We start from the raw sequence: 56143 nt of genomic DNA on the forward strand, positions 1-56143 counted from the left end.
AGGCCGCGGCGCCGTCCTTGTTCGGCGCCTTGGCGAGTGCGGCGATCGGGTAGTCGTTCACGGCCTTGTCGGCCTCGGGGAAGTCCACGCCGTCGATCTTCGCAGCATCGGCCTGCACATCGGTCCGGTACACCAGGGACGCGTCGACCTCGCCGAGTTCGACCTTGGTGAGCGCGCCCTTGACGTCCTGCTCCAGGGTGACCGGGGTGAGGTCGACGCCCGCCGCCTTGAGCGCGGTCTGGGCGGCGGCGCCGCACGGCACCTCCTTCGCGCACAGCGCGACCTTCACGCCGGAGGCGGTGAGGTCCTTGAGGCCCGCGATGTGCTTGGGGTTGCCCTTGGGGACGGCGATGGTGAGCGTGTTCCGGACGAAGGTCGTCGGCTGCCCGCTGGCACCGCCCGCGTCCGTCACGGTCTTCATGGTGGCCGGGCTGGCGGCGGCGAACACGTCCGCCGGGGCACCGGAGTTGATGCTGGTGGCGAGGCTGGAGCTGCCGCCGAAGTTGAAGGTGACCTTGGCGCCCGGGTTGGCGGCCTCGAACTTCTTGCCGAGCTCGGTGAAGGTCTCCTTGAGCGAGGCGGCGGCGAAGACGGTGATGGTGCCGGAGGCCTTCGGGACGCTGCTGCCCGCGGCGGAGGCGTTCGCGGAGGTGCTCGAAGAGGCCGAGGAACCGGAGGACTTGCCGCCGTCGCTGCCGCAGGCGCTGACTCCGAGCCCGAGGACGAGGACCGCGGCGGTGGCGACGGCGAGCCTGCGGGCGGTGGGCGTACGGGTGCTCATCGGTGCTTCCCCTCCAGGGTGCGCGCCGGGAGGGGCGCGAGGGACGAGCCGCAGGTGCGGCCATTACGGCGATCATAGTGCCGCATATGCGAGCGATAAATCCCCTGTCGGTTCGCACAGCTGGGGGCCGGGCGGGTCTCGGGGCTGCTGTGGGATGGCTCAACCGGGACTCGCGGGGCGCGGTGAGGACGGTGAGGCGGTGAGGACGGTGAGGCGGTCAGGTTGGTGGGGACGGTGGGCCGGTGTGGGCGCTGGCGAGGGGCGCGCGGTAATTGCGTCGCGCCGTGGGTGGTCGAACGGCCAGAGTGGTCGCCGTCCGTACAGACGGCCGGGCCGGTCGGACACACGGCCGGGGCCGAACCAAGGGGAGGAGTCCGTCCATGTCCACGCTGCGCGTCACCGCCGAGAAGCTGGTCATCCTGGAGCACCCGAACGCCGATGCCCTGGAGCTCGCCCAGGTCGGCCTCTACCGGGCGGTGGTCGCGAAAGGCGCGTACCGGACCGGGGACCACGCCGTCTACATCCCCGAACAGTCCGTCCTCCCCGAGGAGTTGATCGAGGAGCTGGGTCTGACCGGCAAGCTGGCCGGCGCCCGGGCGAACCGGGTGAAGGCGGTACGGCTGCGCGGCGAGCTGTCCCAGGGCGTCGTCTGCCGGCCCGCCGCGCTCGCCGGCACCGACCTGGCCGCCGCGGCCGAGCGCGGCGAGGACTTCGCCGAGCTGCTCGGGGTCGTCAAGTGGCAGCCGCCGGTGCCGACGTCGATGAGCGGTGACGTGGTCAGCGCGCCGGACCTGCTGCCCTGGGTGGACATCGAGAACCTCAAGCGCTACCCCGAGGCCTTCGCGCCGGGCGAGCCGGTCGTGCTGACCGAGAAGCTGCACGGCAGCTGCTGCCTGGTCACGTACACCGCCGTCACTGGCGAGGTGCGGGTGTCGTCCAAGGGCATCGGTGCGCAGGGGCTGGCGCTGGCCGAGGACGCGCGCAACCTCTACTGGCGGGCGGTGCGCGCGTACGACATCCCGGCGGTGGCGGCCCGGCTGGCGGAGCGCCTCGGGGCCGAGCGGGTCGGCATCTTCGGCGAGGTCTTCGGTGAGGGCGTGCAGGACCTGGGCTACGGCGCCTCGGCGCGCACCGAGCGGCCCGGATACGCCGCGTTCGACGTGTCGGCCGTCGTGGACGGGCAGCTGAACTGGCTTTCGGCAGACGTACTGCTGGACGGGGAACTGCCGTTGGTGCCCGAGCTGTGGCGCGGACCGTTCGATCCGGAGACCGTGCTGGGGTTCGCCCGAGGCCGGGAGACCGTCTCCGGGCGTGAACTGCACCTGCGCGAGGGCGTGGTGGTGCGGCCGGTCACCGAGCGCTGGAGCCCGGTGCTCGGCGGGCGGGCGATCGCCAAGGTGGTCAGCGAGGCTTACCTGACCCGCAAGGGGGGCACCGAGTACGAGTGAGACGGGCCCGGATCCGGTGGCCGGGCAGGTCGGCCCGGCCGACCGGTCCGGGTGCGGCTCCTCTCGGTGCTGACCGCCCGTCGGTAGAGGCGGCGGGTGAGTCCCCGTACAGAAGGAGTGCCGATGGCCACCGAAGTCCTCCCCGTTCCCGACCCCGGCCTCGTGCCCGCCCCCACCTCCGCGATACCCGTGCCGGCCGGGAACCCGCTGGTCGGATCGCTGTTCGACCTCACCCGCCGCCCGCTGCGCAGCTACCTCGCGGCCCGCCGCGACCACGGCGACGTGGTGCGCTTCCAGGCCGGGCCGCCCGGGCTGCGGGCCGACTTCTACGGGGTGTTCTCGCCGGAGGGCGTCCGCCAGGTGCTGGCGGGCGAGGCGGCCAACTTCCGCAAGGAGGACCCGTTCTACGACGAGCTCCGGAGCAGCGTCGGCAACGGGCTGCTGACCAGTCAGGACGCCGAGTACCAGCGCCAACGCCGGATGGTGCAGCCGCTGTTCACCCGGCGCCGGGTGGACGGCTACGCGGACGCGCTCGCGCAGGAGGCGCAGTCGCTCGCCGAGCGGTGGCGGGCGGTGCCCGGCGGGGTGGTGGACGCGGCGGACGAGACGTCCCGGTTCGCGCTGCGGGCGGTCGCGCGCATCCTCTTCGGCGCCGACGTGGAGGAGGCGATAGCGGTGGTCCACCGCAGCTTCCCGGTGCTCGGCGAGTACGTGAAGGAGCGCGGCTACGCCCCGGTCCGCCTCCCGCGCACCTGGCCGACGCCGGCCAACCGGCGCGGTGCCGAGGCCCAGCGGGCGCTGTACGGGGTCTGCGACCGGATCATCGCCGAACGGGCCGCGCGGGGCGGCGGCGACGAGGGCGCGGACGACCTGCTCACCCTGCTCGGCCGGGCCCGCGACGACCACGGAGAGCGGCTGGACCCGGCCGAACTCCGGGACCAGGTCCTGGTGTTCCTGCTCGCCGGGCACGAGACCACGGCCACCGCGCTGGCCTTCGCGCTGCACCTGCTGGCCAAGCACCCCGAGCAGCGGCGGCTCGCCCGCGAGGAGGCGCGGACCGTCCTGGCTGGGCGCGCGCCGACGGCGGCGGACCTGGACGCGCTCCCGTACATCACCCGGGTGCTGAAGGAGGCGATGCGGCTCTATCCGTCGGCGGCCCTGGGCGGGCGGCGGGCGGTCGAGGAGACCGTCATCGACGGGTACGTGATCCCGGCGGGGGCGCAGGTCGTCGTCGCGCCGCTGGTCACCCACCGGCACCCGGACCACTGGGAGGATCCGGAGCGCTTCGACCCGGACCGCTTCCTGCCGGAGGCGGAGCGGGCCCGGCACCGCTACGCCTGGTTCCCGTTCGGGGGCGGGCCGCGGGCCTGCATCGGGCAGCACTTCTCGATGCTGGAGGCGGTGCTGGCGCTGGGGGTGCTGCTGCGGGACTTCGAGGTGGAGGCGGTGGACCGGAGGGTGGCGCTCGCCCAGGGGATCACGCTGCGGGCGGCGAGTCCGATGCGGATCCGGGTGACGGCTGACAGCTGACGGGGTTCAGCGAACAACGAACAGCGAACAACGAACAACAGACAGCGGACAGATGACAGATTTCAAACTCTGTTATCTGTCTGTTGTCATCTGTGCGCCGTCCGCTGGGCAGACGACCGGAGCATTCGAACACATCACCCGGGCCTCGCGGGCAGCTTTTCAGATCTTTGTCTGACCGATTCCGGCCCCTCGATAGCGTCCCACGCACCCCAGGCCGGAAGCGCACATGCGGTTGGCATATGCCTTCGTATGCAGTCCGCCCGGCCCGGGGAGCCCGGGCGCACCGCGTACCGCCTCCGGGCCCGACCGGTCGACCGGAGGTCCCATGGGCACCATCAACCACCTCAGCTTCGGCTGGCTGACCCCCGCCCTCTCGTACCTGATGGCCTGCGCCGGCGCGGCCCTCGGGCTGCGCTGCACGCTGCGCGGCCTGGCCGCGAGCGGCCCGGCCCGGCGGAACTGGCTGGTCACGGCCGCCGCCGCGATCGGCTCCGGGATCTGGACCATGCACTTCGTCGCCATGTTCGGCTTCACCGTCGACGGCACCGAGCTGCGCTACAACGTGCCGCTGACCGTCCTCAGCCTCGTGGTCGCGGTGCTGGTCACCGGCCTCGGCCTGACCGTGGTCTGCTACGGCCGGCACCGCGGCCTCTCCCTGCTGTCCGGCGGCGTCACCACCGGTCTCGGCGTCGCCGCGATGCACTACCTGGGCATGGCCGCCCTCCGGATGCACGGCGGGCTGCACTACGACGCCGGGACGGTCGCGCTGTCCGTGCTGGTCGCGGTCGGCGCCGCCACCGCCGCGCTCTGGGCCGCCGTCACCATCCGCAACGTGTACGCGGCCGCGGCCGCCGCGATGGCCATGGGCCTCGCCGTCAGCTGCATGCACTACACCGGCATGGCCGCCGTCCACGTCCGGTTGGAACCGACCCGGACCGGCCTCGGCGGGGTCAGCCCGATGGAGTTCGTCTTCCCGCTCGCCGTCGGTCTCGGCTCGTTCCTCTTCCTCGCCTCGGCCTTCGTCGCGCTCTCGCCGACCGCCCAGGAGCGGGCCGGCTACCGGGAAGCCGGCGAGTTGGCCACCGAGGAGCTCCCCGCCGGGCCCCCGTACCCCGAGCCCCCGTACCCCGAGCCCGCCCGGCAGGAGCTCGCCCCGGCCGAGGCCGGGCGGCGCGGCGGCGAGGGGCGCGACGGCGAACGGCACGGCCGCGCCGCCTGAGCCGCGCCCCCTCCAGCCCCCGCCCGCCTGCCCCCGCCCACCTGCCTCCGTCCTCCAGCCTCTCCCTGCCCGAAAGGCTCCTCACCCATGCGAGAAGACCGCGGTACCGCCCCCGGTGCCCGTCGGGGTGCCCATGCCGGGCCGCCCGCCCGTCCACCGCGGCCCGGCCCGTGGCTGCGCGGCCTGCGCCCCCGGACCGTCCGCGCCCGGATCATCGCCCTGCTGATGGTTCCGGTCGTCTCCGTCATTGCCCTGTGGGGGTTCGCCACCGTCACCACCGCCCAGGGCGTCTGGGGCCTGATGCGCCAGCGCGACGCCCAGCGCACGCTGCTCACGCCGGTCGCGGAGACGGTCGCCGGGCTGCAAGCCGAACGCACGGCCGTCGGTCAGCTGCTGGCCGCCCCGGTGGCCGCCCCCAGCGCCGTCCGGGAGAGCGCCCTGCGCGAGGCGGCGGCGGCCACCGACCGGGCGCTCACTCCGCTGTTCCCGGACCCCCGCCGCCCCGACCGGGGCTACAACCGTGCCGATGCCCAGGGCCTGGGCGGGGACGCGGCCGCCCGACTGGACGCGCTCGGCGGCTCCCTCGCCGCCCTGCCGGTCCTGCGCGACCGGGTCCTGGCCAGGAGCGTCGGCTGGCCCGAGGCGTACGCCGCGTACGGCGAGGCGGTGGACCGGGCGCTCGCCGCCGCCGGTGCCGTCGCGCCGCTCCAGGACCGCCAGGTGGCCGCCGACGCGCGGGTGCTGCTGGAGCTGGCCCGGTCCCGGGAACTGCTCGCCCGGGAGGACGCCCTGCTGCGCGCCGCCCAGCTGTCCGGCGGGCTCGGCGACGACCAGCTGCGGGAGTTCGCCGGCGCGGCCTTCGCCCGGCGCGAGTTCGAGCGAGGCGCCGCCGCCGAGCTGCGCCCCGCCGACCGGGCGGCGCTGCTCGCCGTCACCGGTGGCCAGGACCACCGCGAGCTGGCCGGGTACGAGGACAGGGTGCGGACGGCCGCCGACGGCCGGACGGCGGTCGCGGCGGTGCCGGCCGACCGGTGGGCGATGGTCGCGGGCAATGTGGCCGGCGGCCTGCGGACCTTCGAGGACCAGGCCGGACGGCTCGCCGCCGAGCGCCAGGACCCGTACGCCCTGGGTCTGTTCACCCCGGCGGGGATGGCAGTGCTGCTCGGACTGGTCGGCGTGGTGGCCTCGTTGGTGATCTCGGTGCAGATCGGGCGCGGGCTGGTCACCGATCTGATCGGCCTGCGCAACTCGGCACTTGAGCTGGCCGGGCGCAAACTCCCGGCGACCATACGGAAGTTGCGTGCGGGGGAGGAGGTGGACATCGAGGCCGAGGCGCCCCGGCCGGTGGGGCGGGGCGACGAGATCGGCCAGGTGCAGCGGGCGCTGGGCACCGTCCAGCGGGCGGCCGTCACGGCGGCGGTCGAGCGGGCCGAGGTGCTCTCCGGGGTCTCCGGTGTGTTCGTCAACCTCGCGCGCCGCAGCCAGGTCCTGGTGCACCGCCAACTCACCCTGCTGGACGCGATGGAGCGCCGCACCGACGACCCGTCCGAGCTGGCCGACCTGTTCCGCTTGGACCACCTCACCACCCGGATGCGCCGCCACGCCGAGGGCCTGATCATCCTCTCCGGGGCCGCTCCCGGGCGGGGTTGGCGTCGGCCCGTCCCGCTGGTGGACGTGGTGCGCGCGGCCGTCTCGGAGGTCGAGGAGTACGCCCGGGTCGAGGTCCACCCGCTGCCACGGGCCGCGGTGGTCGGCCACGCCGTCGCCGACCTCACCCACCTGGTGGCCGAACTCGTCGAGAACGCCACCGGGTTCTCCCCGCCGCACACCCGGGTGCACATCCGGGGCGAACGGGTCGGCAACGGCTTCGCGTTGGAGATCGAGGACCGCGGCCTCGGCATGGGCCCGGAGGTGCTGGCCTCGGCCAACCGCCGGATCGCCGCCGCCGAGCAGAGCGACCTCTTCGACAGCGACCGGCTCGGCCTGTTCGTGGTCAGCCGGCTCGCCCGGCGGCAGGACGTCAAGGTCTCGCTGGTGACCTCCGCGTACGGCGGCACCACGGCGGTGGTCCTGCTGCCGACCACGCTGCTGGCCGACGAGACGGCCGACGATACGGCCGAAGTGGAGGCGGAGATGGGGGCGGCGGAGGCGCGGTACGGCTTCGAGCCGGTGCCGCCCCTGCCGCGCGCGGCGGCGCCGGGCGGCGTGGTGGTCGGGGCGGGACCGACGGAGCCGGTGTTCGCCGAGCGGGCACAGCACGGTGGCCCGGAGCGGGAGTTCACGCCGGTGCACGGTCACGCGGGGGAGCCGACGGGCGGTCCCAGCGGTGTCCCGGGTGGCGCCCTGAGCGGCGATCCGAGGCGCCGGGAGCACCCGCGGGACAGGGCAAGTGACGGGCTTCCGGCGGCGGGTGGGCCGCCGCCGGAGGGTGGGGCGCTGCTGCCGTTCGGTGCCCGGGGCAGTGACCCCGGGCCGGTGCGCCGTACCCCCTACCGGGCCTCCGGTGCCCGGGTGGCCGGTCCGGCTGCGGACGGGGGCGCGGGTGCGGCCGCCCGTCCGCAGTCCGGGCCGCCGCAGCCGTACGGTGCGGAGCCGTACCGTACGGAACGCCGTTCGGAGCCGGTGCCCGGACCTGGCTTGCGCGGTCCCCGTCCAGATGGTCAACGACCGGACGGCCATCGACCGGACGGCCCCCAAGTCGACTCGGGCCCCGAGGAGTTGCCGCGCCGGACCCGCCAGGCGAGCCTCGCACCGCAGCTGCGCGAGGGCCCGGCCCGTCCGACCGCGCACAGTCGTCGTACGGCCGCCGCCACTGCAGCCGTGGCCTCGGCCGGGTCCGGCGACGGCTTCGGCGCCGCGGGCCGCAGCCCGGAGGAGGCGCGGGCGGCGATGTCGGCCTTCCAGAACGGATGGGCGCGCGGTCTGCACCCGGAGGTTCGGCGGGACGGGCAGCCCGCCGACGCTCCGCGGCCGCCGCGGGCGCGCCACCCCCAACCCCCGTCCCGACCCGAAGGAGAGCGTCCGTGATCGCCACCACCCACCGCGCGGGGGAGCTGAACTGGCTCCTCGACGAGCTGGTCCAGCGCGCCCCCGAGCTCCGCTTCGCCGTGATGCTCTCCGCCGACGGACTGGCCATGGGCACCTCGGCCGGTCTGGCGCGGGAGGACGGGGAGCATCTGGCGGCCGTCGCCTCCGGCTTCCACAGCCTGGCCAAGGGCGCCGGCCGGCACTTCGGCGCCGGCGAAGTCCGCCAGACCATGGTCGAGTTGGAGGGCGGCTACCTGCTGGTCGCGGCGGCCGGGGAGGGCACCTGCCTCGCCGTGTTCACCACGGCCCGGGCCGACCTCGGCCTGGTCGCCTACGAGATGGCCAGGCTGGTCCGCCGGGTCGGGGAGCACCTGAGCGCCCCGCCGCGGACGGTGGGCGGCCGGTGAGTCCGGTGCCCCACCCGTACCGGGGGCGACATCCCGAGCACCCGAGGGCCGAACCCGACGGTCACCCCCGCAATCCGCTCGCGGCCGCCCACCGGGCCCGCTGGTACGACGACGACGCCGGGCCGCTGGTCCGCCCGTACGCGATGACCAGGGGGCGCACCGGGGCCGGGGAGCAGCGCTTCGACCTGATCGCCGTGGTGGTCGCCGAACTCCCCGACCCGGCGCTCGTACCGGACGCGCCCGAGCCGCCGGTCGGCCCGGAACAGGCGCGCATCCTCGCGCTGTGCCGGGGCACCCCGCTGTCCGTGGCCGAGCTGGCCGCCGAGCTCGACCTGCCGGTGGGCGTCGTGCGGGTGCTGCTCGGCGACCTGCTGGCGGCCGGGCTCATCCGGGTCCGCCGTCCCGTCCCACCCGCCCTGCTCCCCGACGAGCGCATCCTCCAGGAGGTCATCCGTGGACTCCGTGCACTCTGACCACCCGTCCGACCTGCCTGATCCGTCGGTATCGTCCGCCCCGTCCGATCCGTCCGATCCGTACGGCCGGTCCGGTCCGTACGCCGGGTCGGACCCGTTCGATGCCGAGGATCCCGACGACGCCGTGCTGGCGCTCAAGATCCTGGTGGCGGGCGGCTTCGGGGTCGGCAAGACGACGCTGGTCGGCGCGGTCAGCGAGATCCGGCCGCTGCGCACCGAGGAGCGGCTGACCGAGGCCGGGCGGGAGGTGGACGACCTCGACGGCGTGGAGCGCAAGTCGACGACCACGGTGGCGATGGACTTCGGTCGGATCACCATCCGGGAGGGGCTGGCGGTCTACCTGTTCGGCACCCCGGGGCAGGACCGGTTCTGGTTCCTCTGGGACGAGCTGGCCCAGGGGGCGCTCGGTGCGGTGGTGCTCGCCGACACCCGCCGGCTGACCGACTGCTTCCCGGCCGTCGACTTCTTCGAGCACCGGGGCATCCCCTTCGTGGTCGCGGTGAACCGTTTCGCCGGGACACGGGAGTTCAGGCCGGAGGAGGTCGCCCGCGCGCTGGACCTGGACGCGGGTACGCCGGTGCTGTTGTGCGATGCGCGCCACCGGGCCTCGGGCAAGGAGGTGCTGATCAACCTGGTCGAGCACGCGGGCCGGGTGCACGCCGCCCGGCTGCTTGCGGACGTCTCTCCGGTGGGCTGAGGCGGCGGCGGGAGGTGTCGGCGGGCGGACGGCGTGCGGATGACAGCTGACACCTCACAACTAACAGATGACAGCTGACAGATTTCGAAATCTGTCAGCTGTCACCTGTCACCCGTCGACTCTCAGCGGTTCCGGGTCCGGCGGTTCAGCTGTGCCACTGGAACACGATCCGGGTCCAGCTCGACCCGGGGCAGTTGCCCCAGACCGCCCAGGCCTGCGGCCGCGCGCCGATCCACAGGCCGGTGCTCGACGAGCCGTCGGCACAGTAGGTGATGGTGCGCAGTCGTCCGGAGTAGACGTTGCAGGTCCCCTCCCAGCGCCAGCCGTAGTCGGCGGTGATGACGCAGCGGTAGGTCGCGGTCTCGACGGTGTTCCAGTCCGTGTCGGTCTCGGGGGTGATGGCCTGGGTCCGGACCGTCGCCGCGGCGGCCGGCAGGGCGGTGGTCCCGAGCACGCCGAGGGCGGCCGTGGCGGCCAGCCCGAACGTGGCGATCTTCCTGGCGATGCAACCTCGCACGGTGGTTCTCCTTGCTCAGGGGTTCTCGTCGGGCGGAGCCGTCCCCGGTCGCCGGGGTGTCCGCGCGGAGGTGAAGTCCCGCTTCCTGTGCGGTTGGTGACATGGTGCACACGAATGACTGCGCACAGTGAGACGACGAACTATGATGTGACCTGTGTCACAAGTCATTCGGTCGGCTCAAGACCCCTGTGGCCAGGGCGGACCGGGTGCTCGGGGTGCCGATTTCCGGGGAGAGCGGCATGGTGGATTGCAGCGGTCGAAATGCGGGCGGCGGACGGGAAGAGGGCTTCGGTCCGAGTGGGAGTAGCGGTCAATCGGCCGAATTCAACCGAGTGTTCACGGATCTCCTGCCCAGACTCCAGCAGGCGGCGGCCTCCCTCGCCGGCGGTCCGGTCGGCGCCGGGGACGTCGTCCACGAGGCGTACCTGCGGATCGCCCGCCGGCCGGAGCGCTTCCTCGGTCATCCGCAGCCGTACGCCTACGCGTTCACCACGATGGTGAACATCCTGCGCGACCAGTGGCGCCGGGAGCGCCGGCGGGTGTCGATGCCCGAGGTGCCGGAGGTGGGCGACGCCGTCGAGCGGGACCGGGGGGAGTCCGACCCCCGGTCCGGCGGGATGGCCGAGTTGCAGGCGCGCTGGGAGGTGGTCCGCCTGCTGGGCTTCCTGACCGTCAAGCAGGCCCGCGCGGTGGCGCTGGTGGACCTCGACGGCTACAGCGTCGACGAGGCCGCCGAGCTGCTCGGGCTGCACCGCAGCACGCTGGCCGTCACCCGGCGCCGCGCCCACGGCCGACTGCGCGCCGTTCTCCAGCGGGAACGCGAACGCGAGCGGGAGGCGGGGTGCGAACGCGAGCAGGAGCGGGGGTGCGAACAGGAGCGCGAGCGGGAGCACGAGCGGAGCTGAGGGTGCGGAGGTGTGCGGTGGCGGCGGGCGTACGAGCGCCGCCCCGACGCACCGAGCTGACGGCAAGTCAGCTGATGCGCCGCCCCGGCCCGTACCCTGCGAATCGTGATCATCCACCAGCACGGCCGCCTGCGCGCACTGGCCGAGGACGGCCGCTGGCCCGAGCTGCTCGCCGCCTACCGGCAGGGCCGCGCGGCCGCCGTGGCGGAGGCGGGCGAGGAGGCCGCGGCCGTGCTGACCGCGCCGCTCGGCCACCTGATCGCCTACGCGGCGCCGCCCGAGCTGGCCGTCCGGCTGTTCGACCGGGACGGCGGCGCGGGGACGTCCGCCGGAGTGGCCGACCACGACGCCGGCCCGCTCTGGGAGGTGCTGGCGACCCGGCACTCCTGGCTGCGGCTGGCCCCGCTGCTCGGTCCGGTCCCGGTGCGACGGCTGGTCGCGCACACCCGGGCGCTGCTCGGCGAGGACCTCTCGTACGGGGCCGAGCCCGACCCGGAGGGCGTGCCGCTGCGCCTGGAGCCGTGGGAGGCGGCGGGCTGGGACGAGGCGGCCCGGGTACGCGAGTACCTGCCCGGCGGGGGCGCGCGCAGTGCGCTGCTGACCCTGCCGGCCAGCCGGGAGGGCCTGGGCGAGGTGGAGCTGCCCCCGGTGGCGCGGTCGGCCGGACGGCCGGACGGGCCACCGGTCACCCGGGCCCTGGAGGGGCTGGGCGCGCTCGCGCCGTGGGCGGAGACGGCCTGCGTGCGTGGCCAGGCCCCGGCGGCGGCCGCCCTGCTGGCCCGCGACCGGCGGGTGGTCGGCGGGTACCTGCCGTTCGCGCTCGTCTACCCGGCGCTGGTGCGGTCCGCCGCCCTGGAGCGGGCGCGGGGCTGCGCGCACGGGAGGCTGGGGGTGTGGCGGGCGCTGGCCGCGATGACCGGGGCGGACGGCCTGGACGGCCTGGACGGCCTGGACGGCCTGGACGGCCTGGATGGTCCGGACGGTCCGGACGGGGCAGGCGGGGTGGACCGGGGCGAGGTGAACGCGCTGGTGGACCGGATGCGCTGTTTCACCTGGCAGGAGCCGTCGGCCGGGCTGCACCATCTGCACGTCGTGCTGGAGGACCCGGTCGGCGGGGTGTCCTGGGTGGTCAGCGGCTCGCAGGACCTGTGACGAGCGGGCCGGGTACCTGTTCGGGCCCGACCGGGAACGTCGGCCGGACGGGAAAACGAGGACCCCCGGTCCGGCGCCGTTTCCGGGGGTTGGTGGGGGCGCCGGACCGGGGGAGTGCGGGGGTCGCTGCCGGGGTCAGACCCCGGCCGTGGTCGCGCCCTGGGTGGCGGTGCCCCGGGTGGGGACAGCCTCGGGGGCGGTCTCGGGGGCGGTCTCGGGAGTGGCCTCGGGGGCGTCGGCCGTGGGGCCGTCCGACGCGGCGGCGGGACCGGAGGCCGCACCGTGCGAGTCGACCAGCGTCAGCTCGTCGAACGGCAGCTCACCGGCCAGCACCCGCCGGGCGCGCTCGGCGTCGATCTCGCCGGTCCAGTGCCCGATCAGCACGGTCGCGACGGCGTTGCCCGCGAAGTTGGTGAGCGCGCGGGCCTCCGACATGAAGCGGTCGATGCCGACGATCAGGCCGACCCCGTCCACCAGCGCGGGCTTGTGCGACTGAAGCCCGCCCGCGAGGGTGGCCAGGCCGGCGCCGGTGACCCCGGCCGCGCCCTTGCTCGCGATCACCATGAAGACCAGCAGCGAGAGCTGTTCGCCGAGCGACATCGGCTTGTCCATCGCCTCGGAGATGAAGATCGACGACATGGTCAGGTAGATGGCGGTGCCGTCGAGGTTGAAGCTGTAGCCGGTCGGCACGGTGATGCCGACGACCGGGCGGCTGACGCCCAGGTGCTCCATCTTGGCGATCAGGCGGGGCAGCGCGCTCTCGGAGGAGGAGGTGGAGAGGATCAGCAGGAACTCGCGGCCGAGGTACTTCAGCAGCGCGAACACGTTGACCCCGGCGACCAGGCGCAGCAGCGTGCCCAGCACCACGACGACGAAGAGCACGCAGGTGACGTAGAAGCCGATCATGATGACGGCCAGGCTCTTCAGCGCGGCGGTGCCGGTGGCGCCGACCACGGCGGCCATCGCGCCGAAGGCGCCGACTGGCGCGACCCACATGATCATCGACATGACCCGGAAGACCAGCCGCTGCACGTGCTCGATCCCGCGCAGCACCGGCGCGCCGGCCGGGCCCATCGCCTGGAGGGCGAAGCCGGTGAGCAGGGCGACCAGCAGGGTCTGGAGCACCTTGCCCTGGGTCAGGGCGGAGAACAGCGTCTCGGGGATCATCCCGAGCAGGAAGTCGGCGGTCGACTGGGCGCCGCCGGCGGCCGCCTGGGCGTGGCCGGACTTGGCGAGCGCGGCGGTCAGGTGCAGGCCGCCGCCGGGCTCCAGCAGGTTGCCGACGACCATGCCGATGGCCAGCGCGACGGTCGACATGGCGAGGAAGTAGCCGAGGGCGAGGCCGCCGACCTTGCCGACCTTCGCGGCCTTGGTCACCGAGCCGATGCCCAGGACGATGGTGCAGAAGATCACCGGGCTGATCATCATCTTGATCAGGTTGACGAAGCCCGTGCCGATCGGCTTCAGCTCCACGGCGAAACCGGGGGCGGCCAGGCCGACCACCACACCCGCGACCACCGCGGCGATCACGGCGATGTAGAGGTAGTGGGTCCGGTCCTTGCGTCTGGGTCCCGCCGCCGCGGCGGCTCCAGTGATCGACATCTGCGGCTCCCTTGCCGTGCAGTCCTGGTGGCCCCGGGGGGATGGGCCGCTCTGACTATGGGCTCCGAGGTGACGGAGGTCACGTTTGCGTTCATAGAGTTCATGAACGGCGCGGGCGGCCCGGATGTCCGACCCGGCTGTCCGGCCCGGAGGCCCGGCCCGCGAACGGTGCGGGCCGGACGGCCCTCGGGGGCGCCCGGGGGCGTGGTGCACACTGGCAGGCATGTCCGAGCGCACCGCCCCCACCGCCCCGCGCCGCCGCTCGCACCGGCCGACGGGCCGCGGTCCCCGGCGGCTGGTCCGCAGCCTGGCCGGGCAGCTGTTCGTCGTCCAGGTGGTGATCGTCGCCGCCGTGGTCGCCGGTGGCGCGGTGCTCGCGTACCTCTTCACCGCCGACCGGGCCGAGGACGCCGCCCGTCGCCAGGTCACCGCGGTCGCGCACGCCGTCGCCGACTCGCCGTCCGTCCGGGCCGCCGTCGGCGCCCCCGACCCGACCGCGGCGCTCCAGCCGTACGTCGAGCAGGTGCGGGCCGACACCGGGGTCTCCTTCATCACCGTCATGGACACCGACGGCGTGCGCTGGACCCACCCGCTGCCCGAGCAGATCGGCCGGACCTACCTGGGGCACATCGACTGGGCGCTCGCCGGGCAGACCCGCAGCGAGACGTACACCGGCACGCTCGGCCCGTCCGTGCGGGTGGTCGCCCCGGTGTGGGACGAGCGGCACCGGGTGGTCGCGCTGGTCAGCGCGGGCCTCACGGTGGAGTCGATCTCCGCGCAGCTGAGCGGTCCGCTGCTCGCCCTGGTCGGGGTGGCGGTCGCCGCGCTCGCGGTCGGCGGCGTCGGCACCTACCTCGCCAACTCCCGGCTGCGGCGGCACACCCACGGGATGGGGCCGGACCAGCTGAGCCACCTCTACGAGTACCACCAGGCGACCCTGCACGCGGTGCGCGAGGGACTGGTCCTGCTGGACCGCTCGCACCGGGTGGTGCTGTGCAATGACGCCGCCCGTGAACTGCTCGGTCTGACCGGCGACCTGGACGGTCGACCGGTGGTGGAACTGGGCCTGCCGGAGGCGCTGGTGGCGGCCGTGCTGGGGGAGGAGCCCGTCCGGGACGAGGTGCACCTGACCGCCGAGCGCGTCGTGGTGCTGAACACCTCCACCATCGGCACCGGCCCCGGCCTCGGCCGAGTGGTGACCCTTCGGGATCACACCGAACTCCAGGCGCTCAGCGGGGAGTTGGACTCGGTACGGTGCTTCACCGAGGCGCTCGGCGCACAGGCGCACGAAGCCGCCAACCGGTTGCACGCGGTGGTCTCGCTGATCGAACTCGGCCGCCACGAACAGGCGGTGGAGTTCGCCACCGCCGAGCTCGAACTCGCCCAGCAGCTCACCGACCGGGTGGTCGCGGCGGTGGGCGAGCCGGTGCTGGCCGCGCTGCTGCTCGGCAAGGCCGCCCAAGCCGCCGAGCGGGGCGTGGAGTTGACGCTCACCGAGGACAGCCGGATCGACGACGGGGTGCTGCCGCCCGACCTCTCCGCGCGGGACCTGATCACCGTCCTCGGCAACCTGATCGACAACGCCGTGGACGCCGCCATCGCCGGCGCGGCCGAGAGCCCCGTCCCGCCGGAGGTCACCGTCACGGCGCGGATCGCCGGCGGTCGGGACTGCACCGGCGGCGACGGCGAAGGTTGCGACGGCGGCGACGGCGGCGATGGCGGTGACGGCGCCGGGGTGCCCGGCGACTGCCTACTGCTGCGGGTCGCCGACACCGGCGCGGGGATCGACCCGGGCGCGGTCGAGGACGTCTTCCGGCGGGGCTGGAGCACCAAGCAGGACGGGCACGGGCACGGGCTCGGGCTGGCGCTGGTCGCCCAGACCGCCCGGCGCAACGGCGGCACCGTCGAGGTCGGACGGGAGCGCGGCGCGGTGCTCACGGTGCGGCTGCCGCTGGCCGGACGGCCGGGCGGGCCGGGCGGGCCCGGTGGCGAGCCGGGGGAGCCCGCCGACCGGCCCGGTGGGTCGAGCGGTCGGGAGCGGGAAGGGGCCCTGGCGTGAACGGCACCGCCCACACAGCCGCCGCCGGGGCGGGGATCTCCGTCCTGGTGGTCGAGGACGACCCGGTGGCCGCCGCCGCGCACACCCTCTACGTCCGGCGGGAGCCCGGCTTCCACGCCGCCGGGACGGTCCACAGCTGCGCCGACGCGCTGCGCTTCCTGGACCGGGCCCGCGCCGCCGGGACGCCCGTCGACCTCACCCTGCTCGACCTCTACCTGCCGGACGGCCACGGGCTCCAGCTCTGCCGTACGCTGCGCGCGGCCGGCCACAGCACCGACGTCATCGCGGTGACCTCGGCCCGCGACCTCGCGATGGTCCGGCAGGCGGTCTCCGCGGGCGTCGTGCAGTACCTGCTGAAGCCGTTCAGCGCGGCCGCCCTGCACGACCGGCTGGAGCGCTACGCCCGCTACCGCGACAGCCTCGGGCGCAGCGGGGAGGCGACCGGGCAGGAGGAGGTCGACCAGGCGTTCGCCCTGCTCCGTACGCCGGAGCGCAGCACCCTGCCCAAGGGGCTGAGCGCGCCCACCCTGGACACCGTCGCCTCGGTCCTGCGCGAGGCGGCCACCGGGTTGTCGGCGGCGGCCGCGGGCGCGGCGGCCGGGGTCTCCCGGATCACCGCGCGGCGCTACCTGGAGCACCTGGTGGAGACCGGGTGCGCGGTGCGGGAGCCGCAGTACGGGAGCGTCGGGCGGCCGGAGCTCTGCTACCGGTGGCGGCACCGGACCTGAGGGGCGGGGCCCGAGGAGCCGGGCCTGAGGAACCGGACCTGCGGGGCCGGGGCCCGACCGTCGGGTTCGGCCGGTGCGGGCCGGGCCGTGACCTTTCCGCGCGGCGCTCGTTGGAGGAGCCGGGGGAGGTTCACTCACTCGGGTGGTTCTGGGACCCCGAGGGCATTCAGCCAGGTCAAGGGCAGTAAAGTTAGGCTTACCTAACTTCCCCTGGGGGTTTCTCGTGTCGCTCGCTGCCGTACCCGTCCAGGCCGCCTCCGGAGCCCCGGCCGCCGGTGAAGCCATCCTGCGCCGTCAGCGCGTCCGCGAGTCCGCAGCCAGAACCTACGCCCGCTCCTTCCCGATCGTCCCGGTCCGCGCCCACGGCATGACCGTCGAGGGCGCCGACGGGCGGCGCTACCTGGACTGCCTCTCCGGCGCCGGCACGCTCGCCCTCGGCCACAACCACCCGGTGGTGCTGGAGGCGATCCGCCGCACCCTCGACAGCGGCGCCCCGCTGCACCTGCTCGACCTCGCCACCGCCGAGAAGGACGACTTCACCAGCGCGCTCTTCGAGAGCCTGCCCGCCGAGTTCGGCGCCCGCGCCCGGGTGCACTTCTGCGGACCGGCCGGGACGGACGCCGTCGAGGCCGCGCTCAAGCTGATGCAGACCGCCACCGGCCGCTCCTGCGCGCTCGCCTTCACCGGCGCCTACCACGGCATGACCGCCGGCGCCCTCGCGCTCACCGGCAACGTCGCGGTCAAGGAGCCGCTGCCGAGCGGCGGTGAGGTCGCCCGGCTGCCCTACCCGTACGGCTACCGCTGCCCGTTCGGGGTCGGCGGCGAGGCGGGCGCGGACCTCGCCGCGACCTACGTGGAGCGGCTGCTGGACGACCCCTCAGGCGGTGTGGTCGCGCCCGCCGCGATGATCCTGGAAGCCGTCCAGGGCGAGGGCGGGGTCGTCCCCGCGCCCGACGGCTGGCTGCGCGCGATGCGCCGGATCACCGCCGAGCGCGGCATCCCGCTGATCGTCGACGAGGTGCAGACCGGCGTCGGCCGCACCGGCGCGATGTGGGCGATCGAGCACAGCGGCATCGTCCCGGACGCGATGGTCCTCTCCAAGGCCATCGGCGGCAGCCTGCCGCTCGCCGTCGTCGTCTACCGCGAGGACTACGACGGCTGGCGGCCCGGCGCCCACACCGGCACCTTCCGCGGCAACACCCTCGCCATGGCCGCCGGGGCCGCGACGCTGCGCCACGTCGCGGCGAACGGGCTGGTCGAGCGGGCCGCCGTCGTCGGCGAGCGGATGGCGGCCCGGCTGCGCGAACTCGCGGCCGAACTGCCGGTGATCGGCGACGTGCGCGGCCGGGGGCTGATGCTCGGGGTCGAACTGGTCGACCCGGCGGCCGAGCCCGACGCGTGCGGCGCCCGGCCGGCCGACCCGGCGCTCGCGGTGCGGGTCCGGGAGGCGTGCCTGGCGCGGGGGCTGATCGTCGAGCTCGGCGGGCGCCACGACGCGGTGCTGCGACTGCTCCCGCCGCTCACCATCACCGACGAGCAGGTGGCGGCGGTGCTGGAGCGGCTGGCGGAGGCGATCGCGGCGGCGTCCACGGGCGGGCCGACGGGTGGTTCGGCGAGTGGTTCGGCGGGCGCGCCGACGGTGCGGGGCAACCGGTGAGCGGGCCCGGATCCGGCCCCGTCGGGCTCCCCCGGGACGGCGCCGCCACCGACGCCCTGGCGGGCGGCGCGGCCGGTCCTGGCGCGCTCGGACCGCTGCTGGCCACCGTCCTCGACTCCCTGGAGACGGGCGCCGCCATGCGCTCCGGACCGGTGCCGGCGGGCAGCCCGGCCGAGATCGCCGCACTCGTCGACGAGGCCCTGGCCACCGACGACGGACCAGGCGCCCTCGCCCGGCTCACCCAACTGCTCGCCTACGGCGCCGCCGACCCCGCGGACCCGGCCTGCGCCGCGCACCTGCACTGCCCGCCGCTGGCCGTCGCCGCCGCGGCGGACCTCGCGGTCAGCGCCCTCAACCCCTCCCAGGACTCCTGGGACCAGGCCCCCGCCGCCACCGCCCTGGAGAGCACGCTGCTCGCCGAGATCGCCGGGCTCGTCGGCTACGACCCGCAGCGCGCCGCCGGCGTCCTCACCTCCGGCGGCACCGAGTCCAACCTCATGGGGCTCATGCTGGCGCGCGACCAGAAGCTCGACGGCATCGTGGAGCTGGACGGCATCCCGGCCGGCGTCCGGCCCTGCATCCTCGCCTCCGAGGCCGCGCACTTCTCCGTCCAGCGCGCCGCCGCCCTGCTCGGCCTCGGCGAGCGGGCTGTCATCCCCGTCGCGGTCGACCGCGGGCTGCGGATGCGGGAGGACGAACTGGAACGGGCGATGGCCGAGGCCAGCTGGGCCGGACGGACCCCGATCGCCGTGGTCGCCACCGCGGGCACCACCGACACCGGAGCCGTCGACCCGCTCTCCGCCGCCGCCGACCTCGCCGGACGCTACGGCGCCTGGCTGCACGTGGACGCCGCGTACGGCGGCGGGGCGCTGCTCTCCGACCGGCTTGCCCCGCTGCTCGACGGCATCGCCCGCGCCGACTCGGTCTCCCTCGACTGGCACAAGCTCGGCTGGCAGCCGGCCGCGGCCGGGGTCTTCCTGGTGCGCCGCGCCGAGACCTACGTCTCGCTCGCCCGCCGCGCCGAGTACCTCAACCCGGTCGACGACGAGCAGGCCGGCTACCCCAGCCTGCTCGGCCGCTCGCTGCGCACCACCCGCCGGGCCGACGCCTTCAAGCTCGCCGTCACCCTGCGCACCCTCGGCCGGGACGGACTCGGCCGCCTGGTCGACTCCTGCCACGACCTCGCGCTCGCCGCGGCCGACGCCGTGCGCGCGGACCCGGCGCTCGAGCTCTACGCCGAGCCGGTGCTCACCGCCGTCCTCTTCCGCTACCGGCCGCCCGGTGTGACGGACGAGGCCGCGCTGGACGAGGTGAACGGCCGGCTGCGGCGCCTGCTGCTGCGCACCGGCCGGGCGGTGGTCGGCCGCACCGAACTCCCGGGCGACGGTCCGGGCCGGGTCCGGTTGAAGCTCACGCTGCTGAACCCCCACACCACGGTGGGGGAGGTCGGCGCGCTGGTGCGGGAGGTGGTGGGCGCCGGCCGCAAGGTCGCGGGCGAGCGGGCCGGGTAGGGCCGACGGAGGTTCCGCGGGGGCTCCGGGCGGGCGGGCCCCGGCGTCAGCCAGCGAGGAGGATCGACCGGGTGAGCTCCCAGGTCTCGGGGTCGGCGGCGACCAGGAGGCCGTCCTCGCAGCCGGGGGCCTCCGGGCGGTACGGGGTGCCGTCCGGGCGGGCGGAGACGCCGCCGGCCTCGGTGACCAGGAGGGAGCCCGGGGCGTGGTCCCAGGGGAGGGTGCGCCAGTAGAGGAGGAAGTCGAAGCGGCCGTCGACGACGTCCGGGTACTCGATCCCGGCGGCGTGCCGACCGGGGGAGATCTCGCCGAAGGCCGCGATGTTGTCCTGGAGTCGGCGGCGGTGCGCGGCGTCGAGGTAGCGGCTCTTCACCGAGCCGCGCAGCTTCGCGACGTCCTTCGGTGCCGGGGGGCGGGTCAGGCGCACGCCGTCGCGCCAGGCGCCGGAGCCCAGCTCGGCGCAGTAGGCGGTGGCGGTGGCGGGCTGCCAGATCCAGGAGGCGACGGTCCGGCCGGAGCGGACCAGGGAGCACATCACGGCGTACTCGGGTCTGCCGGCGACGAAGTTGGCGGTGCCGTCCACCGGGTCGACCAGCCAGGCGGCCGGCTCGTCGTGGAGGGCCAGGGCGAGCGACGGGTCGGCGGAGACCGCCTCCTCGCCGACCACGGGGACGGGCAGCAGCTCGTGCAGTCGACGGGCGATGATCGCCTCGGCCTCGCGGTCGGCGACCGTGACGATCTCGCCGGGGGCCTTCTCCATCACCTCGCCGGCGGCCAGCGCCCGGAAGCGCGGCTCCACCACCTCGGCCGACGCCTCGGCGAGTATCTCCGCCACCTTGTCCATCAGCACGTTCGCGCTCCCTTCGCTGCCTACCACTCTCCCACGAGCGGAGGAAGGGGGCGGCGGCGGTCCGGGGCGGTGGAACGGCTGACGGCCTACGGTTGATGGCTGACAGATAACAGATAACAGATAACAGCTGACAGATTTCGAAATCTGTCAGCTGTTCGCCCCCGGCCGTCGACGGCCACTTCGGCGCGTCCACGCCCGCGGCCTTCGGGCCACTTCGACCGGCGGGACCGGTGAGCCGACCGGTGGAGTTGGGCATGGTCATCGGGTGCGGTGATGCGTTGTAAGGTGAGCCTCACCTTAATCGATCATGCGGAATCGATCTCGGGAGTGCCCATGGTTCCCGGAACACCCCTGCCCGTAGCACCCTGCGCGTCCTCCGCGCTGGTCGCCGACTACCGGCGGCTGCGGGAGCTCTGCCCGGTGCTGGAGCTGCGCCTGCTCGACGCCGCCGAGCCCGCCCCGGGCCTCGCCGACGGCTGGCACTCCGGAGCCGAACTCGCCACCGACGAACGGGCACTGGCCGCCGTCCTGGCGGGTGCGGAGGCCCGCATCGCCGACGAGCACGGCCGCGCTCCGCGCCCGCACGTCACCGCCTCCCGGTTGCTCCACCACTACGTCTGGTCGGCCTGCCTGCTGATCGCCGGCCCCTGGCACCTCGCCCGCCGGGTCCCCGTCGTCGACCCGGCCGACCTCTGGCTGCACGCCCCCACCGGCGCGCTCGCCCTGCGCCCGCGCGGGTACGTCACCCTCCCCGGCGACGACGAACTGCGCGCCGAGCTGCGGGCCGCCGTGGTCGCGCACCTCGGACCGGTGCTCGCCGCGTTCGCCGGTCCCACCCGGCGCCGCGACCGGGCGCTCTGGGGCATGGTGACGGACGATCTGGCCTCCGCCCTCTGGTACCTGGGGCGGATGCTCGGCGAGGAGGGTGCCGCCGTCGCCGCCGCAGGGGAGGGCGCCGCCGTCGCGGTCGCCGAGGAGGACGCCGCCGTCGCCGCCGCCGAGGCCGTCCTGCCCGGCGGCACCCTGCCGCTCCCCGGCGGCGCCGACTTCCGCCGCCTGCACACCCCCGACGGGCGCGCCCACCACACCCGCACCCGGCTCGCCTGCTGCCTCTACTACGCGGTCGGGCCCGCGGCCACCGCCTGTCTGACCTGCCCGAGGACCTCCGACGAGGAGCGGCTGCGGCGGCTCTGACGGTCCGTCCACAGTCGGGCCGCGCAGCCTGGTTCGCTGTCAGTGGCATCGGCTATGGTCGCCGACATGATCGATTCCACCACGCGGGTCCGGATCGCCCGCCCCTCGCGCGACATCGCGGCGGCCGAGCGCTTCTACGTCGACGCCCTCGGCCTCGCCGTGCAGTGGCGCAGCACCGAGCGGGTGTCCGGCGAGCACGACCTGCTGATGGTCGGCCCGCCCGGCGGCAGTTGGCACTTCGAGCTGACGCACGACCCGGAGCGGCCGCTGGAGCCCACCCCGACGGTGGACGACCTGTTCGTCGTCTACCTCGGCGCCCCGGTGGACGAGGCACTGGTCGCCCGGCTGGAGGAGGCCGGCGGCACCCGGGTCGCGTCCCACAACCCGTACTGGGACGAGCACGGCGTGACGATAGCCGACCCGGACGGCTACCGGCTGGTGCTCTGCTCCCGCACCTGGGGGGCCTGAGCCTCAGGCTCCCGGGGCGCCCGGCCGGCCGTACCCGTTCCGATCCCCTCGCGCTCCGCGGGGCCGGGCGCACGTCCTCCGGCCCCGCCGGGCAGCACCGCCACGCCCCGGTCCAGGTCCACGCCGAAGTGCGGCGGCGCCCCGGCCTGTTCGTCGTCCCGGAGCACGAGCTGCTCCCGCTTCTGCTCGACCTGCACCTGCTTGCCCGGGCTGAACAGCGCGTGCAGCTCCTCCAGCCCGCCGGCACCCGTCCCCACCCCGGGCCCGCGCCGCCGCGGCCGCGACGAGGACTCGTCCTGGACCTGCCACACCGCCAGCAGCACCAGCCCCAGCACCGCCGCGACCGTCGCCGCCACACCCACGATCCACCCCATGCCCGCTCAACGCGCGCACGGGGCCACGGCGTTCCCCCGGGCGCACACGTGGGCGCGCCGCGGGTACGTCGCGGATTCGACGCGGGTTCGACGCGGCCGCACTGTGGCGCAAAGCGCACGGGCGGGCGGCGGGTCCACCGGATACGCTGCCGGACGAATCGGAAGGAGCACCCTCACCATGCTCGTGCGCGGAACCCTCGTGGACATCCCGACGGCGGACGGCACCGCCGACGCCTACCTCGCCCACCCCGACGACGGCCGGGCCCACCCGGGCGTCATCCTCTTCACGGACGCCTTCGGCCTCCGGCCGCACGTGGAGGGCATGGCCGACCGGCTGGCCGCGGCCGGGTACGCCGTACTCGCCCCCAACCTCTTCTACCGCGCCGGCCGCGCGCCGGTCTTCGACCTGCCGGAGCGCATCGACCTGGAGCAGGCCGACGAACTCTTCGGCCGGATCTTCCCGCTGATCGAAACGCTCACCCCGGACGCGAACTCCCGCGACGCGGACGCGTACCTGCGCTGGCTCGCCGAGTCCCCGCTGGTCCAGGACGGCCCGGTCGGCCTGACCGGCTACTGCTTCGGGGCCATGCTGGCGCTGCGCGCCGCCGCCAGCCACCCGGACCGGATCGCCGTCGCGGCCGGGTTCCACGGCGGCAGGCTCGCCACCGACAGCCCGGACAGCCCGCACCTGGGCGCCGACCGGATCACCGCGGAGCTGTACTTCGGCCACGCGGACGAGGACCCGTCGCTGCCGCCCGAGCAGATCGACCGGCTCGCCGCGGCCCTCACCGCCGCCGGTGTCCGGTACCGGGCGGAGGTCTACGCCGGCGCCCCGCACGGCTACACCCAGGCCGACACCAACCGCTACGACGCGGTGGCGGCCGAGCGGCACTGGGAGGCGCTGCTCGGGCTGCTGAAGCGGGCCCTGCCTGCCTGAGGGGCCGTCGGAGAACTGTCCGGGGCCGGTCTGATGATCACCTGAGACCGGTCCCGGACAGGTCTGAGGACTGCCCGAGGCCGCTCGCAGGACGGTCGGAACCAGGCCCGGGGGAAACGGGGCCGAACGAGGGATCCAGGGGGACGGCACATGAACACCAGTCAGGGCACGCGGGGAAAGCCCGCCGGGCCGGGTCTGCGGAGCGTCCAGGAGGCCGTCGCGCGGGCGCTCGGCGAGCACCTGCCCGGCGGCGTGCGCACCGGCGAACTGGACCGGGACGGACGGGCGTTGCGCTGGGTGGAGGCCGGCCGGGGCGGCGCCGTGCCGGTGGTCCTGATCGCGGGCGCCGGGACGTCGGCGCTCACCTGGTCGGCCGTCCTGCCCGAACTCGCCCGGTACGGGAGGGTCGTGGCGTACGACCGGGCCGGGCTGGGGGCCAGCGAGCCCGAGCGGTCCACTGCCCCGACGCTGAACGGCCAGCTCGCCGACCTGGCCGCCCTCGTGCGGCACCTGGACGCGGGCCCGGCCCTCCTGGTCGGGCATAGCTGGGGCGGCCAGCTGTCCCAACTCCTCGCCTGGCAGCGGCCGGAGCTGGTGGCCGGGCAGGTGCTCGTGGACCCGGCGCACGAGGAGTTCCAGCCGCGGTCCATCCAGGTCGCCGAGGCCGTGCTGAACCGGCTCTGGCTGTACCGGCTCTGGCTGTACCGGACGGCGCTGTCGCCGACCTCGCCCGAACCGGAGGAGCCGCTCGCCCGGGCCGAGGCGGCCGTGATCGCGCACCGGCACCAGCGGCGTGCCCTCCTCGCCGAACTGGGGCTGACCGCCGCCGCCGTCCCCGAGCTCCGTCGTCGCCGCGCCGGGGCTCCGCCGACCGAGGCGCCGCTGGCCGTCCTGAGCGCGACCCGGGGGCTGCCCAGGGCGATGCGCGTCCGCTGGACCGCCCTCCAGGCGGGTGTCGCGAGGAGCGCCGTCCGGGGGACGCACGGCACGGTGCTCGGCGCCGGTCACGCCATCCAGGCCGACCGGCCCCACGCGGTCGTCTCGGCCGTCCGGGAAGTCGCGGACCGTGCTCGATATTTCCTCAAGGACTGACAACTCGCGCCCAATTCCTTTTCGGACCTGCACGACTGAGTCCACGACACCCTCTGGCACACTGTGTGCCGACGACCCGCGGGGGTGGGGTCATGACACGGGGGAGCAGGGGTATGAGCGGCGCGGGCACCGTGCTCGGCGGGCGGTACGAGCTGGTCGAGAAGATCGGCGGCGGCGCCATGGGCTCGGTCTGGAAGGCCGAGGACACCGTGCTGGCGCGCAGGGTCGCGGTCAAGATCCTGCGCTCGGAGCTGCTGGAGGACGACACCTCCGCCCAGCGCTTCCGCCGCGAGGCCCAGCTGGTCGCCGCGGTCGACCACCCCGGTGTGGTGGGCGTCCACGACTACGGCGAGAGCGGCGGGGACGGCGAGGAGCGCTGCGCCTACATCGTCATGGAGCTGATCGACGGCCGTCCGCTGGACCGGGTGCTCAAGGACACCGGACCGATGGGCGTCGAGCGCACCCTCGACCTGGTGGCCGGAGCCCTGGACGCGCTGCACGCCGCGCACCAGCGGGAGATCGTCCACCGGGACATCAAGCCGTCCAACCTGATGGTGCGTTCGGACGGCCGGGTGGCCATCACCGACTTCGGCATCGCCCGGGCGCTCGCCAGCACCAAGCTCACCGCCCCGTTCGCGATCATCGGCACCGCGCTCTACATGTCCCCGGAGCAGGCCGAGGGCGTGAACCTCGGGCCGGCCACCGACCTGTACTCGATCGGCGTGGTCTGCTACGAACTGCTGGTCGGCGAGCCGCCGTACTCCGGTGACGGGCCGCTCCAGATTGCGCTCAAGCACGTCAACCAGCCGGTGCCGGAACTGCCGGACACCTTTCCGGCGCCGGTACGGGCACTGGTCGCCCGGGCTCTCGCCAAGAAGCCCGAGGAGCGGTACGCGGACGCGGCGGAGATGGCGAGGGCGGTCCGGGCGGCGCTCGCGGGGGAGGGCTTCGCCGGCGGCGGGCAGACGCCGGGGAAGGCCGGCGCGGCCGACAGCGGGACCCTCCCGCTCCGGCCCGGTGCGGGCCCGGCGGCCAAGGGCGGTGCGGTCTCGGGCGGTGCGGTCCCGGCGGCCGAGGGCGGTGCCGCGGAGCCCGCGAAGGACGGTGCGGCGGGGCCGGCCCAGGGCGGCGCAGCCGTGGCGCTGGTCAAGGGCGGGGCGGTGGTGGTGCCCGCCGCGGGTGGCGCCCCGGCACCGGACGAGGTGGCGAAGGTGGAGCCGCAGGCGCAGACCGAACCCGGTCGGCGGCGGTCCCGGCGCACCCTGCTGGTGCCCGTCGTCATCCCCGTGGTCATCTCGATGGGCACGGCGACCGTCCTGCTGGTCGACCGCGGGGCCGGCGGCACCGACGCGGCCCAGTCGCCCGGCGCCCAGCCGACCGTGGTGGTCACCGCCCCCGTGACCCCGGGCACCGCGACCTCGGCGCCCGCGACCACCACCGCGCCGACCACCCCGGCGCCGACCGACACCCCGGCGGCCACCCCGGGCCCCGACCAGCCGGCGCCCGGCGCCGCCCAGAACCAGCCGCAGGTCCCGGTCCCGCCGGTGTCGGCCACCGGTGGTCAGGGCGGCAGTGGCGGTTCGGGCGCCTCGGCCGGTTCGGGTGGCGCCCGGACCGGTGGTACGGGCGCGGCCGCCGGCGGGGCGTCGTCGGCCGGTCAGGGGAGCCAGCCCGGCGGCGGCAACCCGCCCAACCCGCCCGCCAACCAGAACCCGCAGCCTCCGGCCCAGAGCGCCAACGGCGGGACCACCAGCGTCCCGCAGAGCCCGCCCCGGCCCGCGTCCTGCGGCGGCACCAGCTGGAGCACCATCGTCAGCGCGAAGGACGGCCGCGCGATCGGGATGCGCGACGACAACCTGAACGGCGACAACCCGATCGTCGTCGGCGGTCACGCGCAGTACGGCTGGGTGCGCTCGACCAACCCCGGCATGTGGATCCTGTTCAACGCCTGCAACAACGGCGGCCCGCAGCTGGTCCAGACGATGGACGGGAAGGTCGTGCTGAGCAACGGCCTCAGCTTCCTCACCAACTGGACGATGCGCACCGGCAGTTCGGCCGGCTCGTACACGCTGGGCGACTACCAGAACCAGTCCTGCATGACCAACAACGGCCCCGGCAGCGCCGTCACCATGGTCTCCTGCACCCCCGGCAACGCCGCCCAGGAGTGGCGGCTGCAGTAGGGGCCCGCCCGAGGCATGAGAATTCGCGGCGCGGGGTGCGCGAGCGGCCTGTGAGGCTGCCGGTGACCACCACCACCGCCCCGTGAAGGAGGAGCCGTGGGCTCCAGCGCAGCCGTGCCGTCGCTTCCCTCTGCTGCCGTCCCCCAACTCGCGCGCAGGGAGGTGGCCCTGCGGTCCGGGCGGTGACGGTGCCGGTCGGCTGACTAGCAGACGACCTCCCGGTGTTCAAGGTGGTCCGGGTGGCGGGACCTCGCCACCGGCGTGTCAAGGAACCGTATGGAGTCTTCTACACACATGTAAAAGTCGATCGACGGCCGACCGGGCCCGCTCGTCGGGTCGGCGTGCGGCGTGCGGCGGGTGGATTCCCGTAGGTGCAGGCGACCGGGCGTCGTTCGGGTCGGAGCCCTTGGCGGGATGTGGCGAATTGCCCGGGTTCGTCTGCTGATTGGAGGCTCTTTACCCGATGGCGGGACCTGGCCAATTGCTGAGCAAGACCTGTCAATTCACCTGCTGGATTGTCATGCTTCTGGTCATCCCCCAGCGGTAGCCCCACCCCCACCCATCGGTGGCGAACCGCTCGACTGCACGGGGTTCCCGCACGTCAGTGCCCGTCCCGCCCCACAGGTGCCGACCCGGCCCCCCGGGACGCGGTGCGACCGCGCCCAGACGCGGATTCCCGGAAGGACTCGTACGTGAAGCGTAAGCTCGCGGCCGTCGCCGTACTCTCGGCCACGGCCCTGTTGACCGGTGTGATCCAGGTGAGCACCGCCGCCCAGGCCGCTCCCACCCCCTCGCTGCAGGCCCAGGCCGCCCAGCAGCACGCGACCGCGCTCAAGCTGGCGGCCGGTCAGGCCGGCCCGCTGGCCAAGGCGCTCAAGCTCGGCGACAAGGAGCAGCTGGTCGCCAAGGACGCCGCGGTGGACAAGGACGGCACCCGCCACCTGCGCTTCGAGCGCACCTACGCCGGCCTGCCGGTGATCGGTGGCGACCTGGTCGTCCACCAGAAGGCCGACGGCTCGGTGAAGTCGGTCGACAAGGCGGTCGCCGCCCGGATCGCGCTGCCGAACACGACCCCGAAGATCGCCGCCGACCAGGCCGCCACGCAGGTCACCGCAGGGGTCAAGGCCACCATCGGGGCGCGCGCCGACGCCGACGAGTCGCCGCTCACCGAGGTCCACCAGGCCGGCAAGGCTGAGCTGGTGGTCTGGGCCACCGACGGCAACCCGCGCCTGGCGTACCGCACCACGGTCGAGGGCCGGCGCGCCGACGGCACCCCGAGCCGCCAGATCCTGGTCACCGACGCGGCCGACGGCCGGGTCCTCGCCACCCACGAGACGATCGAGACCGCGGCCGGCACCGGCAACGGCATCTTCGTCGGCCAGGTCCCGCTGGCCACCACCCAGAGCGGCTCGAACTACCAGCTGAAGGACGCCGGTCGCGGCGGCCAGTCCACCAGCGACCTCAACAACGGCACTGACGGCACCGGCTCGCTGTTCGCCAACACCAGCAACAGCTTCGGTGACGGCACCGTCAACAACCGCGAATCCGCCGCCGTGGACGCCCAGTTCGGTGCCGCCACCACCTGGGACTTCTACAAGAGCACCTTCGGCCGCAATGGCATCCGCAACGACGGCGTCGGCGCCCTGAGCCGGGTGCACTACGGCTCCAACTACGTCAACGCCTTCTGGGACGACAGCTGCTTCTGCATGTCGTACGGCGACGGCAGCAACAACACCGCACCGCTCACCGAGATCGACGTGGCCGGCCACGAGATGAGCCACGGCGTGACCGCGGCCACCGCGAACCTCAACTACGCGGGCGAGTCCGGCGGCCTCAACGAGGCGACCTCGGACATCATGGGCACGATGGTCGAGTGGTACGCCAACCTGCCCTCCAACCCGCCGAACTACTGGATCGGCGAGCTGATCAACCTCAACGGCAACGGTACGCCGCTGCGGTACATGGACCAGCCGAGCAAGGACGGCGGCTCGGCGGACTACTGGGACGCGAACGTCGGCAACCTGGACGTGCACTACTCGTCCGGGGTGGCGAACCACTTCTTCTACCTGCTGTCCGAGGGCAGCGGCGCGAAGACGATCAACGGGTTCAGCTACAACAGCCCGACGTACGACAACTCCACGCTCGCGGGCATCGGCCGGGACAAGGCCGCGCAGATCTGGTACCGCGCGCTGACCACGTACTTCACCTCCACCACCGACTACGCGGGCGCCCGTGCGGGCACCCTCAGCGCGGCGGCGGACCTGTACGGGTCGGGCAGCGCGGAGTACAACGCGGTCGCCGCGACCTGGACGGCCGTCAACGTCAACTGATCCAGCTCCGGGGAGACTTCGGGCATGAGTCCAGCCCGGAGCTGAACCGGGCCCGGGCCTGAACCCATCAGGCCCGGGCCCGGGGAGGTGTGGAGGGCCCCGCCGGGCCGTGGGTGCCGGCCGGCGGGGGAGTACGGCGGGGGCGACGGTGAGCGGACCACCGTCGCCCCCGCTGTGTGACGCCTGACGATACGTCAATTTTCCTTTCCGTGCAGCTTCCGTGGCGATTCGTGGCGCACGCGAGGGTGGACAGCAGGGCGCGGGGCCCTGGTAGCACCTCCGGCGGGCCCCCGTACACCCAGAAAACTCGACCATCGCGGCGGTAGCGGACAACCCCCGGGAACGGCAGTGCACTTGGTTCCGGGGCGAACCTCCGGATCCGTAGCGTCCTCGGCATGACGCTACTGACACGAACCCCGCCGAGCGCCGTCCGACGGCGCGGCCTGTTGGTCTACCTGGTGCTCGCCTACGCCGGGATGTGGGCGGCGATGACCCCGCTGCTCGCCGAGGGCTACCAGCGCACCGACGCCCGGGAGGGGGTCGGCGCGCTGGAGCAGATCTGCATCGCGGCCGCCATGCTGGCCCCGGCGCTGGCGGCGCTGCTGGTGGTCCGCCTCGTCGAGCGGGGCGGCGGGGTACGGGAGGCGCTGGCACTGCGCTGGCCGCGGCCCCGGGCCCGCGCGGTCCGGGCCTGCCTGCTGCCGCTCGGGGTGCTCGGCGGGCTGACGGCCGCGACGCTGGCACTCGGCGCGCTGGCGGGCAGCTACCCGTTCGCCGGCTTCGGCTCGCTGGACGCGGGGCGGATCGGAACGTGGGCGGTCCAGGGCCTGATCGGGATGGTGCTCTCGCTGCCGCTGTTCTTCGGCGAGGAGATCGGCTGGCAGGGCTTCCTCTTCCCCCGGCTGCTGCTGCTCGGCCGGCGAGAGGGCGGGGGTGAGGGTGCCGGTGGCAGGGCGGTGCTGGTCCGGGCGTACCTGCTCGCGGGGACGGCCTTCGCACTCTGGCACCTGCCGACGCTGCTGATGGGCGGCCAGTACCCGGGACGGCCGTGGTACCTGGCGGTGCCCGCGCTGACGGTCAGCTGTGTGCTCGTCCTGCCGGTCTTCACCTGGCTGAGGCTGCGCTCGGGGTCGGTGGTCCCGGCGGTGCTGGCGCACGCCTTCACGAGCAGCATGAGCGTGTCGATGGTCCGGGAGTTCGCGGACCCGGACGCCGAGCTGGACCCGCTCACGATGTCGCTGGCGGGCTGGCCCGGCTGGGTCGTCCTCGGCGGGTTCGTGGCCTTCCTCGCCTTCACCGGGCGGCTGCGGCCGGGCCGGTACGGGCAGGGGTGACGCGCGCCGTGGCGGGCGGCGGATGACGGGTGACGGGGTTTCAGATGACAGATTTCATCATCTGTTATCTGAAATCTGTTAGCTGTCGGCTGTCGGCTGTCGCTGTCACCCGTCGTCCGTCACCCGCCCGCCGGTGCCATGTCCTTGCGGATCTCGTCCAGGATCAGCCCGGCCCCGGTGTAGCCGATGCCGAGCATCCACAGGTTGTCGTCCACCCGGAACACCCGCCCGTTGCGCACGGCGTCCAGGTTCTTCCAGAGCGCCCCCTCGGTGATCTTCCCCTGGTCGGACTTGGCCGCGTCCCCGTACACCGCGTAGAAGATGACGTCGGCCGCGGCCTGGTCCACCTGTTCGGGGCTGATCTCCATCGAGAAACCGGGCTTGTCCTGGTTGGCGGGCCGCCCGAGCCCCAGATCCTTGAACAGCGAGCCGACGAAGGTGTCGTTCAGGTAGAGCCTGGTCGGCGCACCCGCCAGGAAGCGGGCCATCTCGACCCGGGTGGCCGCCGCCCTGGCCGGTCCGCCGAGCGCGGTGACCAGGTCCCGCAGCTTCGTCCGGTACGCCGCGTCCGCCGCGTCGGCCTCGGCCTGCCGGCCCAGCGCCTCGGCGTGCAGCCGGACGTTCTCCTTCCAGGTCGGTCCGGTGGTCTTGGAGAGCACCGTCGGCGCGATCTTCGACAGTTCGTCGTACCGCTTGTCGTCGCGGACCTGGTTGCTCAGGATGAGGTCCGGCCGCAGTGCCGCGATCGTCTCCAGGCTGGGCTGGCCGATGGCCCCGACGGGCTTCGTCCCGGACAGCCGCTCGGCGGGCAGGTAGGCGGGGAACGGGGCGCCCGCGGTGACGGTGGTGGCGCCGACCGGGCTGAGGCCGAGGGTGACCACCGAGTCCAGCGCGTCGGTGTCCAGGGCCACCACCCGGCTCGCCCGGGCCGGCACGGTGCTCTCGCCGCGCGCGTGGCGGACCGTCCGGGTGCCGCCGGAGCCGGCCGAACCACCACCGGACGAACCGGAGCCCGACGAACCGGAGCCCGACGAACCACCACCGGACGAACCGCCGCCCGGCGCCGGGGAGTCGGACCCGCACGCGGCGAGCGCGAGCCCCGGGGCGAGCCCGGCGGCGAGGCCGAGAGCGGCGCGGCGGCTGAGCGGTCGGGCCATCGGCGGCACCTCCAACGTACGGGCAGGGCGCGGGAATCCCTGCCCGCGCAGCGGCCCGGTTACGCCTCGGAACCGTTCTCCCGTCGCTGGCGCAGGAGTTCGAGGTACTCGACGTGCACCCGCCGGTCCATGGCGAGGGCGAACTGGGCGTCCGCGACCGTGCGCGCCAGCGGTCGCACCCGCAGGATGCGCTCGGTGAGCCGGGCCGCCTCGCCGGGCGGCAGCGGGGTGTCGGCGGCCAGCGCGCTGAGCAGGTGCTCGCCGACCACCTCGATGAAGATCTCGGCGATGGCGTCCACGTGCTCCCGGGTGCGCCGACTGGCGTCCAGTACCGCCGAGAGCGGCACCCCCTCCGCCACCAGCTCGGTGGTGGCGTCCATCAGCCGGCGGCTGACGTGGGTGATGCCGTCCTCCTCGACGGTGATGTAGCCCTGGGCGATCGACTCGGCGGTGTTCTCCTCGGTCAGCTGGTCGCCGAAGGCGGTCTTGAGCTCGTCCCAGTCCAGCCGCACCGGGGTCTCGTCGGACCACGGCGCGACGATCGCCGCCTCCAGTCCGATCAGCTCGGCGACGTCCCGCCCGCTCTCGCCGGCGCCGATCAGCTCGGCGATGCCGCCCAGGGTGTGGCCGCGTTCGAGCAGTTCGCCGATCATCCGCAGCCGGGCCAGGTGCTCCTCGCCGTACCAGGCGATGCGGCCCTCCTTGCGGGGCGGCTGAAGCAGTTTGCGCTCGCGGTAGAAGCGCAGGGTGCGGGTGGTGATATTGGCGGCCTCGGCCAGTTCCTCCACCCGGTACTCGCGTTTTCTGTCGCCCGCAGCAGCTCTGACCTTGTCCACGGCGATCAGCATAGGTCCGTCGGCTCGGAAGGTTCCCCGAACCGGAGCGGTCGCGCTTCTTCCATCCGGTGTCAGCAAGGGCTACCCTGCCAACCATGCCAGTGATTACTGGCGCGATTGGCGGGGTTCCGGAGGCGGACCCCGGGAGGATCCGGAGACGGGCCCCAGGAGGTTCCGGGGCACGCTCGCCGGGAGAGCGCGACGATCACCGTCCCACCCTCAGGAGGTTGCCGCATGGCATCCAGCAGCAAGCGCCCCCGCTCCGGCGCGTCCGCAGCGACCGACACCACCGCGGCGCAGGAGTCCGTCCCGCACGTCCGGGTGGCGGTGATCGGCTCCGGCTTCGGCGGACTCGGCGCCGCGGTCCGACTGCGCCGTGCCGGGATCACCGACTTCGTGGTCCTGGAGCGGGCGGACTCGGTCGGCGGCACCTGGCGCGACAACAGCTACCCCGGCTGCGCCTGCGACGTGCCCTCGCACCTCTACTCCTTCTCCTTCGCGCCCAACCCCGACTGGCCGCGCAGCTTCTCCGGCCAGCCGGACATCCGCGCCTACCTGGAGAAGGTCGCCACCGTCTTCGGCCTCCGCCCCCACCTGCGCTTCAACACCGAGGTGCTGGAGGCGCGTTGGGAGAGCGAGCAGACCCGCTGGCGGATCACCACCTCGGCCGGCCAGTGGACGGCCGACGCCATCGTCTCCGCCGCCGGACCGCTCGCCGACCCGCAGATCCCCGACCTGCCCGGGCTGGGCGACTTCCCCGGCAAGGTGTTCCACTCCTCCCGCTGGGACCACGACTTCGACCTGACCGGCAAGCGCGTCGCGATGGTCGGCACCGGCGCCTCCGCCGCGCAGATCATCCCGTCGATCCAGCCCAAGGTCGGCAGGCTGACGGTCTTCCAGCGCACCCCGGCCTGGGTGCTGCCGCGCCGCGACCGCGAGATCAGCCAGCTGGAGAAGTGGCTGCACGGCCGCCTGCCGGTCACCGCGAAGATCCGCCGCGGCACCCTGTTCGCCCTCCGCGAGCTCCAGGTGGACGCGTTCGTGCGCCGCCCCGGACTGCTGCGCCTGGTCCAGCAGCTCGCCGAACGCCACATCGCCCAGGGCGTCCCCGACCCGGTGCTGCGGGCCAGGCTCACCCCGGACTACCGGATCGGCTGCAAGCGCATCCTGCTCAGCAACACCTACTACCCGGCGCTCGCCGCGGCCAACACCGAGGTCGTCTCCTCCGGTCTGCGCGAACTGCGCGGCTCCACGCTGGTCGCGGCCGACGGCAGCGAGCACGAGGTGGACGCCATCGTCTTCGGCACCGGCTTCCACGTCACCGACATGCCCATCGGCGCCCGGGTGTTCGGCGCCAACGGGACCAGCCTGGCGGAGGAGTGGAAGGACGGCATGGAGGCGCTGCGCGGCTCGACCGTGCACGGCTTCCCGAACCTCTTCTTCGTCATCGGGCCCAACACCGGCCTCGGCAACAGCTCGATGATCCTGATGATCGAGTCCCAACTGAACTACATGATCGACGCGTTGACCACGCTCGGCTCGATCGGCGCCGCCGCGATGCAGCCCACCGCGCGCGCCCAGCGGCAGTGGAACCTCGAACTCCAGCACCGGATGGACCGCACCGTCTGGACCACCGGCGGCTGTCTTAGCTGGTACCTCGACCCGAGCGGCAGGAACACCGTGCTCTGGCCCGGCTCCACCACCTCGTTCCGCCGGGCCACCCGCAGGGTCGACCTGGGTGAGTACGAGCTGATCATGCGCGCCGCACCGGCGGCCGCCCGCGCCATCCAGGAGGTCTCCGCGTGAACGGCGTCCGGCTGCCCGAGGAGTACGAACCTCCCGTTCCCGTGGAGGAGTTGAGCGTACGGTCGGCGGACGGCATCCGGCTGCACGTCGAGGTGCACGGCCGGTCCGACGCGCCCACCGTGGTGCTCGCCCACGGCTGGACCTGCTCGACCGCCTTCTGGGCCCCGGTGATCCGCCTGCTGGCCGACCGCTACCGGGTGGTGGCCTACGACCAGCGCGGCCACGGGCACAGCGAGATCCCGCCGAGCCGGGCCCGCTACTCGACCAGGGCGCTGGCCGAGGACCTGTCCGCCGTGCTCGCGCGGACCGTGCCGGCGGGCGAGCGGGCCGTGCTCGCCGGGCACAGCATGGGCGGGATGACGATCATGGCCGCCGGTGGCCGCCCCGAGGTCGCCGAGCGCACCGCCGCGGCCGTCCTGATCTCCACCGGGCCGGGCGACCTGGTGGCCGAACTCACCGTCCTGCCACCGGCCGTACGCGCCCGGGGCCTGCGACGCTTCCTGCACCGGCAGCTGCTGCGCTCCCGGATGCCGCTCGGACCGGTCTCGCCGGTCAGCCGGGCGGCGCTCAAGTACGCGACCATGGGCGCCGGTTCACCCGCCGGCCAGGTCGAGGCGACGGCCCGGATCGTGCACGCCTGTCCGACCGCCGTCCGCGCCAACTGGGCCGCGGTCCTCGACCGGCTGGACGTCCACGCCGGGCTCGCCCGGATCGCCGCGCCCACGGCGGTGGTGGTCGGCACCGACGACCGGCTGACCCCGCCGGTGCACGCGCACCGGATGGTCGCCGAACTCCAGGACGCACAGGGGCTGTTGCTGCTGCCCGGGGTCGGGCACATGTCGCCGCTGGAGCGCCCGGCGGAGGTCGCCGCGGAGATCCACCGGATGGCCTCCGCGTACCTGAAGGCCGCGCTTGCCGGCGCCGTTCCCGCTTCCGCTTCCACCGACGAGAGGACCGCTGTCGCATGAACGCCATCCCGCCGTTGTCCGAGCAGGTCGTCGTCGTCACCGGGGCCGCGCGCGGCGTCGGCGCGTCGCTGGCCCGCAAGCTCGCCCGGCGCGGGGCCAAGGTGGCCCTGCTGGGGCTGGAGCCGGAGGAGCTGAAGGCCGTCGCCGCGCAGTGCGGCCCGTCCGCGACCAGCTGGGAGGTGGACGTCACCGACCTCGACGCGCTGGAGGACACCGCCCGGCGGATCAAGGAGCACTACGGGCGGGTCGACACCGTCGTCGCCAATGCCGGGATCGCCCTCGGCGGGCCGCTGGCCGACAGCGACCACCGGGCCTTCAGTCGGGTCATCGAGGTCAACCTGCTCGGCAGCGTGGCCACCGCCCGGGCCTTCCTGCCGGCGCTCGCCGAGAGCCGCGGGTACCTGCTCCAGATCGCCTCGCTCGCCGCGCTGACCCCCGCGCCGCTGATGAGCGCGTACTGCGCCAGCAAGTCCGGGGTGGAGGCCTTCGCCCACTCGATCCGCGCCGAGGTGGCCTACCAGGGGGTCAAGGTCGGTGTCGGGTACCTGAGTTGGACCGACACGGACATGGTGCGCGGGGCCGACGAGGACGCCGTGCTGAAGCAGATGCGCTCCCGGCTGCCGTGGCCGGCGAACAAGACGTATCCGCTGGAGCCCGCGGTGGACCGGATCGTCGCCGGGATCGCCCGCCGGTCCGCCCACGTCTACGCCCAGGCCTGGCTGCGCGGGATGCAGCCGGTCCGCTGGCTGCTGCCGAGCCTGATCGCGGTGGTCGGCTCCCGGGACGTGGCCCGGCTCGCCCCCCAGCTCGCCGCCACCGCCGCCACTCGCCTGCGCGCCGTCGGCGCCGGGGGCGCGGCGGACGACCGACGGCGGACAGTCGACAGCTGACGGATGACAGGCGACGGATAACAGATGACAGCTGACAGATTTCGAAATCTGTCAGCTGTCATCTGTTCGTCGTTCGCCGTCACCCGCCCCCGCCGCGATCCCCGCCAGCGTCTCCAGCGCCCGCGCCAGTACCGGCAGCGGGGGCGAGGCGAGCCCGACCCGGACGGCGGAGGGCGAGCGCCGGGGATCGACGGCGAAGGCCGCCGCGGGCGTGACCGAGATCCCGGCCCGCGCCGCCTCCGCGACGAAGGTCTCCGCCCGTCGGCCGGTCGGCAGCTCCCACCACAGGTAGTACGAGCACGGGTCGGACCGCAGCCGCTGCCCCGCCAGCACCTCGCGCGCCAGCAGCTGCCGGGCCGTCGCGTCGGCCCGCTTCGCCGCCTCCACCGAGGCCAGCGTGCCGTCCCCGATCCAGCGCACCGCCGCCTCCAGTGCGAAGCCGCCCGGCGTCCACCCGCCCGAGCGCAGGGCGCCCGCCACCCGTTCGCGCAGCGCCGCCGGGACGACCGCGAACCCGGTGGTCAGCCCCGGGGCGAGCCGCTTGGAGAGGCTGTCCACGAGGACGGTGCGCTCCGGCGCGAGCGCCGCCAGCGGCACCGACTCCGGCCGCAGGAAGGACCAGACGGCGTCCTCGACCACCGGCAGGTCGAGCCGCCGCAGCAGCGCCACGAGCGCCACCACCCGCTCCTGCGGCAGGCTCGCGCCGAGCGGGTTCTGCAGGCGCGGCTGGATGTACACCGCGCGCAGCGGTCCGGCCCGGTGGGCGGCCGCCACGGCGTCCGGCAGCAGCCCGTACTCGTCCACGGCCAGCGGCACCAGCACGATGCCCAGCCGCTCCGCCGCCGCCTTGACCACCGGATAGGTCAGCTCCTCCACGCCCAGCCGCTGTCCGGGCGGCACCAGCGCGGACAGGGCCCCGGCGATGGCCTGCCGCCCGTTGCCGGCGAACAGCAGGTCCTCCGCCGCGACCTCCCAGGAGCCGGCCGACACCAGTCCGGCGAACGCCCGCCGTGCCGCGCCCGTCCCGGCCGCGCCGACCGGCCGCAGCGCCTCGCCCAGCGCGTCCGGCCGCAGCAGCGGCGCCAGTGCGCCCGCCAGCAGTTCGGCCTGCCCGGCGACGTCGGGGTAGTTGAGCTCCAGGTCCACGGGGGCGGCGGCCGGCTCCGCGAGTGCCACCCGGGTGCCGTCCGGTGCCCGCCCGGCCCGGACGAAGGTCCCGCGCCCGACCTCCCCGACGGTCAGCCCGCGCCGGGCCAGTTCCCGGTAGACGCGCCCCGCCGTCGAGTTGGCGATGCCCCGGCCACGGGCGAACGCCCGTTGGGTGGGCAGCTGCTGGCCGGGCCGCAGTCGTCCGTCCGCGATCTCGGCGGCGATCCGGTCGGCGATCAGGCGGTAGTCGTCCATCGGCGTTCGCTCCTCCAGGGCCTCGGGCGCCGGATTGCACCGAGGGCAAAGTCATCATTGCATTGACCCGATGAGCCGTCCTAGCCTCCTCGCATGGACGCGTTGACATCCGCGGTGGACGGCCGGGCCCTGCTCGGGATCGCCGCCGTGGCCCTGGGCATGGTGCTGTCGCCCGGGCCGAACATGATCTACCTGGTCTCGCGCTCGATCGCGCAGGGCCGCCGCGCCGGGCTGGTCTCGCTGACCGGGGTCGCGGCCGGCTTCCTGGTCTACCTGGTCGCGGTGACGGCGGGGGTGGCCGCGGTGTTCTCGGTGGTGCCCGCCCTCTACACCGCGATCAAGCTGGCCGGTGCCGGGTACCTGCTCTGGCTGGCCTGGAAGGCGGTCAAGCCGGGCGGCACGGCGGTCTTCGCCCCGCAGCAGCTGCCGCCGGACCCGCCGCGCCGGCTGTTCGCGATGGGCTTCCTGACCTGCCTGCTCAACCCCAAGATCGCCATCATGTACATCTCGCTGCTGCCCCAGTTCGTGGCCCCGGAACGCGGTCACGTGGCCCTGCAGAGTCTGCTGCTGGGCCTGACCCAGATCGCGATAGCGATCACCGTCAACGGCCTGATCGCGGTGAGCGCGGGCGGCATCGCGGCCTTCCTCAACCGCCGCCCCGGCTGGCTGCGGATCCAGCGCTACGTGATGGGCACCGTCCTCGCGGGCCTCGCCGTGCACATCGCCGCCGACCGCGCCAAGGCCGTGGCGGTTTAGGGCGTCTCCTCGCCGGCTAGAGCCGGCTGGCGACCCGCAGTGCCTCGTACCCCGCCTGGACGAACCGTCCGTTCAGCGCCGGAGCGGTGTTGGCCACCGCCGCGACGGCCGCCGAACGTTCCGGCGAGAAGCCCACGAAGGCGGTGAACCCCCGGGTGCCCCCGCTGTGGAAGAAGAGGTCCCGGTCGCCCGAGCGGCGGTGCATCCAGACCAGGCCGATCCGGTCGGTCGAGTGCGGCAACCGCAGCCGCAGCCGCCGGACGTCCCGCAGGGCGGCCTTCAGCCCGCTGCCCGGGCCCGCCGCCGGCCCGTCGTCCAGGTGTGCGCGGAGGTATCGCAGCAGATCGGTCCCGTCGGACCGCACCGCGCCGGCTCCGGGCAGCCCGGGGATGTGCCAGGGCGGGAGCGCCTGTCCGCGCCGGTAGCCGGTGGCCCGGCCCGGCGGGTCCGGGGCGCAGGTCGTGGACCGCAGCCCCAGCGGTCCGCAGACCCGGTCGACGAGCAGTTCCCCGTACGGCAGCCCGCCCGTCTCGGCGAGCACCCGGCCGAGCAGTCCGACTCCGTAGTTGGAGTACCCGTACCTGCTACCGGGATTCCCCCGTACGGTCGTTCGGGCCAGTGCGTCCCTCAACTGATCGTCGCCGTACGTCTGGTACGGGTTGCTGAACCAGGCCGGGACGGCCTTCGCGAGCAGTCCCGGGGGCAGTCCGGGCAGGCCCGAGGTGTGAGTGGCCAGGTGCAGCAGCCGGATGGGTTCCGGCGAGTGGACCTTCGCGGCGCGCCAGCGGCGCGGCAGCCTGCTCTCGACCGGGTCGTCCAGGGCGAGTTCACCGCGGGCGACCATCTCCGCGAGCAGCAGTGCGGTGAACGTCTTGCTGACGGATCCGAGTTCGAAGACGGTGTCGGGGGTGCAGGGCGCGGCGGCCGGTCCGCGGTGGACCCGCCCGAAGCAGCGCACCTCCGCCAGGTCGCCGCGGGCCAGGGCGACGGTCACGGCGGTGGCGTAGGGCTCGGCCGCCCGCACCACCGCCGTGACCGCGGCGTCCAACCCGTTCAAGGGGCCACCGGCGTGCCGCCGAGAGCCCGGGAGAGCGCGACGTTGGCGGCCACCACCCCGACCACCGCGGTGTGGCAGTGCTGGCGGAAGTCCTCCTCCGGGTCCTCGTTGTCGGGTGCGGAGCCCTCGCACTTGATCATCCCGTCCGCCTGCTGGGCCGCTGCCAGCGCCTCCCAACCGGTCCGGCCGGTGACCGGTTCGCCGATGCACGAGTCCACGATGAGCAGTTCGCCGGCGAGGTCCCACTGCTCGATCTCCAGCCAGATGTCGAGCCAGACCGGCAGCCAGTCGCGCAGGTAGTCGCGCATCGGCTCGGGCAGGCACTCGGGCCGGGCGCCCCAGTCGGTGAGGTGGAAGACGGTGTGGGTGACCTGGTAGGCGATCACCCAGGCGACGGTCCACGGCTCGGGGAGGGCGCCGAGCCAGGTGTTCCGGGCCAGTCTGGGCCAGTCCGGCTGCGGTTCGAGGCCCGAGATCCGCCGGGCGTTGGCGAGGGCGAGGTGGCGGCTGCCCTGGATCTCGACGGCGTGCACGGCGCGGAGCCGGCCGATCGAGGTGAGCAACTCCTCCATGGCGGCGTGGCGGTAGCCGGACCGGGCGAAGTGGCCGTACGTCTCCAGCGGGTCGACGAGGGTGACGTGCCGCAGCTGTCGTTCGAGCAGCAGGTCGCCCTCGCCCAGCTGGGCCCAGGCGGCTTCGAGGAGTTCCCGCGCGAGGCGGGCGTCGTGCGGGCCGGTGACGCCGTCGCGCAGGACCAGGGAAGAGGCCAACGCGGCTTCGCAGAGCGGCTTGTAGACGTCCTCAGGGTCGGCCAGGTCGACGATGGTGCTTTCCTCCAGCCGGCTGTAGCCGCGCTGGTAGCCGGCGTGCAGCCAGGCCAGTGACCGGGAGCCGAGCTGTTGGGCGGTGGCGAGCACCGAGGTTTCGGTCATTTCGGCGCTCCTTCCAACATGCGCTGGGCGATGGTGAGTTCGAGCACGGAGCGGGACGTCCCGTCGCCGGCCAGGCGGATCCGGTCCAGGACGGGTTCGATCTCCAGCCGGAGCGGCCGGCCGTCGGCCCGGGCCCAGGAGAGCCACCGGGCGAGCCGTACGGCGGTGGTGGGGTCGCGCCGGAGCATGCTGCGGACGGCGCCGCGGGCGAGGTGCAGGGTGTTCGCGCGGGCGGCGTCGTGCACCGGGCCGTCCAGCGTCGGCAGTGCCAGGGAGGACAGTTGGGCCATCCGCTTCGACCACGCCTGCCAGCCGACGGCCTCCGGGTCGGACAGTGGCGCGGGGGTCTGTGCGGCCGCCCCGTACGGCGTGCGGGCGAGCAGTCCTCCGGCCGCCCAGTCCTGCCATCCGATCACCAGCGCGGCCTCCGCGGAGGAGGGTGCGGGTGCGGGGAAGGCCGTTCGTGCCTCGGCCAGCAGGGCGGCGGTGGTGTCGTCGGGCTGCGCGCCGGTGAGCAGTTGCGGTGCGAAGAGGTCCGCGCCGAGCACCCGGACTGCGGCCAGCAGCGGGCGGGGCACCACGGTGTCGGGGTCCGCGAGTGCGGCCGTGCCCTCGCCGTCCCGGAGGACGGCGAGGGTCCGGTCCGCCACCCGCTCGACCGCCGCGGCGTACTCGTCACGGAGAGGGGTCTCGGCGGTTGGCATGGTGATCTGGTCCCCCTTCAGGAGGGTCGGTCACGGGCGCGAGGCCCGACAGGGGGGAAGTCGCCCTACCGGGTCGGCTTCTCCTTGGGGCCCTTCGGCGAGAGGAGCAGCAGCGCGGCGAGCAGCACCGCGCCGGCGGCCTCGGGCAGGTACGTGGGCGCGTCGGACACGACGGCCTCGTCCTCCACCATCAGGCTCGCGAGTGTCTCGGCTTCGAGTGTCGCGCTGTGCGACGTCGTAGCCGTTTCGGTCCGGAACTGAGTAAGCATCAGAAGTGCCTCCTCGTCTGGATTTCACCGCCCGGTCGGACGATGCCCCCGTTCGACAGTACGAGCACCTCCCGGGGGCTGCATCCGCAACTCTCTGAGCTGGGAAATCGCCCTTGGTGTGGGTCCCGAAGCGGCGAGTCGGTACGGTCTGGGGCATGACCACAGCCTTGATCACCGGCGCGACCGCCGGCATCGGAGCCGCCTTCGCGCGACGGCTCGCCCGCAGCGGCTACCAGCTCGTCCTGGTGGCCCGGGACACCGAGCGCCTGGAGCGCGCCGCCGCCGACCTGCACGGCAGGTACGGCATCGAGACGGAGGTGCTGACCGCCGACCTCGCGACCGACGAGGGCATCGGCGCCGTCGAGGCCCGGCTCGCCGACCCCGCCCGCCCGGTGGACCTCCTGGTCAACAACGCGGGCTTCGGCAACAAGGGCGCCTTCGGGACCGTCCCGCTCCAGGACGAGCTGGCCATGCTGAAGGTGCACATCGAGGCGATCCTGCGGCTGACCACGGCCGCCCTGCCCGGAATGCGGGAGCGCGGCCGCGGTGCGATCGTCAATGTGGCCTCGGTGGCGGCCTTCCTGCCGCGCGGCACGTACGGCGCGAGCAAGGCCTGGGTGGTCAGTTTCACCCAGGGCGTGCTGCGCGACCTCGGCGGTACGGGCGTTCGGATGATGGCGCTCTGCCCGGGCTTCACCCGGACCGAGTTCCACCAGCGGGCCGGCATGGGCACCGGGAACATCCCGTCCTGGTCCTGGCTGTCCGCCGAGCGGGTGGTGGACGAGGCGATGCGCGACCTGGCGCGCGGCCGGGCCGTGTCCGTGCCGGGCAAGCGGTACAAGGTCGCCGTGACCATCGCCCGGATGCTGCCCTCCGGCAAGCTCGGCGGGGTCTCCTCGAAGGCGGCGCGCACCTACCGGACCAACTGAGGCCCGGGGCGGTCGGGACGATCGCGCGCTCCGCGGGGCCCGTACGGGCGCTCCGCGGAGCCTGTACGGACGAGGAATAGGGCAACAGTCACTATTAGCTTATCTAACTATGAGCTATCCTCGCTATATTGCCCCGCACCCGACCGCCCCACCCAGGGAGGCCCGTCCTTGAGGCCCACCGCCATCGACTGGACCCCGCCCGAGCGAGCCGAGGGCGAACCCCGCCCACCGGCCGAGTGGCGCCGCATCCTCGCGCTCTTCCGCCCGTACCGGGCCCGCCTGGCCGTCGTCGGGCTGCTGGTCGCCGCCTCGGCCGTGGTCTCGGTCGTCTCGCCCTTCCTGCTCAGGGCCGTCCTGGACACCGCCATCCCGCAGGGCCGCACCGGGCTGCTCAGCCTGCTCGCGCTCGGGATGATCCTGACCGCCGTGGTGAACAGCATCTTCAACGTCCTCCAGACGCTGATCTCCACCACCGTCGGCCAGCGCGTGATGCACGACCTGCGCACCGCCGTCTACGGCCACCTCCAGCGGCAGTCGCTGGCCTTCTTCACCCGCACCCGCACCGGTGAGGTGCAGTCCCGGATCGCCAACGACATCGGCGGCATGCAGTCCACGGTGACCTCCACCGCGACCAGCCTGGTCTCCAACCTGACCGCCGTGGTCGCCTCCGTCGTCGCCATGGTCGCCCTCGACTGGCGGCTGACCGTCGTCTCGCTGCTGCTGCTCCCGCTGTTCGTCTGGATCAGCCGCAGGGTCGGGCAGGAGCGCAAGAAGATCACCACCGAGCGGCAGAAGCAGCTGGCCGCGATGAGCTCGGCGGTCCAGGAGTCGCTCTCGGTCAGCGGCATCCTGCTCGGCCGCACCATGGGCCGCTCCGGCTCGCTCGCCCGGGAGTTCACCGGGCAGTCCGACCAGCTCGCCGACCTGGAGGTGCGGGCCAGCATGGCCGGGCGCTGGCGGATGAACACCATCCAGATCGTGATGGCCGCGATGCCCGCGCTGATCTACTGGGCGGCCGGGCTGACCTCCGCCGCCGGTGCGCCGATCGTCTCGGTCGGCACCCTGGTCGCCTTCGTCACCCTCCAGCAGGGCCTCTTCCGGCCCACCGTCAGCCTGCTCTCCACCGGCGTGGACGTGCAGACCTCGCTCGCCCTCTTCCAGCGCATCTTCGAGTACCTCGACCTGCCGGTGGAGATCGACGAGCCGGCCGACCCGGTCACCCTGACCGACATCCGCGGCGAGGTCCGCTTCAAGGACGTCGACTTCCGCTACGACCCGGCGCAGGAGCGCCCCACCCTGGCCGGCGTCGACCTCACCGTCCCGGCCGGGAGCTCGCTGGCCGTGGTCGGCGAGACCGGCTCGGGCAAGACCACCCTCAGCTACCTCGTCCCGCGGCTGTACGACGTCACCGGCGGAAGCGTCACCCTGGACGGCGTGGACGTGCGCGAACTGTCCTTCGACACCCTGGCCCGCGCGGTCGGCGTGGTCTCCCAGGAGACCTACCTCTTCCACGCCTCGGTCGCCGAGAACCTGCGCTTCGCCAAGCCCGGCGCCAGCGACGCCGAACTGGTCGAGGCCGCCCGGGCCGCACAGGTCCACGACACCATCGCCGCCCTCCCGGACGGCTACGACACCCTGGTCGGCGAGCGCGGCTACCGTTTCTCCGGCGGCGAGAAGCAGCGCCTCGCACTCGCCCGGACGATCCTGCGCAACCCGCCGGTGCTCATCCTCGACGAGGCCACCAGCGCGCTCGACAACCGCACCGAGCACGCCGTCCAGCAGGCCGTGGACACCCTGGCCGCCGGCCGCACCACCATCACCATCGCGCACCGGCTCTCCACCGTCCGCGCCGCCGACCAGATCGCCGTCCTGGACCACGGCGAGGTGGTCGAACTCGGCACCCACGAGGAGCTGGTGGCGCTGGACGGACGGTACGCGGCGCTGCTGCGCCGGGAGGTGCCGGAGGCCGCCCGGCAGCCCGAACCGGCCGCACTCGGGCACGTGTGACGGGACGGGCGCGCCCGGGTCCGTGTCGAGTCGGGCCGACGGGGCGGACGTCGCGCTCGGACGCGCGGGACGGGCCGGCGTGCGAGCGCGTGCGCCCGGGACGGGCCGGCGGTCAGGCCGCCTTCGGGACCTCGTTGTAGCTCTCCGCGACCTCCTGGCCGGAGAGCCGCTGGATGGCCGCCATCACCTCGTCGGTCACCTGCCGACGGGCCTTCAGCGAGCGGGCCTGCCCGTGCAGCTCGTCGAAGTGCAGCGGCTCGCCGAAGCGGACCGTCACCTTCTTCAGCCGCGGCAGCCGCTTGCCCACCGGCAGGATCTGCTCCGGACCCTCCAGCGCCACCGGCACCACCGGCACGCCCGCGGTCAGCGCGAGCCAGGCGACGCCCGTCTTGCCCCGGTAGAGCCGGCCGTCCAGGGAGCGGGTGCCCTCGGGGTAGATGCCGAAGGCCTTGCCGTCCTCCAGGATCTCCAGCGCCGACTCCAGCGAGGCCTGAGCGGAACGGTAGGTGCCGCGCTCGACCGGCACGGCGCCGATGGCCTCGAAGAAGCCCTTGGAGAGCCGGCCCTTGAGCCCGGTGCCGGTGAAGTACTCGGCCTTGGCGAGGAAGTGGACCCGGCGCGGGGCGGTCAGCGGGATCACCACGCTGTCGATGAAGGACAGGTGGTTGCTGGCCAGGATCACCCCGCCCTTGCGCGGTACGTTCCCGATTCCCTCGATGACCGGCCGCCAGATCCCCCGCGAGACCGGTTTCAGCACCAACTTGGTGGCGAGGTCGAGCACGATTCCCTCCCTGGACGAACGATCGCCCGGGAGGAGCCCGGGCCTGCAATCAGATCCGCAGACTACGACACCGACCCCGGCGCGCGTCCACTCCCGGCGACCGTGGCGAACACCACGGCCGGGTAGGGTACGGCCGTCCGAACCGAGCGACACCCCGCAGTACCCAGGAGGGCACCATGGAGACCACCGAGGCGATCAAGGCCTTTTTCGACCGCTTCGACAAGGACGGCGACGGCAAGATCACCCCGGCCGAGTACGCTCTGGCCGCCAACGAGATGGGCGACCACGACGTCACCATCTCGATGGCCGAGGCGCTGATCCACAGCATGGACACCAACCACGACGGCGTCCTGACCTTCGAGGAGTTCCTGGCCGCCCGCCGGCGCTGAGCCCGTGCCGACGGGGCCGGTCGCCGTACCGGCGGCGCCGGCCCCGTCCGGAGGTCCCGCGGACGCTCCCGCGCCGCTCCTCCTACTTCTCCTTCTCCACCGGGAACACCCGGCGCACCACCCGCTCCGCGGCCCCGCCGTCGTCCCAGACGCAGAACTTCGCCCGGAAGTCGGCCCGCGCCGCCGGCTCTGGGTCGCCCGCCAGCAGCGCCCGCGCCAGCCCGTCCGCGTCCACCGTGACCGCGCCCGGCGGCTCCGCGAACAGGTCGAAGTAGACGCCGCGTTCCCGCTGGTACTCCTCCCAGTCCGGGGCGAAGACCACCACCGGCCGGTCCAGCACCGCGTAGTCGAACATCATCGACGAGTAGTCCGTCACCAGCACGTCCGCCGCGAGGTAGAGGTCCTCGACGGTCGGGTGCGCCGAGACGTCCACGATCCGAGCCGACTCCGCACCGGCCGCCGTCAGGTCGCCCGGGCCGTCCGCGTGGAAGTAGTGGGTGCGCACCAGCAGCGTGAAGTCCGGGCCCAGTCGCCGGGCCAGCTCCGCCACGTCGAGCAGCGGCACGTAGCCGCCCTTGCTGCCGCGGTGGGTCGGCGCGTACAGCACCGCCCGGGTGTCCGGCCGCAGCCCGAGCAGCTCGCGCATCGCCCGGACCTCGTCCGAAGTGGCGTTCGCCAGCCGGTCGTTGCGCGGGTAGCCGGTGTCCAGCATCTCGTACCGGCCGGGGAAGGCGCGGGCGAAGTGCCCGCTGGTGTGCGGGTTGGGGGAGACCAGGAAGTCCCAGCGGTCGACGGCCTCCTGGAGCAGGTCGAAGTCCATCCCCTCGGCCGCCGCCGGATGGTCGCGCAGGTCCATGCCCATCGCCTTGAGCGGGGTGCCGTGCTGGGTCTGGACGTGCACCGTGCCCGCCCGCTTCGTCATGGTGCGGGGGAAGTTGACGTTGTTGACGAAGTACTTGGCGGTCGCCATCGCCCTGAGGTAGGCGGGGGTGTTGACGATCACGTACGGCACCCCGGGCGGCAGCGTGGCGGCCTGGGCGCGGTTCTCCACCACCCACACGCCCCGCACCCGCGGGGCGAGTTCCTTCGCCTTCTCGTAGATCGCCGCCGGGCTGCACGCGTAACCCCGGTGCCAGTACGCGGCGTAGACCGCGAGGTGCTGGTCCAGCGGCAGCCGGCGGAACGCGTTGTACGCGGTGAACCGGGCGCCGCTGCGCATCCCCTTCTTCACCGCGGGCGCCACCGCCCGTGCCCCGCGCTTGAGTTCGCGCGGCAGCCGGCCGGTGCGGCGCAGCTCGGCGTACGCGATCCGGGCGCCGCGGGCGGCCAGCCGGTACTGCACGCCGCGCACCCCGCCGGGGAAGCGGTAGCCGGCCGGGCGGTGGCGGTCGAAGTGCCGGGCGATCCGCTGGAAGAAGTCCTTGCGCAGGTCGGTGGGGACCAGCCCGGGGGTGTCGTAGACGTTCAGGGCCTGGCGGACGGTCCGGTCGAAGACCAGGGTGCGCAGCGAGTCCGGGACGGGCCGGCCGGGGCGGTCCGGGCGGTCCAGGAAGGCGAAGATCGCGTCGTACTGGGCGAACACGTCGGCGTGCTTGGGGGAGGCGGTGGCGGTGATCGCGCCGTCCCGGCCGCGCCGGTAGAAGTAGCAGGGGCGGTCCAGGTAGCGCAGCCGCTCGGCGGCCAGCAGCGCCGGGTAGGTGACCGAGATGTCCTCGTAGTAGCCGCGGCCGAAGGAGACGCCGAGGCCGTCCAGGAACGCGCGGCGGAACAGCTTGTTCCACACCGACATCACGGTCTGGAACAGCGCCGGGTGCTCGGCCAGGGTGCAGCCCTCGACCAGCGGGGAGTCGGCCAGCACGTGGCGCCAGGGGTTGGGCTCCGTCCCGCCGTCCGGGTAGACGTGGGTGAAGCCGGTGAGCAGCACGTCGGCGGGGCTCTCCCGGAGACGCTCCCGCGCCAGCTCGTCCAGCAGCGTGCCGACCGTCCCCTCGGGCGCCCAGTCGTCGCTGTCCACGAACCAGACGTACTCGCCGCGGGCCTGCGGCAGGGCGGCGGTGCGGGCGCCGCCGAGGCCCTGGTTCTCGGTGAGGTGCAGCACCCGCAGCCGGCTGTCGCGGGCCGCGTAGGCGTCCAGGATCGCGCCGGAGCCGTCGGGGGAGAGGTCGTCGACCGCGATCACCTCGAAACGGGTCTCGGCGGCGGGGACGTCGCCGAGGATCGAGTCGAGGCAGCGCGGGAGGTACCGCTCCACGCCGTGGACCGGGAGCACGATGCTGAGGAGGAGGGACACGCTGGCCGAGTGTACCGATCCACCGGGCGCGACCTGCGCGGACGTCCGGTGCGGGCCTTCCGGGGCCCTGCGGCCCTTGGGGGGCCTGGGCGGCGGTGACGGCGGCGCGGCTGCGGCGGGGGCTCGGGGGGTGTCCGGGAAGGGTGTCCGTGAAAGCCGTCCGTGGCGGACCCGGAACCGCCGGTGCCGGGCCCCTCGCGGGGCGGCACCGGCAGTCAGGTGGCGATCCGGCCGACCCTCGACGGCCGACCGCCGGTCCGGGCACCGCGCGAGCCTGGCCACCGCAGCGTCGAGGCGGCCGGGCAGTGGCTCGCGGGAGCCGGAGTTCTTCATCACTCGAACACACGCTTGAGTGCGGTGCGGGCACTGGCGTGTGCATCCGATATTGCTTGGAGGTTCGGCGGGAGTCAATCCCTCGAATGTGTTCACTTCCTGAAGTCGGTCGGTCACGGTGTCATCGGGGTCCGCGCTCGGACGGGTCGTTCCCGGGGCGGGCCGTGCCCGATGGGCCGGTCGGTGATCGCTTTGTCGATGTGGCGGCTGTCCCCTTAATAGGGGGGCGCGGGCGGGGAGCGGTCGGTGCGGTCGGTGCGGGCGGTCGGTGCCGGCGGTGCCGGCGGTGCCAGCGGTGCGTGGGCGGGGTGCCGCCGGGGCGCCGCCGTGCGCCGGGCGCGCGTCATGCGCAGGGTTGCCGCACTCGCGCCCGCCCGCCCTGGTGACGGATGGCCGGTCGTGCACCATCATTGATGCCTAGTCGTGACCGGCCGGGCGGCCCCTGGTGCTTCGTCAGTTGACGCCGCACGATACGGTGGCACAACACCAAGGACGGTTGCGCGAAGGCCGTCCTTCACGGATAGTCTTCGCCTCACGGCCCTGGCGCCTCGTAGGGGTGGGAAAAACTGATGGAACACATGCAAGTGCGGACTCGGCCCCGCGTGCCGGCGATCCAGTGCGGTGTCGGCACGACCGGCCGCCGGATCGACCGACACCTGGCCGTGCTCGGCGCGCCCGCACTCCCGGCGGTGGACACCGCCGAGGCGCTCGGGTTGATAAGGGAGCTCACGCCGCGCGGCGCCGAGGCCCCGACGACCCGTCGTCGCCACACCAGGATCTCGCTGCTGACGCCGCTGCGTCGGCTGCGGCGGAGCCTTTTCGGCGGGCGCGGCTAGTCCGACCGGTGCGGCACGGGTCCCTCCCCGCCGCCCGGTCGGAACCGACCCGGTGGACCGTCCGGTCCGCCGGGTCTTCAGTGTGTCCGGACGGCGTCCGGGCGGTGCCGGGGGGAGCGTCGCGGCCGTCCGGGGTGATGTGGTCTGAACCTTTCAGCCTATGCGAGTTTGCCCGCCCGGCACGGCCAGACGGCGAGGGAGTACGCCCGGCCCGCTGACCTGGGACAGGATGGCGCCATGGCGGACAACAACCACTCCACCCAGACCGGCTCGTTCCCGACCACCACCTTCCAGAGCAGCACTTTCGAGATCACCACCGGCTCCCGCGAGGTCGCACTCGACATCACCGACCGCTGCGTCGAGTTCCTCGACGAACGGGCCACCGGGCGCGACGGCCTGCTCAACATCTTCGTCCCGCACGCCACCGCGGGGATCGCGGTACTGGAGACCGGTTCGGGCAGCGACGACGACTTCCTCGCCACCCTGCGCGACCTGCTCCCGGCCGACGACCGCTGGCGCCACCGGCACGGCAGCCCGGGCCACGGCCGGGACCACGTGGTGCCCGGACTGGTCGCCCCGCACGCGACCCTGCCGGTGCTCGGCGGTCAACTGGCCCTCGGCGTCTGGCAGTCGGTGGTCCTGGTCGACACCAACGGGGACAACCCGCGCCGGACCGTCCGGCTGTCCTTCCTCGGCTGACGCGCGGGAACGGCGGGCGCTCCGGCGGGCGGCGGTCTCGCGGGTGGAGGTCCGGCGGGTGGCCTCGGCGGACCCGGTGGCTCAGCGGACGTGCGCGGCCACCGCGGCGAGGTAGCGCTCGATCGCCAGGTGCTGGCAGAGCAGGGCCACCGGCCGGCCGAGCCTGGCGTACCAGGCGGACAGCCGGGAGAACGCGGTGACCTCGAACCACACCTCGCCGCCGGCGTCCATCGACACCAGGAACGCCTCCTCGCCGCACTCCGGGTGCCCGGGGAGGGTGCCGTACCCGAAGCCGATCCGGTCCGGCTCCTCCACCGTCCACACCACCCGGCAGGGGATCACCAGTCGGGGCCACCGGCTCCCCGGCAGGTTCAGCCGCAGCAGTACCGTCCCGCCCTCCCGGGCCGGGCCGGCCGGGTGCACCGCGAAGCCGGTGCCCAACTGGCTGCCCCAGCCGAGCACGTAGCGCCCGGCCCGCTCCAGCACCTCCGGCCCGTGCCCCAGGTGGACCCGCCGCCGCAGGTGGGCGTAGCCGTCCGGGAGCCGCCCGCCCCCGTCCCGGGTGGCACCCACCTCGGGGTACGACGGGGTGGTGGCGCGGGCGGCGAGCAGGCGTCGGTGCAGGTCGGTGGGCATGCCGGCCACGGTAACCGCCAGGTGGGAGGGGGCCGTCGGCGGGGCGGGGGCGTACCTCTGGCGGGCTTCGGCGAACAGGTTTCAGCGAACGAACGTCAGCGAACAGAGTTCAGACGACAGCTTTCAGCGAACGTTTTCTGACATCTGTTCGCCGTTGGCGAGGCGGGGCGGGGGAGAGAGGGGCGGGCGGCGGCCCGGTCACCTGCGGCGTGTTGCGGCAGGGCGGCGGCGCGGAGTAGGAAGTCGGTATGAGCGATACCGGCACGAACCAGGAAGCGGGCGTCTGCGAACTCGCGCCCGACGGCGGAGCGGAGGCGGCGCTGCGGCACGACCCGCGGGCGGCCGGCCCGCGCGCCGACTGCGTCCTGTGCGGCGAGCCGACCGAACTGCCCGCCGACCAGCCGGGCAGCACCCTCTGCCCGGTGTGCGCCTGGCAGCAGGCGCAGCGGATCGCCTGCTCGGGCTGAACCTCCGAACCCGGGTCCGGGGGTTCAGGCCCTACGCGTCCTCCCGCCCGGCCAGCGCCAGGATCGAGCCGTGCCGTCCCTTGCGGACCAGCAACTGGGCGGGGATGCGGCTGCGCAGGTCGGCGACGTGGCTGACGATGCCGACCGCGCGGTCCCGCTCGCGCAGTCCGTCCAGGACGTCCATGACCTCCTCCAGGGCGTGCTCGTCGAGGGTTCCGAAGCCCTCGTCGATGAAGAGGGTGTCCAGCGGCATGCCGCCCGCCTCGTCGGTGACCACGTCGGCCAGGCCCAGGGCGAGGGAGAGCGAGGCGAAGAAGCTCTCGCCGCCGGAGAGGGTCGCGGTGTCCCGCTCGGTGCCTGTCCAGGCGTCGACCACCCGCAGGGCCAGGCCCGAGCGCTTGGTCCCGGTGCCCCGGTCGTCGCTGTGCACCAGGGTGTAGCGCCCGCCGGACATCCGGACCAGCCGGTCGCTGGCCGCCGCCGCGACCTGCTCCAGCCGGGCCGCCAGGACGTACGACTCCAGGCGCATCCGCAGCCGGTTGTCGGCCGAGGTGCCGGCCGCGAGCGCGGCGAGCCGGTTGATCCGCCCGTACCTGTCCAGCGCCGGGGCCAGTTCGGCGGCGAGCCCGGTCAGCTGCCGCCCGATCGCGGCCAGCGCCCCGCAGCGCTCGCGGGCGGCCGCGTGGGCGGCGTGCGCCCGGCCGAGCCGGTCGGTCGCGGTGCCGAGCGCGGCTGCCACGGCGGGCAGGTCCACCGGCGGACGGACCGCGGCCTCGGCCAGCTCCGGCAGCGCCAGCTCGCGGCGGACGGCGGCGGTCTCCGCGCGGTGCCGCTCCAGCCGGGCCTCCAGCCGCTCGCGCTCCTCGCGCGGCAGCAGCACCGCCAGCGCCGCCGCGGCGTCCGGGAAGCCCGCCGCGGCGGCGGCCTTGCCCAGCTCCTCCTCGGCCTCGCCGAGCCGGGCCGCCGCCTCCGCGTACGCCCGGGCGGCGTCCGCAGCCGCGGCGACCGCCTCGGTGAGCCGGGTGAGGGCCGTGGCCCGGTCGGCGACCGAGGCCGCCTCGCCCCGGGCGGCCGCCACCCGGGCGGTCAGCGCTTGCTGCTCGGTGTCGAGCGCCAGCAGCCGGTCGGAGAGGACGGCCGCGCGCTCCTTGGCCTCGTGCAGCTCGTCGACCCGGCGGGCACGGTCCTGCGACAGCCGGGCGATCTCCTGCTCGACCCGGCCGAGCGCCTCCGCCGCGTGCCGCGCCTCGCGGTGCTCGCGCTCCAGCCCGGCGAGGGCCTGCGCGAGCGCCTCCGTACCGTCCGGCCCGGCCGCGCCGGACGCGGTGGCCTCGCGCACCCGCAGCGCGGTGAGCGCCTGGTCGGCCTCCGTCCAGACCCGCTCGGCGGCGGCCTGCGCCCGGCGCGCCCGCTCCTCGTCCTCGGCGCCGACCCGGCTGCCGGGCGCGGCCTCGGCGGGCGCCGGGTGCTCGGGTGAGCCGCAGACCCGGCAGGCCTGGCCCGCCCGCAGCTGCTCGGCCAGCTCGGCGGCCATGCCGCTGAGCCGGCGGTCCCGCAGGTCCAGGCTGTGCTCGCGGGCGTCCAGCGCGGCGGTGCGCAGAGCGACCACCCGGGGCTCCGCCGCGGCGATCTCGGCGCGCAGGCCGTCGCGCTCCCGGGCCGCGCCCAGGCGGACGGTCAACTCGGCGCGCTGCCCGTCCAGTTGCTCGACCCGGGAGGTCGCCGACCGGGCCTCGGTGTGCTGCTGCTCCAGGCGGGCCAGCCCGTCCTCGAACTCGGCGAGCCAGTCCTCGGCCTCCTCGGCCAGCTCCTCGGCGGCTCGCCGGTCCTCCGTCAGGGAGCGCTGCTCGCGGGCGAGTTCGGCGCAGCGCCGCTCCTCCGCCCGGGCCGCCTCCAGCCGGACCACCTCGGCCCGCAGCCGCAGCTCGGCCTCGGTCAGCCCGGCGGTGTCCGCCCCGGCGAGCTCCCGGCCCTCGCCACCGGAGCCGGCCAGCGCCTCGCGGTGCCGGCGCTCCGCCAGCCGGGCGCGACCGAGCGCCTCGGCCGCGCTCTCCCGCAGCCGCAGCGCCGACTCCACCCCGACGGCCTCCTGCGCGGCGGCCAGCCGCTGCCGGTCCGCGGCCGCGGCGGGCTCGAAGCCGGCCAGCCGCTCGGCCAGGCCCACTGCCTCCCGGTGCCGGCGCTGGCGGCCGGCCAGCTCCTCGGCGGCCTCGCGCCGCTCCTGGGCGGCGCGCTGGGCCGCCCCGGCGCCCGCGAGGGCGGCCTCGGCGACGGCGAGCTGCTCGGCCGCGCCGCTGCGCAGGACCGCCGCCCAGCCCAGCACCCCGGCGGCCAGGCCGGCGGCGTCGTCCTCGGCCGGCACCCAGCCCGCGGCGGGCTCGGCGTCCGGGCCGGCCGCCTGCTCGGCCTTGCTGGCGAGGTCCCGCAGCCGCCGCCGGCCGGCCTGGACGGCGGCCTCCTGGCCGCGCCGCTGCTCGGCCAGCCAGGCCTCCACGTACTGGAACCGCTCGGTGTCGAACAGCCGCCGCAGCAGCTTGCCGCGCTCCTCCGAGTCGGCCTTGAGGAAGCGGGCGAAGTCGCCCTGCGGCAGTAGCACCACCTGGCAGAACTGCTCCCGGTTCATGCCGACCAGCCGGTGGATCTCCTCCCCGGCCTCCTGATGCGACTTGCTGAGCCCCCGCCAGCCGGGCGTGCCGTCGCCCGTGTCGGCGACCCACTCGCGCAGCAGGGTCTGCGCCCGCTCCACGGTGGTGCCGGTGCCGACCTTCTTCGGCCGGCGCTGCTCCGGCAGCCGGGTGACCTGGAGCCGCCGCCCGCCGAGGGTCAGCTCCAGCTCCACCGAGGTCAGCCGCTTCGGGTCGGCGTGGTCGCTGCGCAGCCGGTTGGCCCGGCGCGCGCCCGGCGTCTCGCCGTACAGGGCGAAGCAGACCGCGTCCAGCACGCTGGTCTTGCCCGCGCCCGTGGCGCCGCGCAGCAGGAACAGCCCGCCGGCGGCGAGCGCGTCGAAGTCCACCGTCTCGCTGCCCGCGAACGGGCCGAAGGCGGTGACGGTGAGCTTGTGCAGCCTCATCGGGGCAGGTCCGCCTTCCGGTCGGTGGTCTCCCGGACGTGCTCGAAGCCCTCGCGCAGCCAGCCGAGCTCGTCCGGCTCCGGCTCGGCACCGGGGCGGACGTGCCGCAGGAAGCCCTCCGCGATCTCCAGGTCCCCGCGGCCGCTGACCCGCGCCGCGTACGACTGCGAGGGCTCGGCCTCGCTCCGCTCGGGGTCGAACAGCAGCTGGAGGGTGTGCGGGAAGCGGCGGCGCAACCGCTCCATCGGCTCGCTCGGCCGGGCCGCGTCGGTGAGCGTGGCCTGCACCCAGGACTGCTCGTGCTCGGCGTACCCCTCCTCGGTGAGCAGCGCGTCGAGGGTGCCGCGCAGCGTCGCCAGCCGGCGCGGCTCGGGGCAGGGGACGCGTTCGGCCGTCACCGAGCCGTCGGCGGCCAGGTCGACCAGCCACATGGTCTTGCGCTGCTTCACCTCGGAGAAGGAGTAGGCGAGCGGGGAGCCGCTGTAGCGCAGGTGCGGGGCGAGCGTCTGGCAGCCGTGCAGGTGGCCGAGCGCCGCGTAGTGCACCCCGTCGAAGACCGACGCGGGTACGGAGGCCACGCCGCCGACCGCGATGTCCCGTTCGCTGTCGCTCGGCGCGCCGCCGGTGACGAAGGCGTGCGCCAGCACCACCGCCCGGGTGCCGGACGGGCGCGCCGCGAGATCCGCCCGGACCTGGTCCATCGCGGCGCCGAGCACCGCCGCGTGCCCGCCCTTGGCCAGCCCGAACCGCTCGCGCACCAGCGTCGGCTCCAGGTAGGGGAGCCCGTACACCGCCACCGGGCCGTGCTCGTCCGCCAGCAGGACGGGCTCGGCGCACTCGCCCGGGTCGGTCCGCAGGTGGATGCCGGCCCGCCCGATCAGCCCCGCCCCGACGCCGAGGCGGCGGGCCGAGTCGTGGTTGCCGCTGATGAAGACCGTCGGCACCCCGAGGTCCGCCAGCCGGTGCAGCACGTCGTCGAACAGCGCGATCGCTTCCAGCCCGGGCAGCGCCCGGTCGTACACGTCCCCCGCGACCAGCACGGCGTCCACGCCCTCGGACCGGACCACTTCCACCAGGTGGTCCAGGAAGGCGCGCTGGGCGTCGTGCAGGCTCTCCCGGTGGAACGAGCGCCCGAGATGCCAGTCGGAGGTATGCAGCAGTCGCATGGTCCCCGACCCTAACGCGCAGCACTGACAATCCCGCCCGGCCCGGTGGAAACCACACACCCCGGGGGTCCCGGGGGTCCCGGGGGTCCCGGGGGTCCCGGGAGTCCCGGGAGTCCCGGGGGGACGGCGGGCCGCGGGTGCCGTGCGGTGCCGGTGAGGGTGGCGCTGAGCTTGTTCGATTACTTGGGGTGAATTGTCAGTGGCTCTGTGTATGTTCCTCGGCGTCGGCCACCCCCGGTCGGGGCGGCCGACGAGGTCCGGAGTCGGGCGAGCGAGAAGGAGGAGTCATGACTGTCGTGCGGGAGTCGGTGTGCGAGGCGCTGGGCGCTGCGGCGGGGCGTCCGTCGCGGGGGCGGCGGCGGGTGCTGGTGATGGCCGGGCGGAGGCCGGGCGGCGGTGTCGGCGGGGTGTCGGCCGCCGGGCCCGGCGGGGCGGCGCCGCCCGGGGGCGGCCGGCCGCCGGGGGCCCGTGCGGGAGGGGACGGTGCGCGGGCGGTCGGGCTCGGCGGGCGGGTCCGGGGCGCGCCGCCGCCCCAGCCGGTGGCGGTGGCCCTGGCCGTCGACGCCGGGGACTTCGCCGGGCTTACGCGGTACGGGCTGTTCGGCGGGCTCGGGCACCAGGCCTACCTGCGGCGGGCGGAGGAGCAGCTCACGGCCCTGCACCGGCAGGGGCTGGAGGTGCACCTGCGGGTCCTGGAGGCGGGCGACTTCGAGGACTACTGCGAGGCGCTCGGCCTCGATCCTCGGATGCCCGCCGCCCGGGTCGCCTACGCGGGCGATCCCGAGCTGGCGGGGGAGCCGTTCGTCTACGCGGGGGAGCGGCTGGCCGAGCTGCTCCCGGTGCTGCTGGACGACCACCGGGCGCGGGTGCGGATGTCCGTGGCCTGCGCGGCCCTGCTGGACGCCGTCGGCGAGGACCCGGACGGGCAGTTCCGGATGGCGGCCGTGATGCGGTACGTGACGTCCGTCTACCTGGCGCTCGCCGAGGGCGCGGGGGAGGGGTGCCACCTGCTGACGCTGCGCTGCCACGGCCCGGAGGACGGCGAGGAGCTCACCTCGGCGGTGGACGTCTGCGTGGAGGAGGGGCGGCTGTACCCGGCCGGGCGGGACGCCGAGGCGTTCTGCGTCACGCTCGCGGCGGGCGTCGCCCTGGGCGGGGAGGGGGCGTTGCTGCTGCACGGCGATCCGTCGGCGGGTGTCCGGGCCGCCGGTCAGGCCGACGGCCGGTCCGCCTCGGCCAGGGGTCCGGCCTCCCCGGCCGACGACGCCGGGCTCCGGCCGCCGGTGCTC

General features: G+C 74.4%; 48 protein-coding genes (2 of these 48 running past the window's edge). 31 read left to right on the forward strand and 17 right to left on the reverse strand.

What is annotated here, in order from left to right; genetic code table 11:
- On the reverse strand, positions 1 to 781 hold the 5' portion of the coding sequence (gene modA, locus ACFY4B_RS06385; RefSeq protein ID WP_375873386.1) for a molybdate ABC transporter substrate-binding protein. Its footprint begins 68 nt before the window's first position; only the first 781 of its 849 coding nucleotides appear in the window; the start codon lies at positions 779 to 781; its stop codon lies beyond the left edge, outside the window.
- A 380-nt stretch (positions 782 to 1161) separates the two neighbouring features.
- Here modA and ACFY4B_RS06390 point away from each other — a divergent pair, with 380 nt between their 5' ends.
- The 7 genes from ACFY4B_RS06390 (at position 1162) to ACFY4B_RS06420 (ending at position 9582) form a co-directional block, all read left to right on the forward strand.
- A complete protein-coding gene (locus ACFY4B_RS06390; protein WP_387966689.1) occupies positions 1162 to 2229 on the forward strand; it encodes an RNA ligase (ATP) in 1068 nt (355 codons plus the stop codon).
- Positions 2230 to 2352: 123 nt separating this feature from the next.
- Complete coding sequence (locus ACFY4B_RS06395; protein WP_375873388.1) at positions 2353 to 3759, forward strand: cytochrome P450; 1407 nt, start codon at positions 2353 to 2355, stop codon at positions 3757 to 3759.
- A gap of 325 nt (positions 3760 to 4084) precedes the next feature.
- Positions 4085 to 4978, forward strand: a complete 894-nt coding sequence (locus tag ACFY4B_RS06400) for an MHYT domain-containing protein (protein WP_079272445.1) — start codon at positions 4085 to 4087, stop codon at positions 4976 to 4978.
- 87 nt (positions 4979 to 5065) lie between these two features.
- Positions 5066 to 8005, forward strand: coding sequence for a nitrate- and nitrite sensing domain-containing protein (locus tag ACFY4B_RS06405; protein ID WP_387966690.1), 2940 nt, complete (start codon positions 5066 to 5068; stop codon positions 8003 to 8005).
- Positions 8002 to 8412: a roadblock/LC7 domain-containing protein gene (locus tag ACFY4B_RS06410; RefSeq protein ID WP_049651863.1), complete on the forward strand. Its 411-nt coding sequence runs from the start codon at positions 8002 to 8004 to the stop codon at positions 8410 to 8412. The genes ACFY4B_RS06405 and ACFY4B_RS06410 overlap by 4 nt, the downstream gene beginning before the upstream one ends.
- Before the next feature lie 125 nt (positions 8413 to 8537).
- On the forward strand, positions 8538 to 8885 hold the full coding sequence (locus ACFY4B_RS06415) for a DUF742 domain-containing protein (RefSeq protein ID WP_049651866.1): 348 nt from the start codon (positions 8538 to 8540) through the stop codon (positions 8883 to 8885).
- A gap of 124 nt (positions 8886 to 9009) precedes the next feature.
- The gene (locus ACFY4B_RS06420) at positions 9010 to 9582 is read left to right on the forward strand and encodes an ATP/GTP-binding protein (RefSeq protein WP_049651867.1); all 573 of its coding nucleotides are present in this window, start codon (positions 9010 to 9012) and stop codon (positions 9580 to 9582) included.
- A 145-nt stretch (positions 9583 to 9727) separates the two neighbouring features.
- Here ACFY4B_RS06420 and ACFY4B_RS06425 read toward each other — a convergent pair whose 3' ends face one another.
- Positions 9728 to 10099: a hypothetical protein gene (locus tag ACFY4B_RS06425; RefSeq protein ID WP_117491060.1), complete on the reverse strand. Its 372-nt coding sequence runs from the start codon at positions 10097 to 10099 to the stop codon at positions 9728 to 9730.
- A 332-nt stretch (positions 10100 to 10431) separates the two neighbouring features.
- On the opposite strand from ACFY4B_RS06425, the gene ACFY4B_RS06430 reads away from it, so the two are divergent.
- Positions 10432 to 11004, forward strand: coding sequence for an RNA polymerase sigma factor (locus tag ACFY4B_RS06430; RefSeq protein ID WP_387966691.1), 573 nt, complete (start codon positions 10432 to 10434; stop codon positions 11002 to 11004).
- A gap of 105 nt (positions 11005 to 11109) precedes the next feature.
- Positions 11110 to 12156, forward strand: coding sequence for a hypothetical protein (locus ACFY4B_RS06435; RefSeq protein ID WP_387966692.1), 1047 nt, complete (start codon positions 11110 to 11112; stop codon positions 12154 to 12156).
- Between the two features lie 135 nt (positions 12157 to 12291).
- Here the strand turns inward: ACFY4B_RS06435 and ACFY4B_RS06440 are convergent, their stop codons facing one another.
- A complete protein-coding gene (locus ACFY4B_RS06440) occupies positions 12292 to 13758 on the reverse strand; it encodes a cation:dicarboxylate symporter family transporter (protein ID WP_387966693.1) in 1467 nt (488 codons plus the stop codon).
- 223 nt (positions 13759 to 13981) lie between these two features.
- On the opposite strand from ACFY4B_RS06440, the gene ACFY4B_RS06445 reads away from it, so the two are divergent.
- The 4 genes from ACFY4B_RS06445 (at position 13982) to ACFY4B_RS06460 (ending at position 19713) form a co-directional block, all read left to right on the forward strand.
- On the forward strand, positions 13982 to 15817 hold the full coding sequence (locus ACFY4B_RS06445; protein WP_387966694.1) for an ATP-binding protein: 1836 nt from the start codon (positions 13982 to 13984) through the stop codon (positions 15815 to 15817).
- Positions 15814 to 16545, forward strand: a complete 732-nt coding sequence (locus tag ACFY4B_RS06450; RefSeq protein WP_074004254.1) for a response regulator — start codon at positions 15814 to 15816, stop codon at positions 16543 to 16545. The genes ACFY4B_RS06445 and ACFY4B_RS06450 overlap by 4 nt, the downstream gene beginning before the upstream one ends.
- A gap of 223 nt (positions 16546 to 16768) precedes the next feature.
- Positions 16769 to 18202 carry a diaminobutyrate--2-oxoglutarate transaminase gene (locus ACFY4B_RS06455; protein WP_387966695.1) on the forward strand — a complete coding sequence of 478 codons (1434 nt, stop codon included), beginning with the start codon at positions 16769 to 16771 and terminating at the stop codon, positions 18200 to 18202.
- Positions 18199 to 19713, forward strand: coding sequence for a pyridoxal-dependent decarboxylase (locus ACFY4B_RS06460; protein ID WP_234348391.1), 1515 nt, complete (start codon positions 18199 to 18201; stop codon positions 19711 to 19713). The genes ACFY4B_RS06455 and ACFY4B_RS06460 overlap by 4 nt, the downstream gene beginning before the upstream one ends.
- A 46-nt stretch (positions 19714 to 19759) precedes the next feature.
- On the opposite strand, the gene ACFY4B_RS06465 is transcribed toward ACFY4B_RS06460, so the two are convergent.
- Positions 19760 to 20557, reverse strand: a complete 798-nt coding sequence (locus ACFY4B_RS06465) for an inositol monophosphatase family protein (RefSeq protein WP_049651877.1) — start codon at positions 20555 to 20557, stop codon at positions 19760 to 19762.
- A 339-nt stretch (positions 20558 to 20896) separates the two neighbouring features.
- On the opposite strand from ACFY4B_RS06465, the gene ACFY4B_RS06470 reads away from it, so the two are divergent.
- Positions 20897 to 21757: a (2Fe-2S)-binding protein gene (locus ACFY4B_RS06470; RefSeq protein ID WP_387966696.1), complete on the forward strand. Its 861-nt coding sequence runs from the start codon at positions 20897 to 20899 to the stop codon at positions 21755 to 21757.
- A 66-nt stretch (positions 21758 to 21823) separates the two neighbouring features.
- Positions 21824 to 22225 carry a VOC family protein gene (locus ACFY4B_RS06475; RefSeq protein WP_074004433.1) on the forward strand — a complete coding sequence of 134 codons (402 nt, stop codon included), beginning with the start codon at positions 21824 to 21826 and terminating at the stop codon, positions 22223 to 22225.
- On the opposite strand, the gene ACFY4B_RS06480 is transcribed toward ACFY4B_RS06475, so the two are convergent.
- Complete coding sequence (locus tag ACFY4B_RS06480) at positions 22186 to 22599, reverse strand: DUF6191 domain-containing protein (protein ID WP_380777691.1); 414 nt, start codon at positions 22597 to 22599, stop codon at positions 22186 to 22188. The genes ACFY4B_RS06475 and ACFY4B_RS06480 overlap by 40 nt on opposite strands.
- Before the next feature lie 178 nt (positions 22600 to 22777).
- On the opposite strand from ACFY4B_RS06480, the gene ACFY4B_RS06485 reads away from it, so the two are divergent.
- The 5 genes from ACFY4B_RS06485 to ACFY4B_RS06505 all read left to right on the forward strand — a co-directional run bounded on the left by ACFY4B_RS06485 (position 22778) and on the right by ACFY4B_RS06505 (position 30472).
- A complete protein-coding gene (locus ACFY4B_RS06485) occupies positions 22778 to 23536 on the forward strand; it encodes a dienelactone hydrolase family protein (protein ID WP_074004258.1) in 759 nt (252 codons plus the stop codon).
- A gap of 150 nt (positions 23537 to 23686) precedes the next feature.
- Complete coding sequence (locus ACFY4B_RS06490) at positions 23687 to 24628, forward strand: alpha/beta fold hydrolase (protein WP_387966697.1); 942 nt, start codon at positions 23687 to 23689, stop codon at positions 24626 to 24628.
- A 113-nt stretch (positions 24629 to 24741) separates the two neighbouring features.
- The gene (locus ACFY4B_RS06495) at positions 24742 to 26808 is read left to right on the forward strand and encodes a serine/threonine-protein kinase (protein WP_387966698.1); all 2067 of its coding nucleotides are present in this window, start codon (positions 24742 to 24744) and stop codon (positions 26806 to 26808) included.
- Positions 26809 to 27500: 692 nt separating this feature from the next.
- Positions 27501 to 29138, forward strand: a complete 1638-nt coding sequence (locus ACFY4B_RS06500) for a M4 family metallopeptidase (RefSeq protein WP_375873404.1) — start codon at positions 27501 to 27503, stop codon at positions 29136 to 29138.
- Positions 29139 to 29533: 395 nt separating this feature from the next.
- A complete protein-coding gene (locus tag ACFY4B_RS06505) occupies positions 29534 to 30472 on the forward strand; it encodes a CPBP family intramembrane glutamic endopeptidase (RefSeq protein WP_387966699.1) in 939 nt (312 codons plus the stop codon).
- A 119-nt stretch (positions 30473 to 30591) separates the two neighbouring features.
- Here the strand turns inward: ACFY4B_RS06505 and ACFY4B_RS06510 are convergent, their stop codons facing one another.
- On the reverse strand, positions 30592 to 31629 hold the full coding sequence (locus tag ACFY4B_RS06510) for an ABC transporter substrate-binding protein (protein ID WP_387966700.1): 1038 nt from the start codon (positions 31627 to 31629) through the stop codon (positions 30592 to 30594).
- A 59-nt stretch (positions 31630 to 31688) separates the two neighbouring features.
- Positions 31689 to 32477: a MerR family transcriptional regulator gene (locus ACFY4B_RS06515; RefSeq protein WP_387966702.1), complete on the reverse strand. Its 789-nt coding sequence runs from the start codon at positions 32475 to 32477 to the stop codon at positions 31689 to 31691.
- A 222-nt stretch (positions 32478 to 32699) separates the two neighbouring features.
- On the opposite strand from ACFY4B_RS06515, the gene ACFY4B_RS06520 reads away from it, so the two are divergent.
- Genes ACFY4B_RS06520 through ACFY4B_RS06530 form a run of 3 tightly spaced genes read left to right on the forward strand, consistent with a single transcriptional unit; the run spans position 32700 to position 36129 of the window.
- Positions 32700 to 34271, forward strand: coding sequence for a flavin-containing monooxygenase (locus tag ACFY4B_RS06520; protein ID WP_387966703.1), 1572 nt, complete (start codon positions 32700 to 32702; stop codon positions 34269 to 34271).
- Complete coding sequence (locus ACFY4B_RS06525) at positions 34268 to 35239, forward strand: alpha/beta fold hydrolase (RefSeq protein ID WP_387966704.1); 972 nt, start codon at positions 34268 to 34270, stop codon at positions 35237 to 35239. Before ACFY4B_RS06520 ends, ACFY4B_RS06525 begins: the two co-directional genes overlap by 4 nt.
- On the forward strand, positions 35236 to 36129 hold the full coding sequence (locus tag ACFY4B_RS06530; protein ID WP_074004265.1) for an SDR family oxidoreductase: 894 nt from the start codon (positions 35236 to 35238) through the stop codon (positions 36127 to 36129). Before ACFY4B_RS06525 ends, ACFY4B_RS06530 begins: the two co-directional genes overlap by 4 nt.
- A gap of 51 nt (positions 36130 to 36180) precedes the next feature.
- Here ACFY4B_RS06530 and ACFY4B_RS06535 read toward each other — a convergent pair whose 3' ends face one another.
- Positions 36181 to 37533: a PLP-dependent aminotransferase family protein gene (locus tag ACFY4B_RS06535; RefSeq protein WP_387966705.1), complete on the reverse strand. Its 1353-nt coding sequence runs from the start codon at positions 37531 to 37533 to the stop codon at positions 36181 to 36183.
- 93 nt (positions 37534 to 37626) lie between these two features.
- On the opposite strand from ACFY4B_RS06535, the gene ACFY4B_RS06540 reads away from it, so the two are divergent.
- Positions 37627 to 38289, forward strand: coding sequence for a LysE family translocator (locus ACFY4B_RS06540; RefSeq protein WP_387966706.1), 663 nt, complete (start codon positions 37627 to 37629; stop codon positions 38287 to 38289).
- A gap of 16 nt (positions 38290 to 38305) precedes the next feature.
- Here ACFY4B_RS06540 and ACFY4B_RS06545 read toward each other — a convergent pair whose 3' ends face one another.
- The 4 genes from ACFY4B_RS06545 to ACFY4B_RS06560 form a co-directional block, all read right to left on the reverse strand.
- Complete coding sequence (locus ACFY4B_RS06545; protein WP_387966707.1) at positions 38306 to 39346, reverse strand: serine hydrolase domain-containing protein; 1041 nt, start codon at positions 39344 to 39346, stop codon at positions 38306 to 38308.
- Positions 39343 to 40278, reverse strand: coding sequence for a DUF6895 family protein (locus ACFY4B_RS06550; protein ID WP_049650633.1), 936 nt, complete (start codon positions 40276 to 40278; stop codon positions 39343 to 39345). Before ACFY4B_RS06550 ends, ACFY4B_RS06545 begins: the two co-directional genes overlap by 4 nt.
- On the reverse strand, positions 40275 to 40982 hold the full coding sequence (locus ACFY4B_RS06555; protein WP_387966708.1) for a hypothetical protein: 708 nt from the start codon (positions 40980 to 40982) through the stop codon (positions 40275 to 40277). Before ACFY4B_RS06555 ends, ACFY4B_RS06550 begins: the two co-directional genes overlap by 4 nt.
- 65 nt (positions 40983 to 41047) lie before the next feature.
- On the reverse strand, positions 41048 to 41251 hold the full coding sequence (locus ACFY4B_RS06560; RefSeq protein ID WP_049650631.1) for a hypothetical protein: 204 nt from the start codon (positions 41249 to 41251) through the stop codon (positions 41048 to 41050).
- Positions 41252 to 41406: 155 nt separating this feature from the next.
- Here ACFY4B_RS06560 and ACFY4B_RS06565 point away from each other — a divergent pair, with 155 nt between their 5' ends.
- Both ACFY4B_RS06565 and ACFY4B_RS06570 read left to right on the forward strand, forming a co-directional pair.
- Positions 41407 to 42180 (forward strand): SDR family NAD(P)-dependent oxidoreductase, encoded by a 774-nt coding sequence (locus ACFY4B_RS06565; RefSeq protein WP_387966709.1) that lies wholly within the window; start codon positions 41407 to 41409, stop codon positions 42178 to 42180.
- Between the two features lie 168 nt (positions 42181 to 42348).
- Positions 42349 to 44187: an ABC transporter ATP-binding protein gene (locus ACFY4B_RS06570; protein WP_049650629.1), complete on the forward strand. Its 1839-nt coding sequence runs from the start codon at positions 42349 to 42351 to the stop codon at positions 44185 to 44187.
- Positions 44188 to 44299: 112 nt separating this feature from the next.
- On the opposite strand, the gene ACFY4B_RS06575 is transcribed toward ACFY4B_RS06570, so the two are convergent.
- The gene (locus ACFY4B_RS06575) at positions 44300 to 44968 is read right to left on the reverse strand and encodes a 1-acyl-sn-glycerol-3-phosphate acyltransferase (RefSeq protein ID WP_049650628.1); all 669 of its coding nucleotides are present in this window, start codon (positions 44966 to 44968) and stop codon (positions 44300 to 44302) included.
- A 176-nt stretch (positions 44969 to 45144) separates the two neighbouring features.
- Here ACFY4B_RS06575 and ACFY4B_RS06580 point away from each other — a divergent pair, with 176 nt between their 5' ends.
- Positions 45145 to 45357, forward strand: coding sequence for an EF-hand domain-containing protein (locus ACFY4B_RS06580; protein WP_049650627.1), 213 nt, complete (start codon positions 45145 to 45147; stop codon positions 45355 to 45357).
- 82 nt (positions 45358 to 45439) lie between these two features.
- Here the strand turns inward: ACFY4B_RS06580 and ACFY4B_RS06585 are convergent, their stop codons facing one another.
- A complete protein-coding gene (locus ACFY4B_RS06585) occupies positions 45440 to 47647 on the reverse strand; it encodes a CDP-glycerol glycerophosphotransferase family protein (protein ID WP_387966710.1) in 2208 nt (735 codons plus the stop codon).
- A gap of 902 nt (positions 47648 to 48549) precedes the next feature.
- Here ACFY4B_RS06585 and ACFY4B_RS06590 point away from each other — a divergent pair.
- Together ACFY4B_RS06590 and ACFY4B_RS06595 are read left to right on the forward strand one after the other, a co-directional pair.
- On the forward strand, positions 48550 to 48816 hold the full coding sequence (locus ACFY4B_RS06590) for a hypothetical protein (protein WP_049650625.1): 267 nt from the start codon (positions 48550 to 48552) through the stop codon (positions 48814 to 48816).
- A 237-nt stretch (positions 48817 to 49053) separates the two neighbouring features.
- Entirely contained in the window at positions 49054 to 49515 is a 462-nt protein-coding gene (locus tag ACFY4B_RS06595; protein ID WP_049650624.1) for a YjbQ family protein, read from the forward strand.
- Positions 49516 to 49596: 81 nt separating this feature from the next.
- Here ACFY4B_RS06595 and ACFY4B_RS06600 read toward each other — a convergent pair whose 3' ends face one another.
- Entirely contained in the window at positions 49597 to 50151 is a 555-nt protein-coding gene (locus ACFY4B_RS06600) for a DUF1990 family protein (protein WP_074004436.1), read from the reverse strand.
- 248 nt (positions 50152 to 50399) lie between these two features.
- Here ACFY4B_RS06600 and ACFY4B_RS06605 point away from each other — a divergent pair, with 248 nt between their 5' ends.
- Positions 50400 to 50618 (forward strand): hypothetical protein, encoded by a 219-nt coding sequence (locus ACFY4B_RS06605; RefSeq protein WP_049650622.1) that lies wholly within the window; start codon positions 50400 to 50402, stop codon positions 50616 to 50618.
- A gap of 31 nt (positions 50619 to 50649) precedes the next feature.
- Here ACFY4B_RS06605 and ACFY4B_RS06610 read toward each other — a convergent pair whose 3' ends face one another.
- The gene (locus tag ACFY4B_RS06610) at positions 50650 to 53688 is read right to left on the reverse strand and encodes an AAA family ATPase (protein ID WP_387966711.1); all 3039 of its coding nucleotides are present in this window, start codon (positions 53686 to 53688) and stop codon (positions 50650 to 50652) included.
- Positions 53685 to 54854 (reverse strand): exonuclease SbcCD subunit D, encoded by a 1170-nt coding sequence (locus ACFY4B_RS06615; RefSeq protein ID WP_387820101.1) that lies wholly within the window; start codon positions 54852 to 54854, stop codon positions 53685 to 53687. The genes ACFY4B_RS06610 and ACFY4B_RS06615 overlap by 4 nt, the downstream gene beginning before the upstream one ends.
- A gap of 287 nt (positions 54855 to 55141) precedes the next feature.
- On the opposite strand from ACFY4B_RS06615, the gene ACFY4B_RS06620 reads away from it, so the two are divergent.
- Positions 55142 to 56143, forward strand: partial view of a hypothetical protein gene (locus ACFY4B_RS06620; RefSeq protein WP_387966712.1) — the 5' portion only. Its footprint extends 174 nt past the window's final position; 1002 of the gene's 1176 nt are visible here — the first part of the coding sequence; it begins with the start codon at positions 55142 to 55144; the stop codon falls past the right edge of the window.

Origin of the sequence: Kitasatospora sp. NPDC001261 (assembly GCF_042896795.1) — a bacterium.
GTDB lineage: Bacteria > Actinomycetota > Actinomycetes > Streptomycetales > Streptomycetaceae > Kitasatospora.

What these genes read in the sequence shown, in the direction of transcription:
- ACFY4B_RS06495 (WP_387966698.1), top strand. Translation starts at nt 24,742, where the DNA reads ATGAGCGGCGCGGGCACCGTGCTCGGCGGGCGGTACGAGCTGGTCGAG.
- ACFY4B_RS06535 (WP_387966705.1), bottom strand. Translation starts at nt 37,533, where the DNA reads ATGGACGACTACCGCCTGATCGCCGACCGGATCGCCGCCGAGATCGCG.
- ACFY4B_RS06490 (WP_387966697.1), top strand. Translation starts at nt 23,687, where the DNA reads ATGAACACCAGTCAGGGCACGCGGGGAAAGCCCGCCGGGCCGGGTCTG.
- ACFY4B_RS06480 (WP_380777691.1), bottom strand. Translation starts at nt 22,599, where the DNA reads ATGGGGTGGATCGTGGGTGTGGCGGCGACGGTCGCGGCGGTGCTGGGG.
- ACFY4B_RS06505 (WP_387966699.1), top strand. Translation starts at nt 29,534, where the DNA reads ATGACGCTACTGACACGAACCCCGCCGAGCGCCGTCCGACGGCGCGGC.
- ACFY4B_RS06610 (WP_387966711.1), bottom strand. Translation starts at nt 53,688, where the DNA reads ATGAGGCTGCACAAGCTCACCGTCACCGCCTTCGGCCCGTTCGCGGGC.
- ACFY4B_RS06615 (WP_387820101.1), bottom strand. Translation starts at nt 54,854, where the DNA reads ATGCGACTGCTGCATACCTCCGACTGGCATCTCGGGCGCTCGTTCCAC.
- ACFY4B_RS06520 (WP_387966703.1), top strand. Translation starts at nt 32,700, where the DNA reads ATGGCATCCAGCAGCAAGCGCCCCCGCTCCGGCGCGTCCGCAGCGACC.
- ACFY4B_RS06445 (WP_387966694.1), top strand. Translation starts at nt 13,982, where the DNA reads ATGTCCGAGCGCACCGCCCCCACCGCCCCGCGCCGCCGCTCGCACCGG.
- ACFY4B_RS06395 (WP_375873388.1), top strand. Translation starts at nt 2,353, where the DNA reads ATGGCCACCGAAGTCCTCCCCGTTCCCGACCCCGGCCTCGTGCCCGCC.
- ACFY4B_RS06580 (WP_049650627.1), top strand. Translation starts at nt 45,145, where the DNA reads ATGGAGACCACCGAGGCGATCAAGGCCTTTTTCGACCGCTTCGACAAG.
- ACFY4B_RS06475 (WP_074004433.1), top strand. Translation starts at nt 21,824, where the DNA reads ATGATCGATTCCACCACGCGGGTCCGGATCGCCCGCCCCTCGCGCGAC.
- ACFY4B_RS06555 (WP_387966708.1), bottom strand. Translation starts at nt 40,982, where the DNA reads ATGCCAACCGCCGAGACCCCTCTCCGTGACGAGTACGCCGCGGCGGTC.
- ACFY4B_RS06405 (WP_387966690.1), top strand. Translation starts at nt 5,066, where the DNA reads ATGCGAGAAGACCGCGGTACCGCCCCCGGTGCCCGTCGGGGTGCCCAT.
- ACFY4B_RS06470 (WP_387966696.1), top strand. Translation starts at nt 20,897, where the DNA reads ATGGTTCCCGGAACACCCCTGCCCGTAGCACCCTGCGCGTCCTCCGCG.
- ACFY4B_RS06600 (WP_074004436.1), bottom strand. Translation starts at nt 50,151, where the DNA reads ATGCCCACCGACCTGCACCGACGCCTGCTCGCCGCCCGCGCCACCACC.
- ACFY4B_RS06560 (WP_049650631.1), bottom strand. Translation starts at nt 41,251, where the DNA reads ATGCTTACTCAGTTCCGGACCGAAACGGCTACGACGTCGCACAGCGCG.
- ACFY4B_RS06400 (WP_079272445.1), top strand. Translation starts at nt 4,085, where the DNA reads ATGGGCACCATCAACCACCTCAGCTTCGGCTGGCTGACCCCCGCCCTC.
- ACFY4B_RS06515 (WP_387966702.1), bottom strand. Translation starts at nt 32,477, where the DNA reads ATGCTGATCGCCGTGGACAAGGTCAGAGCTGCTGCGGGCGACAGAAAA.
- ACFY4B_RS06540 (WP_387966706.1), top strand. Translation starts at nt 37,627, where the DNA reads ATGGACGCGTTGACATCCGCGGTGGACGGCCGGGCCCTGCTCGGGATC.
- ACFY4B_RS06565 (WP_387966709.1), top strand. Translation starts at nt 41,407, where the DNA reads ATGACCACAGCCTTGATCACCGGCGCGACCGCCGGCATCGGAGCCGCC.
- ACFY4B_RS06590 (WP_049650625.1), top strand. Translation starts at nt 48,550, where the DNA reads ATGGAACACATGCAAGTGCGGACTCGGCCCCGCGTGCCGGCGATCCAG.
- ACFY4B_RS06440 (WP_387966693.1), bottom strand. Translation starts at nt 13,758, where the DNA reads ATGTCGATCACTGGAGCCGCCGCGGCGGCGGGACCCAGACGCAAGGAC.
- ACFY4B_RS06390 (WP_387966689.1), top strand. Translation starts at nt 1,162, where the DNA reads ATGTCCACGCTGCGCGTCACCGCCGAGAAGCTGGTCATCCTGGAGCAC.
- ACFY4B_RS06510 (WP_387966700.1), bottom strand. Translation starts at nt 31,629, where the DNA reads ATGGCCCGACCGCTCAGCCGCCGCGCCGCTCTCGGCCTCGCCGCCGGG.
- ACFY4B_RS06485 (WP_074004258.1), top strand. Translation starts at nt 22,778, where the DNA reads ATGCTCGTGCGCGGAACCCTCGTGGACATCCCGACGGCGGACGGCACC.
- ACFY4B_RS06465 (WP_049651877.1), bottom strand. Translation starts at nt 20,557, where the DNA reads ATGGACAAGGTGGCGGAGATACTCGCCGAGGCGTCGGCCGAGGTGGTG.
- ACFY4B_RS06595 (WP_049650624.1), top strand. Translation starts at nt 49,054, where the DNA reads ATGGCGGACAACAACCACTCCACCCAGACCGGCTCGTTCCCGACCACC.
- ACFY4B_RS06550 (WP_049650633.1), bottom strand. Translation starts at nt 40,278, where the DNA reads ATGACCGAAACCTCGGTGCTCGCCACCGCCCAACAGCTCGGCTCCCGG.
- ACFY4B_RS06530 (WP_074004265.1), top strand. Translation starts at nt 35,236, where the DNA reads ATGAACGCCATCCCGCCGTTGTCCGAGCAGGTCGTCGTCGTCACCGGG.
- ACFY4B_RS06605 (WP_049650622.1), top strand. Translation starts at nt 50,400, where the DNA reads ATGAGCGATACCGGCACGAACCAGGAAGCGGGCGTCTGCGAACTCGCG.